Here is a 56,597-nt window from a genome sequence, read left to right as displayed (position 1 = left end):
GTCGCCGTCGAGGAAGAAGTCCAGGGCGCCGTCGAGGACGTGGAACAGTTCGGTGGACCGGGCGTGGTGGTGCGGGCGGGCGCCGTCCGCGCCCTCGCCGAGGGTCAGCCTGTTGGCGCCGAGCGCCCCGCCGGTGTGCGCCGCGTCGGCCAGCAGGTCGAAGCCGCCGCCGTGCGGCAGCGGCACGTGCTCCGCCGCGCCGGGCGGCACGACCAGCGCGCCCCCTGCCCCCTGTGTGTTCTCGGCCATCCGCCCGGCTCCTCTCCCTCGGCCGACCGCCCTTCGGTCCGCACGCGGTCCATTCGACCCGGGGAAGAAGCCGCGTACCAGAAGCAGTTGTCACCTCCAGTGATCACCGATCGCGATGAATCCAGGCGGGTGCGGAACGGAATCCAGGCCGGTGCGGAACGGAATCCAGGCGGGTGCGGAACAGGAGGACCGGTGGAACTGCGGCAGCTCCAGTACTTCGTGGCCGTCGCCGAGGAGGGCGGCTTCAGCCGGGCCGCCGAGCGGCTCGGCATCGTGCAGTCGGCGGTCAGCCAGCAGGTGCGCCGCCTGGAGCGCGAACTGGGCGTGCCCCTGTTCCACCGCTCGACCCGCAGCGTCGGACTGTCCGCCGCGGGCGAGCGGCTGCTGCCCGAGGCGCACGCCGTGCTCGCGGCGGCGCGGCGCACCCGCCGGGTGGCGGCCGACCTCGCGTCCGGGGAGGGCGGTCTGCTGCGCCTCGGCACCGTCCAGGGGCCCGGAGACCGGGTCGAGCGCCTGCTCGCGGACCTCGCGGCGGTGGCGCCGAGCCTCCAGGTGCGGCTGCGGCGCCTCGGCCTCGCGGACCGGCTCGCCGCGGTGCGCTCGGGCGAACTGGACGCGGCGCTGGTCCGGGCGGCCGTACGGGCGCCGGGGCTCGAACTGCTGCCCGTGTGGAGCGATCCGCTGTACGTGGCCTTCCCCGCCGACCACCCGCTCGCGACGGCCGCCTTGGCGCCGCGCCTGGAACACCTCGCCGACCTGCCGCTGCGGCTCGCCCCGCGCGCGGCCAATCCGCCCTTCCACGACCTGGTGACCGAAACGCTGCGGGCCGCGGGCGCGGAGCCGCTGCTCGGCCCGCCGTTCACCACGCTCCAGGAGACCCTTGCCGAGATCGGCGGCGGCGCCGCCTCCTGGACCGTCTTCTACGAAGTGACGGGGGTGCCGTCGTTCCCGCGCGTCGCCGTGCGCCCGCTGGCCGCACCGGCCCTGACGACGTCGCTCGTGGTGCCGCCGGGCCCGCCGGGGCCCGCGCTGCGGCGGCTGCTCAGCGTCCTGCCCTGACCTTCGGCGGCGCCTCGTGGCGCTCTTCGTAGTGCCCGCGCCACTGGGGGGTCGCCGCGCCGCCCATCACCGTCATCACGACGTCGTGCGCCAGTGAGTCCGTGACGGGCAGGTGGCCGAAGAGCACGCGGTGGTACGTGGTGGCACCCAACATGTCCAGGAGCAGGTCGATGTCGGCGTCGGGCCGGATGTCGCCGCGCTCGATGCCCCGGCGCAGCGCGGCCTCCGTGGTGGCCCTGCGGGGCCGGAAGATCGTCTCGGTGAAGACCCGGTCCAGCTCGGGGTCGTCGGCCAGCTCGGCGACCAGGGCGGGCAGCGTACGGCGGCCCAGGGTGTTGCCGAAGGCCTGCGTGAGGGTCTCGATGCCGAGGATCAGGTCGCAGTGCGTACAGCCGGTGTCCGGGGTGGGCGCGGTGCCCATGCTCTCGGCGAGCACGGAGATCACCAGGTGCTGCCGGGACGGCCAGCGGCGGCGGATGGCGGGCTTGGTGGTGCCCGCGCGCCGGGCCACGCCCTCCAGCGTGAGCTGCGGGTAGCCGGACTCCTCCAGGAGTTCGAACGTCGCCCTGAGGATGGCCGCGTCGAGCCGGGTGTCGCGCGGGCGCCCCGTCGAACGGGCGGACGGGGCTGCGGAGTCCGGGGTTGCCATGCGGATCAGTATAGGTAGCATGTGCTTTCATTCCGTTCCGGTCCGGAACGTAAAGCTGCGAAGGCGAGAACCAGCCTCGAAGCCTCGAAGCCTCGAAGCCTCGAAGCCTCGAAGCCTCGAAAACGAGAACAAGGAGGGGATCGGCCTTGCCCGCACAGCAGGAGTCGACCGTCGGCGACGGTGACGCCGCACCCACAACCACCCCCGTCGGCGGTGGCACCACGCCCGCACCCGCGCAGGGCGCGCCGGACGAACCCGGCGGCGCGGCCCGCGTCGACGCGCCCGCCGACAGCGTCTTCCGCGCCCCCTACGCGGCCCTGACCTGGGGCATCGTCCTGTCGGTCGGGCTCGTCGCGTTCGAGTCCATGGGCGTCGCCACGGTCCTGCCGGAGATCGCCGGGCACCTCGGCGGCCTCAACGCCTACGGCTGGGGCCTGTCCGCGCTGATGCTCGCCAACCTCATCGGCACCGTCGCCGCGAGCAGGGACGCCGACCGCCACGGCCCCGCCCGCCCCTTCGCGGTCGGCCTCGCGGTCTTCGCGGTCGGCTGCGCGGTCGCCGGTGCCGCGCCCAGCTGGCCGACCTTCCTCGTCGGCCGCTTCCTCCAGGGCCTCGGCGTCGGCGCGGTCATGGCGCTGGCGTACACCGCCATCTCGCTCGCCTACCCGCAGGCCCTGCGGGCCAGGATGTTCGCCCTGGTGTCGGGCGGCTGGACCGTGCCGTCCCTGATCGGCCCGACCATCGCCGCCCTGATCGCCGACCACGTCTCCTGGCGCGGCGTCTTCGTGCTGCTGCTGCCCCTGATCGCCCTGGCGGCCGCGCTCACCCTGCCCCAACTGCGCCGCCTCGGCGGCCCCGAGCGCGCCCCGGCCGCCACGGCGGGCCGCTGGTGGTCCTCGCCGGTCGCGCTCAGCGTGCTGCTCGCCGCGGGCACCGGCGTGCTGCTCGCCGGGCTGCAACTCCACCGGCTCGCCCTGCTGGTCCCGCTCGCCGTCGTCGGCGCGGTCACCGCCGCCCTCGCGCTGCGCGCGGTCACCCCCTCCGGGACGCTGGCCATGCGGCCCGGCGTGCCCGCCGGTGTGGTGCTGCGCTTCCTGCTGTGCGGCGCGTACTTCGGCAGTGAGGCCTTCCTGCCGCTCGGCCTGGTCGAACTGCGCGGCCTGAGCGCGTCCGAGGCCGGGCTCGGCCTGTCGGCGGGCGCCATCACCTGGGTGCTCGGCGCGGCCTGGCAGGGCCGGGCCGACGGCCGCTGGAGCGGCCGCTCGCGCGCCGTGCCGATCGCCCTCGGCTGCGTGACGCTGCTCGCGGGCGTCGTGGTGATGGCGCTCGGCGTGCTCGTCGACGGCGTGCCCGCGCTGATCGCCGTGGCGGGCTGGGCCATCGGCGGCGCGGGCATGGGCGTGGCCTTCAACGCGGCCACCACGGACGCCATGGAGCAGGCCCCGGCCGACCGGCAAGGCGAGGCCAGCGGCTCCATGCAGCTCGCCCAGACCCTGGCGGTCGCGGTCCTCAGCGGCCTCGGCGGCGCTGCGGTGTCGCTCGCCGACGCGTACGGATCGACGGTGACCGTCGCCCTGACGGCCACGTTCGCGCTCACCGGGTCCCTGGCCGCCGTCGGCGCCCTGACCGCCCGCCGCATCCGGCCGCGTACGGCGTGATTCCGTACCGCACCTCCCACCTGCGCGGACGCGGCGGTGTCCTGCGACCATGGGGCACCCGTCCGCCGACCAGGGCGGGCGACGCCACTGGTGAAGGGAGCGGGCATGACCGCGGGTGCAGAGGACCGTCCGGAACAGGGCGGCGGCAGAGGGGGCGCGCTGGGCACGCCCGCGCTCGCCGCCGCGGCGCTCACGGGCGTCGTGGCGCTCTACATCGCGCTCGTCGCGTTCGGCAACATCACGGACTTCGACACCAACCGGCAGTTCGTGCGGCACGTCCTCGCCATGGACACCACCTTCCAGGACGACGACCTGATGTGGCGCGCCGTCACCTCGCGCGCCCTCCAGGACACGGCGTACATCTGCATCATCGCCTGGGAGACCGTCGCCGCGGCCGTGCTGGTCACCGGGACCGTGTGGTGGTGCGCGGCGCTGCGCCGCGGCCACGGGTTCGGCCGGGCGCGGCGGGCCAGCACGGTCGGCCTGGTGATGTTGCTGCTGCTGTTCGGCGGCGGGTTCATCGGCGTCGGCGGCGAGTGGTTCGCCATGTGGCAGTCCAAGAACTGGAACGGCCTCGACGCCGCGACCCGCGTGGTCACGCTGTGCGGCATCTCACTTCTCGTGGTCCATCTGCCGTTCTCCGCACGGCGGTCGAGCCGCACGAACGCGCCGTCGTGAGCCGCGCACACCGGCGTGAACTGCGCGGACGCGCCAGTTCCGGGACTTCGTACGGGGTTTGACCACCCGGGCGGCGATCACGTCCCGCACGTGTGCGGTAGCCGACAGTTCCGAACGTGGTTGCTATCGCCTAGGCTTGACCCATGCCCTTAACCCCTCACCCCCATGGTTCCGTGCGGTCGTCCGCCGAGTTGAACGAGCGGATACGTGGCCTGTGGCTGCGCGCGGGCGGTCGGCTGTCCGCCGAGCAGCGCCGGGAGTACGAGCGGCTGGTGACGGAGTGGGCCGAGGCAGTGCGCACGGAGGTCGTGCAGGCCGCCTAGGACCGCGGTCACCCTCACCCCCCGAGGAGTTCCTCAGGATCCCCCTCCCGAGGAACTCCTCGTTCCATGCTCGTTCCATGCGGGGGCTCCGCGGCCGGGTCCCCCAGCGGGGTTCCTCGGCCGGGCTGCCGGGCGGGTTCCCCACGGGCAGGGCTTCGATGCGTGCGGGCACACGCGAAGGGCGTACGGGCACACGCGAAGGGCGGCCCGACGACTCCCGTCCTCCCTCTTGGCTGCGCGGTCCCGGTGTTCAAGACTGAGTCGATGACGCAGCGTGTGGAACTCGCGGCCGTGGTCGACCGGTTGGCCATCGACACCCTCATCACCGACTACGCCGTCACCGTCGACGACGGCGACTGGGACGCCTACCGCCGTCTCTTCTCCCCCGACGGGCGGGCCGACTACCGCTCGGCGGGCGGCATCGAAGGCACCGCCGCCGACGTGGCCGACTGGCTGGCGGAGGCGATGCGGCTGTTCCCGACACGCCAACACCTGATCGTCAACCGCAGGATCCGCTTCGAGGTACGCGAGCACGACGTCGGCGACACCGCCCGAGTGCAGGCCGACTACGCCAACCCGATGCGCTCGGCCGAGCCGGGAGCGGGCCCCGGCGGGGACACGGCGCCGGACTTCGCGTGCGGCGGGCGCTACGCCTTCACCGCGCTGCGCACCCACAGCGGCTGGCGGCTGCGCCAGGTCGTCGTCCACGAGAAGTGGCGCCGGGTGGAGGCGGTGGACAGGGCACTGGACCGGACGCGAGTCCTCCCCCAAGCCGCCCACACACCCCACACCGTCCACGGCACCCAGGGCACCCAGGGCACCCAGGGCACCCAGGCGACCCACGACACCCCCGTCCCGCCCCCGGCCGAGCCCCAGGCGACCCCCGCGCCCACCGAACCGGCCTGACCCGCTCACCCAGCACGACGGCCCGCGCACCACCAGCCCCACCGCCACCAGCCCCACCCCGCGCCCCACCTGATCGCCCCTTGCCCCGTCCCTGGTCCCCCCTGGTCACCCCCAGTCGCTTCGGGCCACACCCGCACCGGCGTGAACCCCGCTGCTCCGACCCGGTTACCCACCCCTCCCGCCCCCTGTCCTAGATCGTCCCCGGCGCGCACACTGGGAGGACGACCGGGCGTCGAAGCCCAGCCGGGGCCAAGGAGGCGCGCTGCATGGACGTACTCGGCGGCAAGCGGCAGCGGGCGGGAGCGCCGTCGCGGCCCCTCCCCCGGTCCTGGCGGTCGTGGCGGGCCGCCGCGCTCGCCACACGCTGGCGGCGCGGCGCGGTCGCCGCCCTGTGCGGCGCGCTGCCCGCGCTCGCCTTCCCCGAGCCGTCGTGGTGGTGGTTCGCGTACGTCGCGCTCGTGCCGTGGCTGCTGCTGATCCGCTCGGCGGGGTCGGCGCGGCAGGCCGCGTGCGACGGGTGGCTCGGCGGGCTCGGCTTCATGGTGGCCGTGCACCACTGGCTGCTGCCGAGCCTGCATGTGTTCACGCTGGTGATCGCCGCGCTCCTCGGCCTGCTGTGGGCGCCGTGGGGGCTGCTCGTGCACCGCTTCCTCGGGGGCACGCCGTCCGGGGGGCGCGTCGGGGCGGCCCTCGCCGTGCTGCCGTCGGGCTGGCTGCTCGTGGAGCTGGTGCGGTCCTGGGAGGGCCTCGGCGGCCCGTGGGGGCTGCTCGGGTCCAGCCAGTGGCAGGTGGAGCCCGCGCTGCGGCTCGCGTCGGTGGGCGGTGTCTGGCTGGTCAGCGCGCTCGTCGTCGCCGTGAACACGGGCGTCACCGTGCTCGCCACGACGGACGCGAGCCGCACCCCGGCCGTCGCGGGCCTCGTCACGGTGGCCGCCGTCACGGGCGCCGCCTGGACCTGGTCCCCCCGGCCCGAACCGGCGGGCCGCATCCGGGTCGCCGTCGTCCAGCCGGGCGTCGAGGACGCGAACGGCCGCGTCAAGAACCGCTTCGCCCGCGAGGAGCAGCTGACCCGGGCGCTCGCGGGCCGCGACCTGGACCTCGTCGTGTGGGGCGAGAGCAGCGTCGGGCACGACCTCGCCGACCGGCCCGACCTCGCGGCGCGCATCGCCGACCTGTCGCGCGAGGTGGGCGCGGACCTCCTGGTGAACGTGGACGCGCGCCGCTCGGACCGGCCCGGCATCTTCAAGAGCTCGGTTCTGGTGGGCCCGCAGGGCCCCACGGGCGACCGCTACGACAAGATGCGGCTCGTGCCCTTCGGGGAGTACGTTCCGGCGCGCTCACTGCTCGGCTGGGCGACCTCGGTGGGCAAGGCCGCGGGTGAGGACCGCAGGCGCGGCGAGCGGCCGGTGGTGATGGACCTCAAGACCGTCGGGGGCCGTGCGGGCGGAGCGGGCGGCCTGCGTGTGGGGCCGCTGGTGTGCTTCGAGTCGGCGTTCCCCGACATGAGCCGTCACCTCACACGCGAGGGCGCGCAGCTGCTGCTCGCCCAGTCGGCGACGTCGACGTTCCAGAGCAGTTGGGCGCCCGAGCAGCACGCGTCGCTGGCGGCGGTGCGGGCCGCCGAGACGGGCCGCCCCATGGTGCACGCGACGCTCACCGGCGTCTCGGCGGTCTACGGCCCAAGCGGCGAGCGCGTCGGCCGCCCGCTCGGCACGTCGGCGTCCGCCACGGCGGAGTACGACGTGCCGCTGGCCACCGGCACCACCCCGTACGTGCGGTACGGCGACTGGCCCGTCCACCTGGCGCTCGGCGTCCTCGCCGCGCTGTGCGCCGCCGAGGGCGCCCGGGCGCTCAGGCGTCCTGTTCGAGCACCGCGCGTACCACCCGCTCGCACAGCTCATGGGTCGCCAGCGCGTCCTGGGCGCTGAGCACCTTGCCCGCGCGCACGGAGTCGAGGAAGGCGAGCGTGACCTGCTCGATGCCGCGCTGGCGCGCCACCGGCACCCAGTCGCCGCGCCGCCGCACGCTCGGCTGGCCCTTGTGGTCGACGACCTCGGCGAGGTTGACCACCTGCCGCTTGGTGTCCTGCCCGGACACTTCGAGGATCTCCTCGGTGGAGCCGCTGAGCCGGTTCATCACGCCGATCGCGGTGAACCCGTCGCCCGCGAGCTGGAGCACGACATGTTCGAGCAGCCCGTTCGCGACCCGGCCGCGCACCCCGACGTGGTCGACCGGTCCCGGCACCAGGAACCGCAGCGTGTCCACGACGTGGATGAAGTCGTCGAGCACCATCGTGCGCGGGTCCTCCGGGAGCCCGACGCGGTTCTTCTGCATCAGGATCAGCTCGCGCGGGTGCTCGGCGCACTGCGCGTAGCCGGGGGCGTGGCGGCGGTTGAAGCCGACGGCCAGGCTGACCCCGCGCTCCTCCGCGAGCCGCACGAGCCGCTCGGAGTCGGCGAGTTCGTACGCGATCGGCTTGTCCACGTACGTCGCCACGCCCGCCTCCAGGAGCCGCGTGACGATCTCGGGGTGCACGGCGGTCGGCGCGTGCACGAAGGCCGCGTCGAGGCCCTGGGCCAGCAGCACGTCGAGGTCGGCGTGGCGGCGCTCGGCGGGCACGTGGTGGGCGGCGCCGACACGCTCCAGGGTGGCGGGCGTGCGCGTCTGGAGGTGCAGCTCGACGTCCGGCTGCGTGGTGAGCACGGGCAGATAGGCCTTCTGCGCGATGTCGCCGAGTCCGATGCAGCCGACCTTCACCACGTGCTCCTTGTCGCCGTTCGTCGCCCTGCGCCGTCGTCTAGCGCCGGGTCGCCGGGCGGTCCTGTGTCCCCGCGCCGGTGCCCGTGCCGGTGGGCGTGTTCGTTCCCGCAGCATACGGGGCCTGCGGCGGCCGCCAGTCGGCGATCGACGCGAAGCCCTTCATGATCAGGTTCGGCCCGAGGCGGGAGGCGGCCCGGATCAGGGTGTCGCGTACGGCGATGAGGGCGGGGTGGCGCAGGTGGTTGAGGCGGGCGGTGCGGGCGGCGCGCCGCACGATCGCCGTGGTCCGCGGGACGCGGTCCGCGCTGTAGGCGGCGAGGGCCGCGGGCAGGTGGCCGCGGGGCGCGGCGTGGTGGGCGAGGACCACGGCGTCCTCGATGGCCTGGTTACCGCCCTGGCCGAGGGTCGGCGCCATGGCGTGCGCGGCGTCGCCGAGGAGCGCGACCCGACCGCGGTGGTAGACGGGCAGCGGCGTGATCAGGTGCCGCACGTCGTTGCGCAGGACGTCCTCGGGGCGGGCGGCGGCGAGGATCTCGGGGATGGGGTGGTGCCAGTGGGCGAAGCGGCGCATCAGTTCGGCCTTCTCGTCGTCGGGGGCGCGGCCGCCCTCGGGGACCCGCGCGGTGCCGTACGCGTAGACCCGGCCGTCCTTGAGCGGCTGGGTGCCCCACAGGCCGCCGCGCCCCCACGTCTCGTGCGGCTCGAAGGGGCGCTCGGGCGCGGGCACGATGACGCGCCAGGCGGTGAATCCGGTGTACCGCGCTCCGGGGTGGGCCGGGAACAGGGCGGTCCGCACGGCGGAGTCGATGCCGTCGGCGCCGACGACGAGGTCGGCCTCGATGTCGCCGTCGGCCGTGGACACGACGGCCGTGCGGCCCGCGCCGCCGGGGTCGGTGAGGCGGGCGGCGGCGCCGGTGCGCAGGCAGTCGGCGGGCAGCGCGCCGACGAGCAGGTCGACGAGGGTCGAGCGGTGCAGCAGCACGAGGGAGCCGCCGAAGGCCCGCGCCGCCGCGGTGGAGCTGGTCCGGGCGAGCCAGCGCCCGTCCTGCGCGCGCAGGCCGCCGGTGCCGCTCCAGGCGGCGAGGGCGCGGACGTCGTCGCCCAGGCCCAGGACGTCGAGGGCCCGCTGGGCGTTGGGGGCGAGGGAGATGCCGGAGCCGACGGGTTCGAGGCTCGCCGCGCGCTCCAGGACGGTGACCCGCCAGCCGGACCGGTGCAGGGCGACGGCGGCGGTGAGACCGCCGATGCCGCCGCCGACGACGACCGCGTGCGGGGTGGGGGACTTCGCCGTGGGGGCCATGGCCTCTCCTCATCTCGGCTTGTGCTGCGATTACTTGGCTGCGATTACTTGGCTGCGGTTACCTGGCTACGGTTACCTGACTGCGATCACTTGGCTGCGATTACGTGTCCTGCGCGGACGTGGACCGCGCATACTTGTCCTGCGCGGACGTGGCCCGCGCGCCCTTGTCCTGTCGCCGCGCGTGCTCGTCCCGGTCCCGCGCGTGGACGGTCCGCATGTAGGCGGCGCGTGGGTGGACCGTCCGCGGGTGGCGCCGGGCGGCCCGCTCGGGCACCGGCCCCGGTCACCGCCGCACGCCCGGCCACCGAGCCGCGACACTACATCTGTAGTGCGCGATGACATGACCGTACTACACCTGTAGTCACGAGGGTAGGGTGGGGATCATGTCTGCACGCGCCAAGGGGACTTCCCGCACCGAACTGATCGCCGACACCGCGCTCGCCCTGCTCGCCGAACGCGGCATGCGCGGCCTCACGCACCGCGCCGTCGACGAGGCGGCGGGACTGCCCCCGGGATCGACCTCGAACCACGCCAGGACCCGGCTCGCCCTTCTGGAGGCGGCGGTGCGACGGCAGGCCGAGCGCGAGATGAACGTGCTCACCCCGAGCGAGCTGCCGGACCCGTCGGCCGACCGCGACGCGCTGACGGCGGGGCTCGCCCTCGCCCTGCACCGCTTCCTCTCCGGCGACGAGCACCGCGATCTGCTGCTGTCCCGCTACGAGTTGGCCCTGGAGGCGACGCGCCGCCCGGAGCTGCGCGCCTACTACGACGCGTCGAGCACCCAGTTCCGCACCCCGCTGGCGGAGCTGATCCGCGCGGCGGGCTCGAAGGACCCGCAGCGGCACACGCTGTCCCTGGTGGCGTGGTGCGACGGCATGATGTTCTCCTGCGTGGCGGGCTCCTACCACGCGACGGCGCCGACCGTGGAGGAACTGCGGGCGGGCTTCGCGGAGTTGCTGCGGGGGATGCTGGACGGCGACGGCTGACCCCGTCCGCCGTCGGGCGGGCCGGTAGCCGGTGGTGCGACAGTCACCCTTGCGAGGCATTCCCGCGCGTTCGTGCTCCGGCGCCACGGTGGGCGCAGCAGAGTGGCGCGGATGCAGCGAACGACGACCACGGCCGTGCTCCTGGCGTCCATGGCGGTCGCGACCGCCGCGGCGGTGTCCGGGTGCGTCAGCGTGGAGCGGGCCGAAGGGGCGGATGCCGGTCGGGGCGCGGGGGCGGCGGAGGCGACGGCACCCGCGCCGCCCTCGCCACATGACATCGAGCGGAGCGCGCCGCGGGCCACGCAGGCGCCGGGGCGTGAGCGGCTGCAGCCGGGAGGACCGGGGGGCGGGCGGGGCCGGGGGGCGGCTTCGGCGGGGGGCACGGGAGGCGCAGGGGGCCCGCTGCGGCTCGGCGGCTCCGAGGGCTCTGGCGGCGCCAGCGGCTCTGGTGGCGCCAGCGGCCCTGACGGCTCCACCGGCTCTGGCAGTTCCGAAGGCACCGGCGGCTTCGGCGGCCCTGACGGACCTGGCGGCGCCCCCGATCCCGTACGCCCCGGGCATCCCGTACACCCGGAGCACCCCGGGCACCCCGGCCATCCCGCGCACCCGGAGCGCCCGCGCCCCGCGCCTCAGCGTGACCGCCCGAAGGCGGGGCCCCCGCGTCCGCAGGGTGAGCCGCCCCCGGCGCGGCCACCGCGTGGGCGCGGCAGCGTCGACGTGTGCGCTCTCGGCAGGGAGCACGGACGCTGGGCGCGGGACAGCCCTGAGGCGGGCATCTGCCGGGAGGTGTACGGGTAGGGGCGTGCGGGCGCCTGGGCCCGGAGGCGCGCGAGCCGGAGGGCCATGCCCGGTGGTGCTGGGGGCGTGCGCCCGCAAGGAACCCCGGGGTTACTCCTCCGTGGCGCCCTCCCCCACCTGGGCCTCCAGGCGGTCGAGGGCCGCGCGGATGCCGTCGCCGTAGCTGTCGTCGCCGAGGGCGCCGATGGCTCCGCGGGCGCGGCGCAGATGGCTGCGGGCCGCTTCGGGGCGGGCCAGCTTCACATAGTCCGCCGCGAGGTTGAGGTGCAGCGAGGGGTAGAAGCCGCGCACCGCGAGCGACGCGTGGTGGCGGCCGACCCGCTCGTCGGTCAGCTCGTCGGCGGCCGACAACGCCCTGAGGTCCCAGGCCAGTTCGTCGGCCGGGTCGTCCTGGGTGTCCGCCATGTAGTGCGCGAGGGTGCAGCGGTGGAGGGGGTCGCCGTCCTCGCCGATCTCGGACCAGAGGGCGAGGAAGCGGGACCTGGCCTCCTCGCGGTCCCCGGCGTGCTGGAGCATGACCGCCTGCCCGATCCGGGTCATCACGACGTCCTCGCCGTCCGCCGTCCGTTCCTGCCGCTGGGTCACCGCGCCGCCCTCCGCGTTCGCCCGAGCCGGGGCGGGCGGTCCCGCCTCGGCTCGCTGGTCAGTCCTTCGTCGGTCACTTCGTCGTCACCGGTCCGGCCCCGGCCGCGGGGGCCGGTGCTCGGGACCGGTGACGACGCTAGCGGCCACCACTGACAATCGCGGTCAGGCGCGGTGCGGCGCCCGGGGCCCGGTGCCGCCGCTGGGCCAGGCCGGTGACGCCGCGGCGGGCGGCGGGCGTCAGCCCAGGTCCGGGATGCGCCAGTCGATCGGGGTGTGGCCCTGCGCCGCCACCGCCTCGTTGATCTGCGTGAAGGGGCGCGAGCCGAAGAACTTCTTGGCGGACAGCGGCGACGGGTGCGCGCCCTTGACCACGGCGTGCCGCTCCGGGTCGATGAGGGGGAGCTTCTTCTGCGCGTAGTTGCCCCACAGGACGAAGACCGCCGGGTCGGGCCGGTCGGCCACCGCGCGGATCACGGCGTCCGTGAACTTCTCCCAGCCCTTGCCCTTGTGCGAGTTCGCCTCACCGGCGCGGACGGTCAGGACCGCGTTGAGCAGCAGGACGCCCTGGCGGGCCCACGGCATCAGATAGCCGTTGTCCGGCACCGGGTGGCCCAGCTCCGCGTGCATCTCCTTGTAGATGTTCCGCAGGGAGGGCGGGGTCTTCACACCGGGGCGGACCGAGAAGCACAGGCCGTGGCCCTGGCCCTCGCCGTGGTACGGGTCCTGGCCGAGGATGAGGACCTTCACGTCGTCGTACGGCGTGGCGTCGAGGGCGGCGAAGACCTCCTCGCGCGGCGGGTACACCGGCCCCTTCGCCCGCTCCTCCTCGACGAACTCGGTGAGCTCCTTGAAGTAGGGCTTCTGGAGCTCCTCGCCGAGGACTCCGCGCCAGGACGCGGGCAGCATGGCGATGTCGGTCACGTCAACAACCTCCGGTGTGCGGTCACTTCCGCACCGGAGCGCAGGTGCCCCGATGCACTGAAGAACCTACCGGCGCCCACTGACAATCGACCCGGCCCGCCGCGGACGCCCGCCGCCCGCCACGGGCACGCGCGCCGCCGCCCGCCCGCACCCCGGCCCGCCGCCGGGGCCGCTACCAGCTCGTCTTGCGCTCCAGCTCCCACATCATCATGATCGCCGACGGGTCCAGGGCCCGCTCCGCGCCGGAGACCTCCTCGCTCGCCATGACGTACTGCTTGCCCTGCCACAGCGGCAGCAGGCGCACGTCGTCGACGAGGATGCGCTGCGCCCGCTCGAACCGGTCGACGACCTCGTCGCGGTCCGCCTCGCGGCGCGAGCGCGGCAGCAGCTCGCCGGTGATCTCGGGGGCCGGGTAGGGCGTGTTCAGGACGTTGCGCTCGCCCACGAAGGGCGCGATGAAGTTGTCGGCGTCCGGGAAGTCCGGGAACCAGCCGCGTCCGAAGACCGGGTACGCGCCCCGCTTGTAGCCCGCCTCGAACTCCTTCCAGGGGCGGCCCTCGACGCTCACGTCGAACAGGCCCGACGCGTCGAGCTGCCGCTCGATCTCGGCGAACTCCGGCTTGGTCGCCGAGCCGTAGCGGTCGGTGGCGTACCAGAGCGTGAGCGGCACGCGCTCGGTGATGCCCGCGGCCGTGAGGATCCGCCGCGCCTTGGCGGCGCTCGGCTCTCCGTAGTCGTCGAAGAAGTCCGTGGTGTGCCCGGGGACGCCGCGCGGCACCATCGAGTACAGGGGCTCGACGGTGTCCTGGTAGACCTTGTGGGCGATGGCGCCGCGGTCGACGACCTGGGCGACCGCCTTGCGCACGGCGGGCTTGCGCGCCCAGCGGTCCTTGGGGTTGAACACCAGGTAGCGGATCTCGGTGCCCGCGCCCTCGACGAGCTGGATGTCGCCGCCCTTGTGTGCCGCCTGCTGCGCCACGATGTCCTTGGCCGCGAGGCCGCGGAAGGTGACGTCGATCTCCTTGTCGCGCAGCGCGTCGACCATGGCGGCCGAGCCCCGGAAGTAGCGGATGGTCACGGCGTCGTTCTTGCGGTCGGCCGCGCCCTTGTAGCGGCCGTTCCTGGCGAGTTCGGCCCGCTCCCCGGCCTCGTACGACGTGAGTTCGTACGGCCCGGAGCCGCTGATGTCGGTGCCTTCGCGGACCTTGTCGGCCGGGTAGTGGCCGGGGTCGACGATCGACAGGGCGGGGGTCGCGAGCACGAAGGGGAAGGTCGCGTCCGGCCTCTTGAGGCGGAAGACCACGGTCCGGTCGCCCCGGGTGGTGACCGAGTCCAGCGATCCGAGGAGTCCGGCGGGGCCGCCCTTGACGTCGATGCGCCGGACGCGGTCGACGGAGAACTTCACGGCCCGGGCGTCCAGCGCGGTGCCGTCGGAGAACGTCAGTCCGTCGCGCAGTGTGCAGGAGTACACGGTGCTGGAGCGGTCCGTGAAGCGGCAGGAGCGCGCCGCGTCCGGGGTGGGCCCGGTGGCGCCGTCCGGATAGCTGAGCAGGGTCTGGAAGACGTTGCGGAACAGTTCCCACGAGCCGTCCCAGGACGCCGCCGGGTCGAGCGTGGTCGGCGCGCTCGTCGTCCCGACGGTGAGGGACTCCTCGTCGTCCGAGCCCTCGGACGACAGCAGCCCGCACCCCGCGAGCAGGGTGATCGTGAGGAACGCCGCCAAGGGCGCCGACAGGGGTATCGACCAGGGTGTGCGGGCCGACGCCGCGACCGGACGCGGACATCGGCGACCTCTTCTGAACACGCGCGCGCTCCTCGATCCGCCGTGGATGGAGCCGCAGACCATACCGCAGCACCCCGCCGGTCAAACCCGGCTCGCCGACGGGGTGTTGAAGTCAGAATCATTTGCGCACGCGCGCTTGTTGAGCGTTCTACGGCCGTGTACGGTGGTCCGCCCCATGGCCGTTGACCGGGCTCAACCAGCCGTCGGACAGCGCCAGTTCGGGCCTCGGTGACCCCAACTCCCGGACTGGAACGGTCCGTTCATGCCTCTCTGGCTCAGCCGACGCCCGCGTTCAGGAACGGTCCGATCACGGCTCCACGGCTCAGCCGACGCCCGCGTTCAGGAACAGGCCGCCGTCGACCACCAGCGTCTGGCCCGTGATCCAGTCGGACTGGGCCGAGGTGAGGAACGCCGCCGCGCCGCCGATGTCGGACGGCACGCCGAGCCGCCCCAGCGGGTACGCCGACGTCACCTCCTCCTCCCGGCCCTCGTACAGGGCCCGGGCGAACTTGGTCTTCACGACCGCGGGGGCGATCGCGTTGACCCGTACCTTCGGGGCGAACTCGTGGGCGAGCTGGAGCGTGAGGTTGACCATGGCGGCCTTGCTCATGCCGTACGCGCCGACGAACGGCGAGGCGCCCACGCCCGCGATCGAGGCGATGTTCACGATCGCCCCGCCGTGCTCGCCCTGCCAGGCCTTCCACGTCAGCTGCGCGAAGCCGAGCGCCGAGATCACGTTCGTCTCGAAGACCTTGCGCGCCACGTTGAGGTCGAGGTCGGCCATCGGCCCGAACACCGGGTTCGTACCGGCGTTGTTGACCAGGAAGTCGACCCGGCCGAAGGCCTCCATGGTCCGCTCGACGGCCACCGACTGGTGCGCCTCGTCGTGGGCCTTGCCCGCCACGCCGATGGCGCGGTCGGCGCCGAGCCGCTCCACGGCCTCCTTGAGGGCGTCCTCGTTGCGCCCGGTGACGCACACGCGGTCGCCGCGGGCCACGAGGGCCTCCGCGATGCCGTAGCCGATGCCGCGGCTCGCCCCGGTGACGAGCGCCACCTTGCCGCTGTCCTGCACTGCCATCCGTACTGTCCTTCGCTCTAGCTGGGCCGGGGGCGTCTGGAGGGGACGGGCGCCTAGTTGAGGGGGCCGCCCGCCACGTACAGGACCTGGCCGGAGACGAACCCGGCCGCGTCGCCGGTGAAGAACGCGATGGCGTTGGCGATGTCGTCCGGGTGGCCGACGCGCTGGACCGGGATCTGCGTGGCCGCCGCGGCCTGGAAGTCCTCGAAGCCCATGCCCACGCGTTCGGCGGTGGCCTTGGTCATCTCGGTGGCGATGAAGCCGGGCGCGACCGCGTTGGCGGTGACGCCGAACTTGCCGAGCTCCTTGGCGAGCGTCTTGGTGAAGCCCTGCATCCCGGCCTTGGCCGCCGCGTAGTTGACCTGGCCGCGGTTGCCGAGGGCGGAGGAGCTGGAGAGGTTGACGACGCGCCCGAAGCCCGCGTCCACCATGTGCTTCTGGCAGGCACGGGTCATCAGGAAGGCGCCGCGCAGGTGCACGTTCATGACCGTGTCCCAGTCGTCGGCGCTCATCTTGAACAGCAGGTTGTCCCGGAGCACGCCCGCGTTGTTCACCAGGATCGTCGGCGCGCCCAGCTCCTGGACGACCCGGGCGACGGCCGCCTCGACCTGGGCCTCGTCGGACACGTCGCAGCCGACCGCGAGGGCCCTGCCACCGGCCGCCGTGATCTTCTCGACGGTGTCCTTGCACGCGGCCTCGTCCAGGTCGATCACCGCGACGGCACGGCCCTCGGCGGCGAGGCGCACGGCGGTGGCCGCGCCGATGCCTCGCGCTGCTCCGGTCACGACCGCGACGCGCTGCTCAGTGGTGGACATGCTGGCTCTCCTCGCCCTCGGAATGCGGCTCCGCGGCCCGCCCCCGGGTGAGCGACCGCTTAGTACCTTCAGCAGACGAGACGCTAGAAGCCCTGGCACCCGGTGTCAACGGCCCCCTCCGGTTCAGCGCGCGAGGAGGTCAGCGGGGCGGCCACCCGAGCGGGTCCGGCGGGTTCAGCGCACCAGGAGGTCCAGGAGCCGCTCGACCTCGGCCTCGGGGTCGGCGGTGAGCCCGGTGTGCACGGGCCCCGGCTGCACGACGGTCGAGCGGGGCGCGATCAGCCAGCGGAAGCGCCGCCCGGCGTCGTCCGGCGCGGCCTGGCCCGCCGCGTCGCCGCCCGCGCAGATCCCCTCGACGGCGCTCAGGGCCGCCCGCACCCCGGCCGCGTCGGCGAGCGGGTCCAGGGCGCGGAGCTTGGCCTCGTCGAGGTGGGTGCGCGCGGCCACGTAGGACTTGGCGCGGCAGTAGAGCACCACGCCCGCGTTGAACTGCTCGCCGCGCTCCACGCGGGGCACGATCCGCAGCAGGGCGTACTCGAAGACGTCGCGTACGGGGGGCTGGTCGCCGCCCGGCGCGGGGGCCGCGGTCGCGGCGGGGGCCGCGGTCGCGGCGGGCGCGTCCGGCACGTCGGCCGTGCCGGTTGCGGCGGTCACATCGGTCACGGCGGTCACATCAGTCGCGGCGGCGGTCGCGTCGGTCACTTGTCGGTGCCTTCCAGGGTGATCCGTTCGTGGATGGTCTCCGCGCGCGGCAGCAGCGCGTCGGCGTAGGCCCGGCGCACCGCGTCGGGGTCGTCGAAGCCCGCCTCGCCGTCCAGCCAGGCGTCAGGCACATCGGCCGTCACCTCGTCCAGCAGTTCCTTGGTGACGAGCGGGGCGAGCTGGGCCGCCGCGGCGGCGACGTCGGGGCGGAACGGCGCGAGGGCGTGGTCCGACGCGTCGTACGGCCGGGCGGCGGCGGTGTGCGCCGAGGGCCAGTTGTGGTGCCAGATCATCGTGGCGCCGTGGTCGATGAGCCAGAGGTCACCGCCCCACACCAGGAGGTTGGGGTTGCGCCAGGAGCGGTCCACGTTGCCCACGAGCGCGTCGAACCAGACGACGCGCCCGGCCTCCAGCGGGTCCACCACGAAGGCCAGCGGGTCGAAGCCGAGGGCGCCCGACAGGTACTCCATGCCCAGGTTGAGCCCGCCGCTGGACTTCAGGAGCTGCTGCACCTCCTGGTCCGGCTCGCCGAGGCCGAGCACGGGATCGAGGTGGACGCCCGCGAGCCCCGGCACCCGCAGGCCGAGGCGGGCCGCGAGCCGCCCGCAGACCACTTCGGCGACGAGCGTCTTGCGGCCCTGGCCCGCGCCCGCGAACTTCATGACGTACGTCCCGTACGCCCCGTGGCCGTCGTCGGTCTCGACGAGTCCGGGCAGCGAACCGCCCTCACGCAGCGGCGTGATGTAGCGGACGGCGGTGACTTCGGTGAGCATGTCCCCAGGTTACGTCCGGGTCGGCCCCGTGGATCACGCCGACGGCCGGGGCTAGGGTCCGGCCATGGACTCCTCTGATCTCCCTGCCCAGTTCGCCCGGACGCGGCGCTTCTCGCTCGGGGTGCCGGGCTCCTTCACGGTGGCGCGGGACGGCTCGCGCGTGCTGTTCGTCCGTTCCACGGCGGGCGACGACGCCGTCAGCAGGCTCTGGTCCTACGAAGTGACGGCCGTGTCTCCAGGGGAGGGTCCCGTGTCTCCAAGGGAGGGTGCCGTGTCTCCAAGGCTGGGTGCCGTGTCTCCAGGAGAGGGTGCCGCGTCTCCAGGAGAGGGCGCCGGGCGTGAGCGGATGCTGGTGGATCCGCTGGCGCTCGGCGCGTCGGGGCCGGTGCCGGAGGCGGAGCGGGTGCGCAGGGAACGGGCCCGGGAGGCGTCCCAGGGGGTGGTGGCCTACGCCGCCGACGACCTGGCGCGCGTGGTGGCCTTCGCGCTCGGCGGCGCCCTGTGGACGGTCCGGACGGACGGCGGCGGCCCGGCGCGCCGGATCGCCACGGCGGGGCCCGGGGTCGACCCGCGCCCGTCACCCGACGGCTCCCTGATCGCGTACGTCACCGGGGGTACCTTGCGGGTGGTCGGCGCCGACGGCACGGGCGACCGGGCGCTGGCCGAGCCCGAGGGCGACACGGTGACCTATGGCCTCGCGGACCATGTGGCCGCCGAGTCGATGCACCGGCACCGGGGCTACTGGTGGTCTCCGGACGGCGACGCTCTCCTGGTGGCCCGGGTCGACACAGCGCGCGTAGGGCGCTGGTGGCTGTCGGACCCGGCGCACCCGGAGCGACCGCCCAGGTCGGTGCCCTACCCCGCGGCGGGCACCGCCAACACGGAGACCACGCTGCACATCGTGCGCACGGACGGGACCCCTCCGGTGACGGTGCGGACTCCGCGGGAGGCGGGCGCGGGCCACCCGGAGGGAGCCTGGACGGACGCCCGCTTCGACTACGTACCGACGGCCGCCTGGGACCGGCACGGCCCGCTGGTCACCCTCCAGACCCGCGACCAGCGTTCGCTGTACGTCTTGGCCGTCGCTCCGGAGAGCGGCGAGTGCCGTGTCATCCAGCGCCAGAGCGACACCCCCTGGTTCCCCCTGATACCGGGTGCGCCGACCCGCCTGGCGTCCGGCCGACCGGTGCTGCACCGGCTCGTGGACGGCGACACCCGGGGCCTGTGCGCGGGCGACGCCGAGACTCCCCCGGGCCTCCAGGTCCGCGAGGTCCTCGGCACCGTGGGCGAGCGCGTGTGGTTCACGGCGTCCTACGAGCCCACACAGACGCACGTGTGGTCGCTGGCACCGCACGCCGCGGAGGAGGGCTCCGGGCGGCCCGAGGGCCGGGACGCCGAGCCCGGCAGCGGCCTGTGCCGCCTGAGCGAGGGGCCCGGCGTGCACACGGCGGCGGTCGGCGGCGCCACCGTGGTCCTCGACAGCCGGACCCCGCGAGGGCAGACGGTGACCGTGCTGCACGCGGGCAGGCCCGTCGGCACCATCGCCGTACTCTCCGAAGAGCCGGTCGTGACGCCCCGGCCGCGGCACCTCACCCTGGGGCGACGGAAGCTGCGCAGCGCCCTGTACCTGCCGTCGTGGCACGAGAAGGGCGCCGGGGGCACGACAGGCGGAGTGAAGCTGCCGGTGTTGCTGTGCCCCTACTCGGGTCCGGGAATCCAACTCGTCACCCACGCGCGCGGCTGGTGGACGGCGGTGGCCCAGTGGTTCGCGGAACAGGGCTTCGCGGTGCTCGTCACGGACGGCCGGGGCACACCGGGGCGCGGGCGGGAGTGGGAGCGGGCCGTGTACGGCGACCAGTTGACGCCCGTGCTCGACGACCAGGTGGACGCGCTGCACGCCGCCGCCGACGCGCACCCGGAACTCGACCTGGAGCGCGTGGGCATCCGCGGCTGGTCGTTCGGCGGCTATCTCGCGGCGGGTGCCGTGCTGCACCGCCCGGAGGTGTTCCACGCCGCCGTGGCGGGGGCGGCGCCGACGGATCTGCGGCTGTACGACACGCACTGGAAGGAGCGCTTCCTGGGGCACCCGGACGTCACGCGCGAGCACTACGAACGCTGCTCCCTGATCGCCCGGGCACACCGGCTGTCCCGGCCGCTGATGCTGGTGCACGGCCTGGCCGACGACAACGTCCTGCCGGTGCACATGCTGCGCTTCTCCGCCGCGCTGCTGGCCGCCGGGCGGCCGCACACCGTGCTGCCGCTGACCGGGGCGAGTCATCTGGTCGCCCAGGGCGACACGGCGGCGCGGCTGCTCCACCAGGAACTCGGCTTTCTGAAGACTTCCTTGAAGGTCTGAACAGTTCGCTCGCGCCACCCGTACGTCCTGGCATGACTGTTTCCGGGGAAGAGGTTTCCAAGGACGAACGGCGCCGCCCGGCCCGCCGCGCCGTCGTCACCGCCGTCGGGGCCGCCGGGCTGGCCGTCGCGCTCGCCGCGTGCGGCTCGGACGACGACAAGGGCTCGTCCGAGCCCGCGGGCGACGCGTCGGGCAAGGAGAAGGACGGCGGCGGCGCGGGCGGCGCCGTGCTCGCGAAGACCGCGGACATCCCCGTGGGCGGCGGCAAGGTCTTCAAGGACGAGGGCGTGGTGGTCACCCAGCCGACGAAGGGCACGTTCAAGGCGTTCTCGAACCGCTGCACGCACAAGCAGTGCCCCGTGGCGAGCGTCGAGGGCGGCACCATCAACTGCCCGTGCCACGGCAGCAAGTTCGACATCAACGACGGCAGCGTGAAACAGGACCCGGCACCGAAGCCGCTGCCCACGGCGGAGATCACCGTGGAAGGAGACTCCATCAAACTGGCGTGACGCGCCCGCTCACCCGGCGTCGCGCTGCCACTGCCACGCGGCGAGGACGTCCGCCGTCGTGGTGACGGTGGCGACCAGGGCGAGCGTGTGGCGGACCATCGCGGGCGTGTAGTCGGCGGGGATCCCCGCGATGGCGTCCGCGGGCACCACGGCCGTGTAGCCGAGGTTCACGGCGTCGAAGACGGCGTTCGGGATGGCCACGTTGGCCGAGACGCCGATCACCACGAGGGTGCGGCAGCCGACGTTGCGCAGCAGCGCGTCGACGCCGGTGCCCGCGAGCGGCGAGAGCCCGTGCAGGCGGCGTACGACGAGGTCCTCGTCGGCGACCTCGATCGGCGGCGCCACGCGCACGGCCGCCGAGCCGACGAGCTGTCGTACGGGGAGCCGCTCGGCGGCGCGGAACAGGCGCGCGTTGCGGTTGGCGCCGCGCCCGTCGGGCCGCCGCTCGGCGACGGCGTGCAGCACCTGGACGCCGTCGAGATGGGCGGCGTCGACCAGCCGGGCGACGTTGGCGAGGGCGCCCGACGAGCGGGCCTGCGCGGCGAGTTCGGGCAGCGCGCTGTCCTCACCGACGACGCCCCGCTGGCACTCGACGGTGAGGAGGGCGGTGGTGGCGGGGTGGAGCAGTTCCCTGAGCTGTTCGTACGGCGGCATGGCTCCCCCAGTGGACGCGACTTCCGAGGCGGGGTGCGGCTGTGCGGTCGGGGCGCCTCTCCCCGGACGGGGCGGCTCCCCCGGGACGGGGCGCTTCCCCCGGGACGGGGCACCTCTCCCGGACCGGGCGCCTCCCCCTCGCTCGGTGTGGGCTTCCGGGTCGGCGCGGCTCCCCAATTGGTGGGTGCGACTCCCCAATTGGGGAGTCCTCTCCGTAGACACGGGTATCGATGGACACGGGTATCGATCAGCGTGGGCCCGTGGCCGTCGCGGTCCGGGCCAGGGCCACACCCAGGTCACGGTCCGCGGGAGAGTAGCGGGCATTGCGTCACACCGGAAGACACCGCATGCTTTCCTGACGGGCAGTCAGCTATGGTCGCTCCGCCGCCCGGCCGCCCGCCGTCGGGTCCGGCCGGGCCCGGTCAGCGGCCCCGGGCGAGGAGTCACCGCATGACCAGCATCCAGCGCCGCGGCCGCAGGATCATGATGACGGCGGCGGAGCGCGACGCCTTCCTGACGGAGCAGCGCACCTGCCGGGTCGCCACCGTGTCCGCGGGCGGCGCGCCGCACGTGAGCCCGCTGTGGTTCGTCTGGGACGGCACGTCGCTGTGGCTGTACTCGATCGTCCGCAGCAGGCGCTGGGCCGCGTTGCGCCGCGACCCGCGGATCGCCGTCGTCGTGGACGCGGGCGAGCGGTACGACGAGCTGCGCGGGGTGGAGCTGACGGGCACCGCCGAGTTCGTCGGCGAGGCGCCGCGCATCGGGGAGCCGCATCCTGAACTCGCCGCCCCCGAGCGGCTTTTCGCCCGTAAGAACTTCGATCTGCCCGAGATGGTGCACGACGGCCGCCACGCGTGGGTCCGTCTGACACCGGAGGCCATCGCGTCCTGGGACTTCCGCAAGCTGTCGGGCACCCGGGGCGGCAACGCGTCGCTCCGGGCGGCGACGGGTTCGGCCCGTACGGCGACGGGATCGGCCCGTACGGCAACGGGATCGACCCGCGCAGCGACGGGATCGGCCCCTGCGGCGCGCGAGGGCGAGCGCGAAGCCGGATAGGCGGCCAGGCGTCCCACCGGCGCCTGGGCGGTGGCGTCAGCCCAGCCCGGCCCCCGCCACCCGCAGCGCCTCCACGGCCGCGCGGATCGACGGGCGGCGATCGGCGTCCGCGCGCCACACCACGTACACGTGCCGCCGCACCCGCTGCCGCACCGGCACCGTCCGCACGCCCGTCGGCATCGGGTCGCGGCCGAGCCGTGGCGCGACGCACACGCCGAGCCCGGCCGCGACGAGCGCGAGCTGCGTGTGGTGCTCCTCGGCGCGGTGCGCGATGCGCGGCTCGAAGCCCTTCGCGCGCAGCGTGAACATCAGCCACTCGTGGCAGAACTCGCCCTCCGCCCACGTGATCCACTCGTCCTCGGCGAAGTCCTCCAGGTCGACTTCGGGGCGGTCGGCCATCGGGTGGGCGGCGGGCATCGCGACGTCGGCGGGATCGTCCAGGACCGGTGCCTTCAGGAGGCCGTCGGGCAGGGGCAGCGGCTTGTTGTACCAGTCGAGGACCACCGCGAGGTCCAGGTCGCCGCGCACCACCCCGCGCACGGCCTGCTCGGGCTCCCGCTCGTGCGCGGCCACGCTCAGCCCCGGGTGCCGGGCCCGCAGGGACGACAGGGCCGCGGGCAGCAGGCCCCGCATGGCCGTCGGGAAGGCGGCGACGCGCAGCTCTCCCACCGCCTTGCCGCGCTGCTGCTCCAGGTCGGACTGCGCCAGCTCGACCTGTGACAGGATGCGCGCCGCGTGGTCGGCGAGCAGCCGTCCGGCGTCGGTGAGGCGCACGCCCCGGCCGTTCTTCGCCAGGAGCTGCTGGCCCACCTCCCGTTCCAGCTTGGTCATCTGCTGTGAGACCGCGGACGTCGTGACGTGCAGGCCCGCCGCCGCGCCGCTCACCGATCCGTGCCGGGCGAGGGCGTCGAGCGTGCGGAGGCGCTCCAGGTTCAACATGTGCGCTCCAGGTTCGACATGTAAGCGATGCTACGCGATGACCCCAAATAAAACTTGCTTGTGCTAAGAGATCGGCTGCCCCATCGTGGCGTGCATGACCAGCTCCGCCACCTCCGTGTCCCCCACGGACACTCCCGCCTCCCCCACACCGGCCCGCGCGTCCGCCCCCGGGGTCACCCCCGCCCGCTCTTCCGCCCGTGAGGACGCCCCCGCCCGCCCGTCCGGTCGCCGGAGGCTCGACTGGCGGCTCCGCTTCGCCTTCCTCTCGCTGGTCTGGGGCTTCAGCTTCCTGTTCATCAAGGTGGGTACGGACGGGTACGCGCCGTTCCAGGTCACCTTCGGGCGGCTGCTGTTCGGCACGGCGGTGGTCGCGGTCGTGGTGGTGGTCCGGCGGGAGCGGCTGCCGCGGTCCTGGCGCACCTGGGCGCATCTGTCGGTGGCGGCCCTGCTCCTGAACGCGGCACCCTTCTCGCTGTTCGCCTACTCCGAGCTGACGATCCCGTCGACGCTCGCGGGGATCTGCAACGCGACGTCGCCGCTGTGGGGCATGGCCCTGTCGCTCGTCGCGCTCTCCGAGGACCGCCCCACCCGCCGCCGGGTCGCGGGGCTCGGCCTCGGCTTCCTGGGCGTCCTCACCGTGCTGGGCGCCTGGCAGGGTTTCAGCGGCCTGGACGCCCGCGGCACGGCCATGGCCCTGCTCGCCTCGCTGTGCTACCCGATCGGCTGGATCTACGTGCGCCGCACGCTGGCGGGCTCCGGCCACTCGAACGTCGCCCTGACGGGGGCCCAGCTCCTCGCCGCCACCCTGGAGCTGGCGCTGGTGACCCCGCTGTTCACGTCGGTGCCCGACCACTTCCCGGTGGTGCCGCTGCTCGCCGTCGTCGCCCTCGGCGCGCTCGGCACCGGCCTGGCGTTCCTCGTGCAGTACGGCATCGTCGACGAGGTCGGTCCGACGACGGCCCAGATGGTCACGTACTTCACTCCGGTGATCGCCACCGCGGCGGGCGTCGCCGTGCTCGGCGAGTCGCTGACGTGGACGACGCCCGTGGGTGCCGTGATCATCCTGGCGGGGGCCGCGCTCACCCAGTCCAAGCCGCGGCCCCGGCGCCGTTAGCCCGCGCCCCCTGGCGCCCTCTCCGGCCCGCAGCGCACCTCAGAGCGCCTTCTCCGGAGAGGCGCCTCGGCTCCTCATCCGTAGCGCCGTGCGGGCGCGGGCCCCGTGGCCATCGCCACGGCGTCGGCCACCACTGTGATGTCGCCCTCGGTGAGCGTCGAGACCGTGATCCGTATGCCAGGTGGCGCGCCCAGTCGATAGCGCGCCCCTGGAGAGACCGCCCAGCCCGCGTGCAGCAGTCGCGCGACCGCCGCGGTCTCGTCCGGCACCGGCACCCACACGTTCATGCCGCTGCGGCCGCACGCCGAGACGCCGCGCTCGGCGAGGGCGGCGATCAGCGCGTCCCGCCTGCGGCCGTACGCCCCGGCCACCTCCCGGGGGTCGACAGCACCGCCCTGCCACAGATGCACCACGGCGCGCTGGAGGACCTTGCTCACCCAGCCGGGCCCGAGCCGGATCCGGCCCTGCACCCGGTCGACGGTCTCCGCGTCCCCCGAGAGCACGGCGAGGCGCAGGTCGGGCCCGTACGCCTTGGCCGTGGAGCGGACGAACGCCCAGGTGCGGGTGGCGCCGCACAGTGTGTGCAGCGGCAGGTCGACGATGCCGTGGCCGTGGTCGTCCTCGATGACCAGCGTCTCCTGGTGCGCGGCCAGCACCCTTCGCAGGGCACGCGCGCGTGCCGCGCCGACGGCGGCGCCGGTCGGGTTCTGGGCGCGGGCGGTGACGAGCAGCGCACGGGCGCCGGACCGCAGGGCCCGCTCCACGTCGTCGGGCAGCGGGCCGTCGTCGTCGACGCCGACGGGCACGGGCCGCAGCCCGAGCGCGGAGACCAGGTCGAGCACGCTGCCCCAGCCGGGGTCCTCCACGGCCACGGCGTCGCCGACCTTGAGGCGGGCCGCCAGCACCCGCTCGATCGCGTCGAGCGCCCCGGAGGTGACGGCGAGCGGGCCGTCCGGCACGCCGTCCGCGTCCAGGGAGCGGCGGGCGTGGCGGCTCAGGTCCGGGTCCACGGCCGCCTCTCCGTAGAGGACGGGCTCCCGGTCCGCGCGCTCCGCCGCCGCGGCGAAGGCCTCGGCGAGCGAGGGCAGCAGGGCCGTGTCCGGATTGCCGCTCGCCACGTCCCGCACGCCGGGCGGCACGTCCATGCGGCTGTACTCCCGGGCCGTCGTGGCCGGTTTGCTCCGCACCCGGCTGCCGCGCCGCCCCGCGGTCTCGATGACGCCGCGCTCGCGCAGCGTGCGGTACGCGGCCGCGACCGTATTGGGATTGACGCCCAGATGGACCGCCAACTCCCGCATCGGGGGCAGCGGTTGCCCCGGCTCCAGCTCTCCGTGTCCCACCGCGCGCTCGACGCTGGTCGCAATCTCTGCTGCGCGCCGCCCCGCGATCGGATAGTCTCCTAGCACAAAACCCATTATGCACTAGTGCAATGAGAACCGCAGCCGACCCGGCGGTCGGCCCGACACAGCCCGCACAACAGCCGACCAGAACAGCCGACCAGAACAGCCAACCCGAACAGCCGACCAGAGCGGCGGACCCGATCGCGACCACCCGGCGCCACCAGGGACCACCCCGGCACCACCCGCGATCACCCGCCCGCGACGCACGACGAACCGCTCCGTACCACCGGCCACCCGCACGACCGGCCGCGCACGGCAGCACACAGGAGAGGGAGCAAGGCCATGGCGACCACCCAGCCCGCGGCGACGGACAGCGAGCCCCAAGAGCCGTCCTACGCGCCGACCGACCGCACCGTCCCCACCCGCGCCCGCGAACGCGCCGCGTACGACCACGCCTTGGTGCACGCGATACTCGACGAGTCGTACGTGTGCCACCTCGGCTTCGTGCGCGACGGCGCGCCCGTGGTGCTCCCGACGCTGTACGGCCGCGTGGACGACCGGCTGTACGTGCACGGCTCCACGGGGTCGCGCCCGGCGCGGATGGCGGGCGCGGCGGACGACGGCCGGGCGGAGCCGGGCCTGCCGGTGTGCTTGACGGTCACGCACGTCGACGGCCTGGTCCTGGCCAGGTCGGCCTTCCACCACTCGATCAACTACCGCTCCGTAGTGGTGCACGGGACCGCCCACCAGGTCACGGACCCCAAGGAGAAGAGCACGGCACTGGACGCGATCATGGACCACATCGTGCCGGGCCGCGCCGCCGACTCCCGGCGCGCGAACGCCAAGGAGCTGGCCGCCACGGCGGTGCTGCGCCTCGACCTGCGCGAGGTGTCGGCGAAGACGCGCACCGGCGGTCCGAACGACGAGCCGGAGGACATGGACCTGCCCTACTGGTCGGGCGTCGTCCCGCTGCGCAAGGGCTACGACACGCTGATCCCCTCCGCCGACCTCGCGCCGGGCATCGAGGTCCCCGGCTACCTGAGCGGGCTGTGAGATGACGATGCTGGTCCACCCCTGGGACGCGCCGGAATCCGAGGCCGAGTGGCAGGACTGGCTGGCCGCGCACGACTTCGGCCAACTCGCCGTGAACGGCCTGCCGGGCGAGCCGCCCCACATCCAGCCGACGCACTTCACGTACGACGCGGACGCGGGCCCCCGTGGCAGCGTCCTGCTCCACCTGGCGCGCCCCAACCCCCTGTGGGCGGCGCTGGAGGCGAACCCGGACGTCGTCCTGAGCGTGGTCGACGACTACGTCTTCGTGCCCGGCCCCTGGGCGGCCGCCCCGGACGCGCCAGCCGAGCACGGTGTGCCGACGAGCTTCTACGCCGCCGTCCAACTCCGCTGCACGGCCCGCGTGGTGGACGACCCCGCCGAGAAGGCGGCGCTCCTGAACCGTCAGGTCGCCCACTTCCAGCCCGACGGCGGCTCCGCGGACGCGGCGGTCGGCGAGGCTCCGTACGGTCGGCTGCTCTCCGGCATCCGAGGGGTGTCCCTGGACGTCGTCGACGTACAGGCGAAGTTCAAGTACGCGCACCACAAGCCCCTTGAGGTGCAGGACCGCATAGCCGCGGGGCTCAAGGAGCGCGGCGGCCCACGGGACGCGGCGGCGCTCGCCCACCAGTTGCGCCGCCGCCCTGTGGGGTGAGACCCCGCGCCCCCGGAGAGGCGCGGTGCCTCCGGAGGCGCGGGGCACCGCACGCCCCGCCCCTCCGGGGATGTCAGGCCGCCGGGCCCTCCCTGCGGGCCCGTGCCGCGCCCCGCGCCTCCGCCCCGGCCAGGCCCGTGACCGCCGCCAGCATCAGCAGGGTGCCCACGACCGTGCCCGCGTTGAGCTGCTCACCGAGCAGGGTGACGGCGATGACGGCCGCGCTCACCGGCTCCAGAAGCATGATCACGGAGACGGTGGCGGAGCGGATGACCGCCGCCCCCGCGAAGTACAGCGCGTACGCCAGCGCAGTCGGCACGGCCGCGATGTAGAGCAGGCAACCGACGACGTACGCGGGTTCGTCCGTGTGCGGCACCAGACCCTCACCCACGGCGAACGGCAGCAGGCACAGGGACACGACCGCGAACGACCACACGGTCGTCGACGACGCGTCCGTACCGCCGTCGCGCCCCCACCAGCGGGTCAGCAGCGTCATCACGGCGTACCCGGCCGCTGACAGCAGCGCGAAGGCGACGCCCCAGGGCCGCACGGCCGTGTCGCCGCCGCCTACGAAGAGCACACCGAGCCCGGCGAGCGCGCCGCCCACCGCGCACAGCCCGCCGAGCCCCAGCCGCTCCCCCATGGTGAGCCGGGCTCCGAGGGCGATCAGGACGGGTCCGGCACCCAGCGTGACGACGGTGCCGACGGCGAGGCCGGTCGCCTCGACGGCCGCGAAGTACGCCGTCTGGAAGACGGCGAGGGCCACACCGATCGCGCCGATCCGCAGCGCACGGCGGCGCAACGGCAGGCGCGCCGAGGCACGCGCGGTGCGCCTGGTGCCGCGCGCCCGCAGCAGGTGCGCGGCGAGCAACAGCACGAAACCTCCGGCGCAGCGCCAGAAGGAGAGGGCGACGGGGCCCATGTCGCTGGCTGTGAAGACCAGTGAGGCAGCCGCGCCCGCGGTGCCCCAGGCGGCACCGGCGACGGCGAGGTAGACGAGGCCACGCCCGACGGGCAGAGCCGCCGCGGCCAGGGTGGTGGTAGGGGCAACGCTGGATGCACTGGATGCACTGGATGCACTGGACGCACTGGACGCACTGGACGCACTGGTTGCGTTGGACACGCTCGACACGTGGAATCTCCGCAGAAGTTCAGAAACGAGACCGCGTCACAGCGGGGCACCCCGTGGCATAGGCACTACGAAGCCGTGGTCTACGAAGCCGTGGTCTACGAAGACGTGGTCCACGAAGACGTGGACACCAAGAAGCAACGAGAAGTGCCGAAAGCTCCGGAAGGTGAGGAGTGGAAGAGAAGGCCCCGGAAGACGCAGATCCTGGACTGTCGTCTGCGGGCAGCACCGTTCAGCCCGGCCACCTGGCAGGGCGTGATCCGTGAGAGGCCCGCGCTAGGCGGCCGGCGGCGGAAGGACGAGTGCTCGTGCGTGCATGATCCGCACCCTATGCGGCGGTCCCGTCCGGGGACAACTCCTGTTCGGATTCCGGGACGGAGCGCGCGACCGGGCTCCCCGCGGGCTCCCCGGAGCGCGTCGGCCGGGATGACCGAGGCGACTGGCTCGACCCAGCCAACTGGCTCGACCCAGCCGACTGGGACGGCCGAGGCGACCGGGACGGCCGGGTCGGTGACGTAGGCGGGGCCTTCCGCCCCGTCCTCGCCGACTGCGCGATGAACGCTCCCATGAGGACCAGGGCTCCCCCGGCGTACTGGGGCGCGGAGAGCCGCTCCCCGAGCACGACCCAGGCGAGCACGGTCGCGATCACCGCTTCCAGGCAGGACACGACGCCCGCCACCTGCGGCGAGAGCTTGCGCACCGCCGGGACGCCGGTGACGTACGCGAGGACGGTCGCGATCAGCACGATCCAGCCGAGCAGCGTCCAGGCGGGCACGGCCGGTCCTTCGAGGTCCGCGCTGCCGCCGAGCACCCGCCAGTCCATGGTCCAGGGGCGCGCGATCAGCGTGAACACGACGGTGCCGACGAGCAGGCCGTACGCGATGACGCCGAGCGGGTCCGGAGCGTCCTCGGCGTCGCCGCCCTGGTCCGCGAGGACGAAGTACCCGGCCTGGCAGCAGGCGGCGCCGAGCCCGAGCAGCAGCCCCACGGCGTCGAAGCTGAGGCCCGACCACACCTCGACGACGCAGGCGAGCCCGCCGACGGCGAGGACCACGCCGACCGCGGCCGACCGCGTCACCGTGCGCCGCTGCACGAACCGCACCCAGCCGAGGACGAGCGCGGGCCCGAGGTACTCCACGAGCAGGGCGACCCCGACCGGGATGCGGGAGATGGCGGCGAAGTAGAAGCCCTGTACCCCGGAGACGGCGAGCAGCCCGAAGCCGAGCAGCAGCGCGGGCCTGCGCCGCACCAGGTTCCGGTGGCGCCAGGCGACGGGCAGCAGGACGAGCGCGGCGCCGGTGATGCGCAGCCAGACCACGTGCAGCGGGTCGAGGCCCGCCTCGATCAGCGGCTTGGCCGCGACGCCGGAGCCGCCGAAGGCGAACGCCGAGACCAGCGCGAGACCGAGGCCGCCCCCTCCGCCACGCCCGCCCCGGCGCGCACCGCCGTCCTGAAACTTCCCCTGAGTCCCACTCATCGCCACATGATGGCCAGTCGGCGTCAGGAGCGACAGAGGTGATGACCACTGTCTCAGCCACCGGACGCGCACCCGGCCGCGGCCCCGGCGCGCACCACGGCTACCGATCCGGCGCACGCCCCGGGTTCACACCCCCTGCCCACACCCCGAGGAAAACCCCGAGGAAAACCCCGAGGAAAGCCCCGATGACAGTCCCGACGAAGGGCCCGGCGCGAGCCCCGACGAGAGCTCCGGCGAGTGGCCCGGCGCGAGCCCGGACGAGAGGTCCGGCGAGCCATGGCCGAATCCATCCCCCGCAGCGCACCCGCTCTCGATCCGCAGCAGCAGCCCGTCGGTGTCGACGCCCGCGCGCCGCAGCACCTCGACGGCCCGGCACTCCGGATCGGCGACGAGGGCGGCCAGCAGGTCGACGCCCCGCGCCTGGGCCTCGCCCCGCAGCAGCGCGCGGTCGAGCGCCGCCTCCATGGCCCCCGCGGCGGCGGGCGAGAGAACCGTTTCCTTGGCCGTGGCCACCACGGGTACGGCGCCGGAGTCCTCAACGGTGCCCTGCCAGCGCAGGCCGTAGCCGATGCTGCGCTGCACGAGGTAGCCGAGCAGCCGGGCCACCTGCTCGCCGCTGTCGAAAGCCGCGCGCACCTGGGGCTCGTACTCCAGCAGGGAGTGCAGCAGATGGGCGGTGTCGACCTGCCGGTCCCCATCCCGTACCGCCCGCCTGCGCGCGCCGGACATCACCGAGGCCAGCGCGGCGCTCAGGCTGGATTCGAGGTCCGGTCGGGGCGGGCGGGGTCCTGGGCCCTGGGAGGTACGGCTTTGCACACCTCCCACCCCATCAGTCGCCAGAGGCAACGGCATCGGCGGCGGGAAGCATTTCGCCGTCCCACGCAGGGTGGGCACAGTCGGGCGGGTTGTCCTCCTTAGGGATGACTTCCAGCCGTTTTCCCTGATGGGGCGCACGCCTCCGCACTTCACGCCGGGTGCGCAACCGCTGCGCATCGGTGGTCGTCTGCTGTGGCATGGAGAACAGATGCTGGTTGGTCACCCTGCCGGGCATCGACGGCAGACAGTATGTGTACCGGGTGTACGCCCCTGACGACGCGCTGCCCGCCGATCTGTTCTGGGAGGCCTGGCACTGCCACGACGAGAGCCCCTTCCCCCGGGCGCCCGACTTGTTCGACGCCGCGGTGATACGACGCGTCGGCTGACCGCGCGGACACCGCGCACGCCCGACGGGAGCCTCCCCAGGGCCACAGGGCCCGCCAAGGCCCCCGGCCCCGCCCCGGCACCGCGCAAACATCAACCCCTACGGGGCGCGACCTCCTGCGACGCGCCTCTGACGCACCTCTGACGCACCTCTGACGCGCCCCTCTACCGCGCGCCCACCCAAGTGGCCACCACCACGGTCGCGTACAGCTCCTCATCGGTGACGACCCGCGGCACCAGCCCCGCCCCCGTCACCGCCTCGACCGCCGACGGCACCTGCCGCTCGCTGGTCTCGAACAGCAGCCGCCCGCCCGGCGCCAGCCACTCCGGCGCCCGGGCCGTCACCCTGCGCAGGACGTCGAGCCCGTCGGCGCCGCCGTCGAGCGCGAGCCGCGCCTCGTGCTCCCTGGCCTCGGTCGGCAGCAGGGCGACCTCGTCGGAGGGCACGTACGGCACGTTCGCGAGCAGCACGTCGACGCGGCCGCGCAGGGCGTCGGGCAGCGCTTCGTAGAGGTCGCCTTCGTAGACGCGGCCCTCGGCGGCGCGTACGTTGCGGCGGGCGCAGGCCACCGCCGCCGGGTCGATGTCGGCCGCGTGCAGTTCGGCGCGGCCGAGGGAGGCGGCCAGCGCGGCTCCGAGGGCGCCGGTGCCGCAGCACAGGTCGACGACCACCGCCCCGGGTGCGGCGAGCGCGGCGGCCTCGCGCACCAGGGCCTCGGTGCGGCGGCGCGGCACGAACACGCGGGGGTCGACGGCGACGCGCAGGCCCGCGAACTCGGCCCAGCCGACGACGTGTTCCAGCGGCAGCCCGCTCACCCGGCGCGCCACCATGGCAGCCAGTTCCTCCGGATCCGCGGCGGCCTCGACCAGCAGGTCCGCTTCGTCCTCGGCGAACACGCACCCCGATGCGCGCAGCCGGTCGACGACGGCGGTGCGGGTGAGGGGAACCATGGCGGCCTTTCCGTGGTGCGGCTGGGCGATCTACCCTATCCGGACGGCGAACAACAGATCTGACGCTCCATCAGTATTGAATGTTGCAGCTCCCGCGGTTACGTTCCGCGGCACCTTGGCTGCGCGCGCTCCGCCGCAGCGTCCGACGACGAGGGGTGGTCGCCTTGGCCGAAGTCAGCGCGGAAGCACGGATCGCGGCACCGGCGCGGAAGGTGTGGGAGCGGCTCACCGACCTCACCTCGTACGGGGAGTGGAGCACGACGCACACCGGCTTCCCCAGGGCGCCCCCTCCTCGCTCGAACAGGGCGGCACCTTCGTGGAGAACATGAAGCTGATGGGCTTCCCGGCCGAGGTGGCCTGGACGGTCGTGGAGTTGGACGGCCCGCGCGTGTTCGCGATCAAGGGCAAGGGCCCGATGGGCGTCGACGTCAGCACCCGCTACACGCTCGAACCGGACGGGGATGCGACGCTCATCCGCGCCAACGGCGAGTTCACCGGCGCGGCGGTGTCCCTGATGGCGGGCAAGCTCAAGGACTCGGCAACGGCGGCCATGAACGAGTCGCTGCGCAAGCTGGGCACCCTCGTCACCTGAGCACGCCCCACGACCACCGCACCCCGGCGCACCCGCCCCTGAGCGCGCCCCCGAGCACACCTCCGGGTACGGCCGAGCCCATCACGGCGTACGACACGCACGACACATACGACCCGGCGTACGTCGACGAAGGCGCCCCGCGCGTCACACGCGGGGCGCCCTGCGGCGGCGCGGGCACCGTGCCCGCGCCCGCTCAGTCCTCATCGGCCAGGATCAGATACAGCTTCTTGCGGGCGTCGTTGATCACGGCGAGCGCCTTGTCGCGCTGCTCCTTGGAGCCGGTCTTCCAGACCTGCCCGAACGCCTCCATCAGGCCGAATCCGGCCTGCCGGATCTCCGTCAGGGCTTCCCAGTCGACCCCGCGCCCGGCCTCTTCCCACGGCGCGTCGGGCCCCTCGTCCGCGGCCTCGCGGCCGGACTCGGTGAGCGAGAAGAGCTTCTTGCCGCCCTCGCTGGCGCTGGTGATGAGACCCTCGTCCTCCAGGAGCTGGAGCGTCGGGTAGACGGACCCGGGGCTGGGCTTCCACGCCCCGCCGCTGCGCTCGGCGATCTCCTGAATCATCTCGTAGCCGTGCATCGGCCGGTCCTTCAGCAGGGCCAGGATCGACGCCCGCACATCACCGCGGCGCGCCCGGCCGCGCGGACCACCCCGGCCACCGCGCCCGCCGCCCCAGGGGCCGGGCCCGCCGAAGCCGGGCCCGAAGGGCCCGAACGCGGCGCGCCGCCCCTCGAATCCACCCCGCCCCTCACGCCCGGCCCCCCAGGGGCCGCGCCCGCGACCCTGCCGGTGCTCATGCTCGAAACCGTGCTCGAAACCATGCGTACGCATCTCGATCAGTCCTTCCTCAGGTGAACTCCTTCAGCGATCTACCGCGACGTCGTTGATCTGTCGCGATGCTTCAACGATATATCGGAAGCGTTCGTCTGGCAAGGCACTGGCACGCACGCGGCGACCTGTGCAGGTGAACGCTGATCGATGGCCGGGGAAGGGGGACGGACGGCTGTGCGCGGGCCGCCCCCTCAGACCCCCCAGAGCCGAGTTACCGCTAGCGTGAGCCTCATGACGGCTGAGGACGAGGCGCTCGTCGGCGGGATGGTGAACGTGGGAGCGGTCTTCCGCCGGGGGGAGTTGGTCGAGCGACCGGCACCGCGCAACGCGCGCACCCTGCACGCCCACCTCCTCGCGCTGAGGGAGCACGGCTTCGACGCGGCGCCAGCCCCCGTCGGTCTCACCGCGGACGGCCGTGAGCAGCTGACCTTCATCCCTGGTGACGTGGCTCTGCCGCCCTTCCCGGACTGGGCGATGACGAGTTCCGCCCTCGCGTCGGTGGGGAGCCTGCTGCGGCGTCTGCACGAGACCAGCGCGACCGTCGCGGTCGACCCCCGCGCCGAGTGGCCCCAGGACCTGGCCGACCCCGAGGGCGGAACGATGCTCTGCCACAACGATGTGTGCCCGGAGAACGTCGTCTTCCGCGACGGTCGTGCCGCGGCGCTGATCGACTTCGACCTGGCGGCCCCGGGCCGCGCCCTGTGGGACATCGCCATGACCGCCCGCTACTGGGTGCCCATGCTCGATCCCGGGTCCGCGACCACGCTCCATCCCCCCGGGCTGGACACGGCCGCACGGCTGCGGATCCTTGCCGACGCCTACGGCCTCTCGGCGGAGGACCGCGCCGAGTTGCCCGGCGTCATCGAACAGGCCACGGACGTCTGCCGGGCCTTCGTCACCCGCCGCGTGGCCAGCGGAGACCCCGCCTATCGCCAGGCGTTGGCCGAGCGTGGTGGATGGGAGCGCTGGGACCGCCTGCAGACCTGGCTGTCGGACCACCGCAGGACGTTCACGGCTGCCCTGCTCAGCTGACCGGCGCGGACATCCGACGCCACCACACGGGCGATGTCGATCGACGCCACAGAGGCGAGGGCGATCGACACAAGACAAAGGTGATGGCGACGCGAGCCGCTACCCGGCGCGGTACGAAGTCGCCACGGCCCTCCCTGCCCGATACGGCGACGTCATGCCGACCGCCGCCATCCGCGCCCTTCTCGACAACGGCGCCGTCCGCCCGCGTCGCCCTCGCCCACTCGACCCGCGAGGCGCTGGGCGACCCACCCCACGCCTCACCCCACGCCGCATCCCACGCCGACATCGCGGACGCCAACGCGCTCGGGCTCCACCACGCCACCAGAGCGCAGCGCAGGCCACCCCGCACCCGAAGTCCGACACCACCCCACGGCCAATCCCACGGTGGAACCAACCGCCACCCCCACCCCCAACACCCCCAACACCCCCAACAAGGGCCACCAAACCACAATTGGCCTTACTCACGCCCACCCGTGGCCCCCTACCGTCGCCCCATGACCACTGCCCCACGGACCCGCATCCGCATCGTCGACGCCTTCGCCGACCGCCCCTTCACCGGCAACCCGGCGGGGGTCGTCCTCCTCGACGCCTACCCCGACGACCAGTGGCTCCAGGACGTGGCCCTGGAGGTCAACCACGCCGAGACCGCCTTCGCCCACCCCCTGCCCCCTGGCGGCGAGGCCGACTGGGCGCTGCGCTGGTTCACGCCCGCCACCGAGGTCGACCTGTGCGGCCACGCCACGCTGGCCACCGCGCACGTCCTGCACACCACGGGCACCGCGACCGGCCCGGTGCGCTTCGCCACCCGGTCCGGCGTGCTGGTCGCCACCGCCCACGGCGACGGCTCCCTCACGCTGGACTTCCCGACCGCCCCGCTCACGCCCACCGCCGTCCCCGACGGCGTCGCCGAAGCCCTGGGCGCCACGCCGCTGTCGGCCCACGACACGGGCCCGCACATCGGCGACCTGCTGGTGGAGCTGCCCGACGAGAAGACGGTCAGGGCGCTCGCGCCGGACCACAAGGCGCTGGTAGCGCACTCCGAGCGCGGCATCATCGCGACCGCGCCCGCCGAGGACCCCGCGCGCGGCTACGACTTCGTGTCGCGCTGCTTCTTCCCGCGCGTCGGCATCGACGAGGACCCGGTGACGGGCAGCGCCCACACCGCGCTCGCCCCGTTCTGGACGGCGCGCCTCGGCCGTACGGACCTGACGGGCCTCCAGGCGTCACCGCGCTCCGGCCGGGTCCGCACCGACACGCGCGGCGACCGCACCCTGCTCACCGGTCGCGCGGTCACGGTCATCGAGGGCGACCTGCTGGCCTGAGCCGCCCCGAGGCCCCGGCCCACCGCGGCGCGTCACGCGGTAGGCAGCCAGCCCACCTTCCCCGCGAGCAGCGCGTAGCCGACGAACGCGCCGATGTCGAGCAGCGAGTGGGCGACCACGAGCGGCCCGACCCGCCCCCACCGCCGGTACAGCAGCACGAACAGCACGCCCATCACCATGTTCCCGACGAACCCGCCGATGCCCTGGTAGAGGTGGTACGACCCGCGCAGCACCGAGCTGGCCGCGAGCGCCGCCATCGGCGTCCACCCCAACTGCCCGAGCCTGCGCAGCAGGTAGCCGACGACGATCACCTCCTCCAGGATCGCGTTCTGGAGCGCCGACAGGACGAGCACGGGGTACTTCCACCACACGTCGGGCAGGTTCTCCGGCACCACGGTGAGGTTGAAGCCGAGGCCGCGCGCGGCCAGGTAGAAGGCGATGCCGGTGGAGCCGACGACCGCGGCGATCACCGTCCCGCGCCCCAGGTCGGGCCAGGGCCTGGCGCGGTCGAAGCCGATGTCCCGCAGCCCGGAGCCCTCCCGCAGCAGCAGGTGCGCGACCAGGGCCACCGGCACGAGCGCGGTGGAGATGCCGAACAGCTGCCACGCGAGGTCCAGCCAGGGCCGCCCGGGGGCCGCCGACGTGTTCATCTTCGCGGCCTGGTCGCTGAGCCCGCCGGGCCTGGTGACCGACCCGATGAAGCTGATCAGCGCGGACACGCCGCTGGCGCCCAGCGACAGGGCGAGGACGAGCAGCGTCTCGTCCCGGAAGGTCCGCCGCGAGAGCCGCTCCTCGGGCAGGACACCGGCCGTCGGCCCCACTCGCACTTCTGCCTCCACTGCGTGATCCCGCCTCGTCGCTCACCGTGCCGCTCCCATCCGCCGCGCAGGGCGAGGCGGCACCTGGGGCGTCAAGCTTGCCTGATGACCGCGGGGGCCGGTCGGCCGACCCGCGCTCACCCGCGGGCACGCGGCGGTACGGGAGCGATCCTGAGGGGCACGGACGGACCGGCGGCTCAGGCTCCGCGCTGCGTCACGTCAGCGGCAGCGCCGGTTCCGGCAGCCCCACCGGCCAGGTGTGCACGGGCTCCCCCGCGTGCATCAGCTCGCAGTAGCGCCGGGTGGTCGCCGCGAGCGCCGCCTCGCGCTCCAGACCGCGCTCCAGGGCACAGTGGTAGGTCGCCGCCTGCCACGACGCCCCGTTGACCCGCCGCTTGCAGCGCTCGTCGATCACGCCGAGGTACAGGTCGCGGTCCGCGGGCTCCACACCCCACGCGTCGAGCCCGGCCGCGGCCAGCGGCAGCAGCTCCTCGCGTACGAGGTCGACGGCCGCCACCCGTGCGGTCCCCCGTAGCGCCCGCGCCGCGGCCACTCCAGGTCGGCCTCGATGCCGTACCGGCACGCGGCGTCGAAGTTCCGGGAAGCCGCCTCGAAGGGCAGCCGTGCCCACACGGGCCGCGCCTCCTCGGCGAGGGCGCGCACCACCCCGTAGTAGAAGGCGGCGTTGGCGATGACATCGGTGACGGTGGGGCCCGCGGGCAGCACGCGGTTCTCCACGCGCAGGTGCGGCACACCGTCGGCGATGCCGTACACCGGGCGGTTCCAGCGGTACACCGTGCCGTTGTGCAGCGTCAGTTCGGCGAGCTGCGGCACGCCCCCGGCGTCGAGGACGCGCTGCGGGTCCTCGTCCTCGCACAGCGGGATCAGCGCGGGGAAGTACCGCACGTTCTCCTCGAAGAGGTCGTACGCGCTGGTGATCCACCGCTCGCCGAACCAGCTCCGCGGCCGTACGCCCTGCGCCTGGAGCTCGGGCGGCCGCGTGTCCGTGGACTGCAGGAACAGCGGCGGCCGCGACTCCCGCCACAGCTCGCGCCCGAACAGGAACGGCGCGTTGGCACCCACCGCGACCTGCGCGGCGGCCACGGCCTGGGCCGCGTTCCACACGTCGGCGAACTTGCCCGGCGTCACCTGGAGGTGCAGCTGCACGGACGTGCAGGCGGCCTCCGGCGCGATGGACGCCGACATGCAGGTCAGCCGCTCCACGCCCTCGATGTCCAGCGTGAAGCTCTCGCCGCGGGCCGCGACGATCGAGGAGTTGAGCAGCTCGTAGCGGTCGTCGTCCGACAGGTTCGCGGACACCAGGTGATGGCGCGACAGGGTCGGCAGAATGCCGATCATCACGATGCCCGCGTCGACCTCGTTGGCCTTCCGGTGGGCATAGGCGAGACCGGTGCGCAGCTCCTCGGCGAGCCGGTCGAGAACGCGCCCGCCCAACCGGTGCGGGGCAATGTTCACTTCCAGATTGAACATTCCGAGTTCGGTCTGGAAATCGCGGCTCGCGATCCGTTCGAGAACTTCGGCATTCATCATTCTCGGGGTGCCGTCGGGCCCCGCGAGATTCAGCTCTATCTCCAGGCCCATCAGGTTCTTGGGCCGGTCGAACCGACGCTCCTCGTGCAGCCGCGCGAACGCCGCGAGGCACTGCCGGAGCTTGCCGCGGTACCGGTGGCGATCGGACAGGTCAAACGTTCCTGCCTCGACCTTCTCCCCCATCGAAGCGTCCCTCCTCGAATGGGCAGCCCACAACCCGGCCGCTGTGTACGGAGGATGATGCCCCGTCGATATGATCGATAACGCCTCGCGCGGGCCGCGCGATCAGTACGCTCGGAGCGGGTGCCCCGCAGGCACTTTCACGGGGCATGGTGTGGCGCTCGGTATCCCTTCCTCCGATTGTGGTGAAAAAAACCGACTAGAATCGGCCGACCGCGCCCGCCGAGATTGCCGAGGCAGCGGGTATGAACTCACTCAGAAACCGGGAGAAAACCCCTCTGGAAGCCGTCCGGTTAACGCCTTGCCCGCGATATGGGAAGCGGCTACCCGAAACCCGTTCTGAACATATGTCGTATAAACTCACCTGTTGAGGCAGAGAGTTGGCGCTCGCGGTCCCCCGCCCCCCGGGGCCTTGCCCCCGCCCCCTCTGACCCAGCAGACAGCGCCGTTTGCACCGCCCCCGCTCGCTTCACTGTGCCTGTCGAATGAGAGAGGCGACCCACCATGCCCCTGCATGTCCCCCCGGCTCCCGCGCCCGCCCTGCGCAGCGTCCTCGCGGCCCTCGGCTCCCCCACCGCCGTACGGGCGGCCCGCACCCCGTCCCTGCGCACCGCGCAGGGCCCCGCGAGGCCGGACCTCCCGCTCCCCGTCCACGAGTTGGACCACACGGGGGCACAGGCCGCACCGGCGGACGGCTCGCCGACCACGCTCACCGGCTGGCGCTTCCTGATCCGCTGCGGAGAGCGCGCGGTGGCCGCGGCGGAGACGATGCTGACGCCCGACGGCTGGGCGTTCTCCCACTTCTGCGAGGGCCCCTACATCCCGTCCGCCGAACTGGCCCTGCGCCAGGCCGAGGCCCTGCCGACGCCCTACCAGCCGCGCCTGCTGTCCGTGCCCGAGCTCTACATGCTCACGCTGTGGCTGCACGGCGACTGCACGGCGGACGCCGAGGGCGGAGCGGTCGCCCCCGCCGACGTCCTGGTACCGCTCTCGCCCGCACCCCCCGGCATCGCGGCCCACCGCCCGCACCGCGCCGCCGACCTCCTCGCGGCGCTCAGCCACCGCCTGACCCCGGCCCCACTGCTCGGCTCCCCCGCCTGACACCGGCCAGCCCCGGGCGTCTCCAGCCGCCCCTGGCCAGCCCCAGCCGACCTGGGCTCCGCCCAGCCACAGTGCCCCGCGTCCCACCCGGGCCGCGGGGCACCGCGCTGCCCCGGCCCGACCCCGACCGGGCCCGCCCGGCCCAACCGGACTAGCCCACTTCGGCCACGTCGAACCACCCGAAGGGACAGGGGAGTTGGACTGAACCGTCCGGGCGGGTGATACGTCCTTAAGCAGTAGGAAGCGCTGCCGCTAAATCCCTGCGGAATCTCGTCCGTGGGGGAACACTGGACTGGACCGACAACCAACGGGGGGCGGCATGACCACCGCATCGAGCCGCGGGAACAACGCCACATCCATCACATCGCAGCGAAAGAACCCTTCCATGTGCCAGCACCAGCCACCGTGCCCGACAGCAGAATCCGCCGACCGGGAGGCCGCGTCCCTCGTGGCGCACCACCCGGAGCAGGGCTGGAGCCTGCTGTGCAACGGCGTCGTCCTCTTCGAGGACACCGGTGAGCTGCTGCCGAACGGCGAGATCATCGCGCCGCACCGGCCGCTCGGCATCGACCAGGTGATGACGGCCGCCTGAGCCGTCCGCCGCGCGCACACGCACCACGACGCTCCACACACGCACTACAGGCACCACACGCACCACGACGCACCAAAGGGCCGGGCCGGAAGACCTCGTGACGGACGACGTCTCCCGAACCGGCCCTCATTCGTGCCTGGCGCCAGGATCAGTCCTCGTACGCGTCCAGCGGCGGGCAGGAGCAGACCAGGTTCCGGTCGCCGTACGCCTGGTCGATGCGGCGTACCGGCGGCCAGTACTTGTCGGCGGCCGACACACCGGCCGGGAAGACGGCCTCCTCGCGGCTGTAGCCGTGCTCCCAGTCGCCGCCCAGCGCGGCGGCCGTGTGCGGGGCGTTGCGCAGCGGGTTGTCGTCCGCGGCCCACGCGCCGCTCGCGACCTTCTCGATCTCCCCGCGGATGGCGATCATCGCGTCGCAGAAACGGTCCAGCTCATCCAGGTCCTCGCTCTCCGTCGGCTCGATCATCAGCGTCCCGGCGACGGGGAAGGACATGGTCGGCGCGTGGAAGCCGTAGTCGATGAGCCGCTTGGCGATGTCGTCGACGGTGACGCCCGTGGCCTTGCTGAGCGGCCGCAGGTCGATGATGCACTCGTGCGCGACGAGGCCGCCGGGGCCGGTGTAGAGCACCGGGAAGTGCGGCTCGAGGCGCTTGGCGATGTAGTTCGCGGAGAGCACCGCGATCTGCGTGGCGCGCTTGAGTCCCTCGCCGCCCATGAGACGCACGTACGACCACGAGATCGGCAGGATCCCGGCGGAGCCCCACGGAGCGGCCGAGACCGGGCCGACGCCCGTCTCCGGCCCGGCGGCGGGCTGGAGCGGGTGGTTCGGCAGGTACGGCGCGAGGTGCTCGCGCACCGCGACCGGGCCGACGCCGGGGCCGCCACCGCCGTGCGGGATGCAGAAGGTCTTGTGCAGGTTCAGGTGCGACACGTCGCCGCCGAAGTGGCCCGGCTTGGCCAGCCCCACCAGCGCGTTGAGGTTGGCGCCGTCCACGTACACCTGGCCGCCCGCCTCGTGGACGGCCGCGCAGATGTCGGCGACGTGCTCCTCGAACACGCCGTGCGTGGACGGGTACGTGATCATCAGCACCGCGAGCTGGTCGCGGTACTGCTCGATCTTCGCGCGCAGGTCGTCCACGTCGATCTCGCCGTCATCGGCGGTCTTCACCACGACGACCCTCATCCCGGCCATGACGGCGCTGGCGGCGTTGGTGCCGTGCGCGGAGGACGGGATGAGACAGACGGTGCGCTGCTCGTCGCCGTTGGCCCGGTGGTAGCCGCGCACCGCGAGCAGACCGGCCAGCTCGCCCTGCGAACCGGCGTTCGGCTGGAGCGACACCTTGTCGTAGCCGGTGACCTCGGCGAGACGTTCCTCCAGCTCTCGGATGAGCGTCAGATAGCCCTGCGCCTGCTGGGCGGGCGCGAAGGGGTGCAGCTGCCCGAACTCGGGCCAGGTGACCGGCTCCATCTCCGTGGTCGCGTTGAGCTTCATCGTGCAGGAGCCCAGCGGGATCATGCCGCGGTCGAGCGCGTAGTCGCGGTCGGCCAGCTTGCGCAGGTAGCGCAGCATCGCGGTCTCGGAGCGGTACTGGTGGAAGACCGGGTGCGTCAGGTACTCGTCGGAGCGGAGCAGGGCGGCGGGCAGCGCGTCCTCGGTGGTCGCGTCGAGGGCCTCGATGTCGGCCTCGACGCCGAACGCCGTCCACACCGCGGTGAGCTGCGCCCGCGTGGTGGTCTCGTCGCAGGCGAACGACACGTGGTCGGCGTCGACGAGGCGCAGGTTGACCCCGCCCTCGCGCGCGGCCGCGACCACGTCGGCGGCCTTGCCCGGCACCCGCGCGGTCAGCGTGTCGAAGTACGCGCCGTGCAGGATCTCCACGCCGCCCGCGGTGAGGCCCGCGGCGAGCAGCGCCGCGTACCGGTGGGTGCGGCGGGCGATGGTGCGGAGCCCCTCGGGGCCGTGGTACACCGCGTACATCCCGGCCATGACGGCGAGCAGCACCTGCGCGGTGCAGATGTTGCTGGTGGCCTTCTCGCGGCGGATGTGCTGCTCGCGGGTCTGGAGGGCCAGGCGGTAGGCCTTGTTGCCGTCCGCGTCCACGGACACGCCGACGAGGCGGCCGGGCAGGCTGCGGGCGAACTTCTCGCGCACCGCCATGTATCCGGCGTGCGGGCCGCCGAAGCCCATGGGCACGCCGAAGCGCTGGGTGGTGCCGACGGCGATGTCGGCGCCCAGCTCGCCGGGCGAGGTGAGCAGCGTGAGGGCCAGCAGGTCGGCGGCGACGGTGACGACCGCGCCCAGCTCGTGGGCCTGGTCGATGACGGGCTTGATGTCGCGGACGGCTCCGGAGGCGCCCGGGTACTGCACGAGGACGCCGCTGATCTCGCGCTCGGCTAGGTCGGCGGGGATGCCGTCGCTCAGGTCGGCGACGACGACCTCGACGCCGGTCGGCTCGGCACGGGTCTGGATGACCGCGATGGTCTGCGGCAGGGCGTCCGCGTCGACCACGAAGACGCCGTTCTTGACCTTGCCGACGCGCCGGGACAGCGCCATCGCCTCGGCCGCGGCTGTGCCCTCGTCGAGCAGTGAGGCGCCGGAGGTGGGCAGCCCCGTCAGCTCGGCGACGACGGTCTGGAAGTTGAGCAGCGCCTCAAGGCGGCCCTGGGAGATCTCCGGCTGGTACGGCGTGTACGCCGTGTACCACGCGGGGTTCTCCATGACGTTCCGCAGGATCACCGGCGGCGTGAACGTGCCGTAGTACCCGAGTCCGATCATGGAGTCGAGGACCTGGTTGCGGTCGGCGAGGGAGCGCAGCTCGGCCAGGACCTCGGCCTCCGTGCGCGCGCCGGGCAGATCGAGGGCCTCGGCGTTCTTGATCACATCGGGGACTGCGGTGGCCGTGAGCTCGTCGAGCGAGCCGTACCCGACCTGGGCGAGCATCTTGGCGCGCGCTTCCGCGTCGGGGCCGATGTGCCGCTGCTCGAAGGGGATTCCCTGTTCGAGCCGCGCGAGCGGAATGCGAGGAGTGGCGGTCATTGCGGAGGCCTCCTGGTCTTACGCGACCTGCGAGGGGCACCACGGCGCGGGTACCCGGACGGCCTCCCCCTCTGTCATCTCAACCTGAGAGCTTCACAGGCCCGCCCGGGAGCGGTCCTGCTTGCACCGTCGGTGAGGAAGGGTTCCGAACGTGCCCGCCCGACGCCCGCCCTGCTTTCCAGAGTGGCCTCGTCCGTGCGGTACAGGGGCCTGAGAGATTCCGGGGAGGAGTTGCTCCTTCGGCGCCTCCGGTGCTGCCACCGAAGAGCTCTCCCGCACGGGGTCAACAGCCGCTTGCCAGCCTACCAGCGAGGTCAGCGGCCGAACCCTCAAGTGGCCGCCCGCCTCAATGTGCTCTTTCGTAGTGATGACGAGCCAAACCAGGACGAGAACGAACCCGAAGCGAGCCCAGAACACACCCGGAACGAACCGGAAACGACCCCGGAACGCCCCAGGAACGACCTCGGAACGAACACAGGACGACCTCACTACGACCTCACTACGACGTCAATACGACCCCAGAGCGACCCCAGAGCGACCCCAGGACAAGCCGAGAACGAGCCGAGAACGAGCCAAGAGCGAACGGCGGCGAAGGACTCGCGACCAGTTGGAGGGCCCGTGCAGACCGACATCGATCCGCGCAACCTGATCGGCCGCAAGGCGTTCGACCGCAACGGCACCAAGATCGGCACGGTGGACGAGGTGTACCTCGACGACGCCACCGGCACCCCGGAGTGGGCGGCCATACGCACGGGGCTGTTCAGCAGGGACGCCTTCGTGCCCCTGGAGCCGAGCGAGCTGGTCCACGACGGCACGCTCCGCGTCCCCTTCGAGCGCGCCCTGATCAAGGACGCCCCCGACTTCGGCGTGGGCCGCCACCTCTCCCCCGAGCAGGAGCTGCAGCTCTACCGCCACTACGGCCTCGACCTGGCGGCGCCGCCTCCGCTGCCGGACCACGAGTTCGGCCAGCGCCCGGACCAGCCGGACGCGTAGCACGGCCTGGCGGGCCGATACGCTCGGTACGGGGTCCTGGGGGCCGTGGCCCGTACGCACCGCCGCCCCTCATCCCGCCCGGGGGCCGTGGCCCGTACGCGCGCCGCCGCTCATCCCGCCCGGGGACCGTGACCCGTACGCGCGCCGCCGCTCATCCCGCCCGGGGGCCGTGTTCCGTACGCGCGCCGTCTCCCACCCCGCTCCGGCGCCGCCCGCACCCCACCCGGCCCCGCGCCGGGCATCGCCCGCCCTGCCCTGGAGGACCGCGCCCGGCGCCCGCCGACGCTTGAGCCCCCCGCCCCAGGGCGATCACGCCCCGGTCACCCCAGAGCTGCCCCAGCACGTCCTCCGCGCCCCGCGGCCCTGCGCCCCCACCAAAGGCCACCACCACCCCCAGGACCGCTCCCCAGCCCCACCCCCTCGCCCACCTACTCCTCCCCCGCGCCAGCCCCCACACCACCCGCTGAGGCCCCGGCAACCGCCTCCTCACCGCCCACCTCAGCTACCGCACCCACCTCCACCTCAACCACGCCAGGCACACCAGCCGCTTCCATCACCCCAGCAACGCCAGCCGACTGAATCACCCCAGCCGCTCCAGCCTCCCCACCCGCTTCAACCGCTTCAACCGCTCCCGCCACCACCAACGGCAACGGATCCGACGCCTCAAGCTCCGGATCCTCGACCCGGAACGTCCGCACCCGCCCTGGAACCGACCCCGGCGTCTCGAACCGCACGGTCACCCGCCCCAGGCCACTGCCCTGCACCCACCCGGGCCCGTGCACGGCGTGCCGGACGTCCTGTCCGGCCAGCCACCGCCGCTCGGCGAGCGGCACGGCCTCCTCACCCGCGTCCGGCACCCCGCTCTCCCCCTCGGGCACCGGCACCCCCTCGCTCTCCGCCGACTCCACGCCCTCGTCCAGCGAAGGCACCGTCTCCGCCCGCACGGCCGCCTGCGCCTGCGCGAACAGGTCCTCCTGCGTGAAGTCCGCGAGGCCGCTGACGCCGACGCCGAGCAGCCGCACGCCTCCCGTGGTGTCCACGGACTCCAGAAGCCGCGCGGCGGCCTCCCGCACGACCGCGGGGTCGTCCGTGGGCCCGCGCAGCGTCTCGGACCGCGTCAGCGTCGAGAAGTCGTACCTCCGCACCTTCAGCACGATGGTGCGTCCGGAGTGCCCGGCGGCCCGCAGCCGCTGCACGCACCGGTCGGCGAGCCGCGCGACCTCCGTCCTGACCCGGACCCGGTCGTGGATGTCCACGTCGTACGTGTCCTCGACGCTGACCGACTTGGTGTCCCGCTCGGCGACCACGGCCCGCTCGTCCCGCGCGAGCGCCATCGCGTACAGGGACCCGCCGTGGGCCTTGCCGAGCAGCCGCACCAGCTCGTCCTCCCCGGCCTCGGCGAGTTCTTCGACCGTGGTGATCCCGGCACGCCTCAGATGGTCCCCGGTCGCGGGGCCGACCCCGGGCAGCACCCGCACCGACAGCGGCCCGAGCAGCTCCCGCTCGGTGCCGGGCACTATCAGCACCAGGCCGTCCGGCTTGGCCCGCTCCGAAGCGATCTTCGCCAGCATCTTGGACGCGGCGAGCCCCACCGACCCGGTCAGACCCGTGACCCGCCGGATGTCCGCGCGCAGGCGCTCCCCCACGGCCCGCGCCGACGCCTCGTCCGCCGCGACACCCCCCGCTTCCAGGTCCACGAAGGCCTCGTCGAGGCTGAGCGGCTCCACGAGCGGCGACAGCTCCCGCAGCAGCCCCATGACCTGCTCGCTGATCTCCCGGTACAGACCGAACCGGGGCACCAGGTACGCGGCGTTCGGCGCGAGCCGCCGCGCCTGCCCCATCGGCATCGCCGAGTGCACCCCGAACTGCCGCGCCTCGTACGACGCCGTGGCCACCACGCCGCGCGGCCCGAGGCCGCCGACCACGACGGCCTTGCCGCGCAGGCTGGGCTTGGCGGCCTGCTCGGCGGACGCGTAGAACGCGTCCATGTCGAGATGCAGAATCGTCGGCGCGGTTCTCACACCACCGATGCTGCCTTACGCCACTGACAATCCGGCCCGCCACCAGCCGGACCGGGCCGGGACGGGCCCGCACCAGACCGGCTCCTCGGGAGTTCGGAGCGGTCCGGACGAGGCCGTCAGCCCGCGCGGTTGCGCCGCCGCGCCAGCTCGTCCCCGGGGTGGTGCCCCACCAGGGTCTCCCCGGTGTCGATGCGCTCACCGTGCAGCTGCGACAGCGCCGCCTCGACGTCGCGCCACACGACGCCCACGGCGATGCCGAAGACGCCCTGGCCGCCCTGGAGGAGATCGTGGACCTCGCTGGGCGACGTGCACTCGTACACCGTCGCGCCGTCGCTCATCAGCGTCGTCCGCTCCAGGTCCCGGAAGCCGCTCTCGCGCAGGTGCTGGACCGTGGTGCGGATGTTCTGGAGCGAGACGCCCGTGTCGAGGAAACGCTTCACGACCTTCAAGACGACCACGTCACGGAAGCTGTAGAGCCGCTGGGTCCCTGAGCCGCCCGCCGCGCGCACGCTGGGCTCGACCAGACCGGTGCGCGCCCAGTAGTCGAGCTGGCGGTAGGTGATGCCCGCGGCGGCGCAGGCCGTGGGGCCGCGGTAGCCGATGGCGTCGCGCGCGGAGTCCGCGGGATCACCCGGCTGCTGCGCCGGACCTTCCGGGCCGGACGGGCTCCCGCCTCCGTGGACCGCCACCGGGCGCTTCGTAGAGGGATCGGCCGAGCCACCGTGCAGCGGATACGGACCGCCGACCGCTGTACCGTCGCCGCTGCTTCTCACGCCGACCTCCGTCCTTGACCTGCCTTCTCGACGGTAGGCAGTCACCAGGGGCTCGTCAACGATCGCCACACTCGGCACGCCGAGTGATAATCACCCTGCGAGTGGTTTCCCGTCCTATGCCGCGGGGAAAGGCTAGCCGAATGTCCCAGCGTCGGCCTCTCGGCGGGGGCCGTTCCGGCGACAGCTCGCTGACCGCCGCCGGTTCACCGCCCCGCTGGCAGCTCGGCAGCTCACTGGCTGCTGGTGCCGAAGTCCTCGGGCGAGATCTGGTCGAGGAACTCACGGAACTTCTCCACCTCGTCCTCCTGCTCGTCCGGGATGGCGATGCCCGCGTCGTCGAGCACGCCGTCACTGCCGAAGATCGGCGTCCCGGTGCGCAAGGCCAGCGCTATGGCATCGGAGGGACGGGCGCTCACCTCGACCCCGCTGGCGAAGACCAGCTCGGCGTAGAACACGCCTTCCCGCAGGTCGGTGATGCGCACTTCGGTGAGCTCCTGGCCGACGGCCTCCAGCACGTCCTTGAACAGGTCGTGCGTCAGCGGCCGCGCGGGCGCCATGCCCTGCTGTGCGAAGGCGATGGCGGTCGCCTCCCCTGGACCGATCCAGATGGGGAGGTACCGGTCGCCTCCCACTTCACGCAGGAGCACGATCGGCTGGTTGGAGGGCATTTCGACCCGGACACCTACGACGTCGAGCTCGTTCACACAGCAACCCTAGGCCGTGCCCGGCAGGTTTGGGTAGTCGGGCACCCGTCGAGTCAGCGCGGCCGGACACCCAGCGCACCGTGCACCAGTGCCGCGTGCAGCTTCCCCGTGAGCCCCGCGAGCTCCTGGGCGCGGGCCTCCGCATGGGCCCGGGTCTGCGGATTGCGGTGCCTGCGCAGCGGCGCGACGACCTGGTCGACGAGGGCCGCCTCCCGGTCCGCTGCGGCCTTCATGGCCCGCAGATGGCGCGGCTCGATGCCGAATCGTCCCAGCTCGACGACCAGCGCGGCGACCGTGATGGCCTCCGCGTCATAGCTGCCGTCGTCGAACGGCGAGATCAAGCCGTACGACTCCCACTCCTCGAGCTGCGCCTCGTCGGCCTCGACGGCGGCCAGCAGGGCCGCACGCCCCACTCGGGCGACGGTGCGCTCCTCGGTGCCGTCCGGCTGCTCGCCGTCGCCGGACTCCCGTTGCGGCCCCACCGAAGGCGGCGGGACCGGCTCCCCGCGCTCAGCCGCGTCCAACTGCTCGCGGATGACCTTCAGCGGCAGATAGTGGTCGCGCTGCATGCGCAGGACGTACCCGAGGCGCTCCACGTCCTCCGGGGTGAACTTCCGGTACCCCGACGGCGTGCGCTGTGGCTCGACGAGCCCTTCGGACTCCAAGAACCTGATCTTGGAGATCGTGACCTCGGGAAACTCCTCGCGGAGCACGTTCAGCACGCTGCCGATGCTCATCAGGCGACGGCCCGCGGCGGCGGTGCCGTTTCCGGCACCGCCCCTCGGTGTGTGCAGCATGGCCCTTCCCTCGGGTCTCCCCGGACCGGGTCCGGGGGAAGGTCAGATGCCCCGCTGGCTCGTGTAGAAGACCAGGCGGTACTTGCCGATCTGGACCTCGTCGCCGTTGGACAGGGCGACGGAGTCGATCCGCTCCCGGTTCACGTACGTGCCGTTGAGGCTGCCCACGTCGGCGACCGTGAAGGAGCCGTCCGGAGAGCGGCGGAACTCCACGTGGCGACGCGAGACCGTCACGTCGTCCAGGAAGATGTCGCTCTGCGGGTGGCGGCCCGCCGTGGTCAGCTCGCCGTCCAGCAGGAAGCGGCTGCCCGAGTTCGGACCCCGCCGGACCACGAGGAGGGCCGAGCCGAGCGGCAGCGCGTCGACGGCGGCCTGGGCCTCGGGCGACAGCGCCGGGGACGGCGTCTGCCCCGTGGTCTCGGCGTCGTACGCCTCAAGGCCCGAGATCGAGATCGTCGACGTGGTCTCGGACGGACGCTCGGCTACCGCTCCGGCCCGCAGCGGCGCACCGCAGTTGGAGCAGAAACGGCTGGCCTGCGCGTTGCGGTTCCCGCACCTCTGACACACCAGGGCCGACATGGACGGATCCTCCTGCCGCGGCTGCCCCGCTGGGGCATGGGACGCGTACGGGTCCTGGGCGAACCCTCCACCCGCACCTGGGGCTGACGGTTCCCCGAAACCTATGCGGCCGGAACTCGCAGGGTCAACAGATGACGCGCCCTGTCCGCCCGAAATGTCACCACCCGGACCAGCCACCTGGTCCCGGAACATCGGGCGCTCGCCCACCTGTGTCTCCGGCACGTCCGTCTGACGCGGCGCGCGATGACGGGCGTCCTCACGTGCACTCTTGCCGAACAACTTCGCAAACAACTTCACGGGCGATTCCCCTTGACCGAAACAGACCCGCCCGTGGGGCAGGACGAACCCTGATTGCACACACCGGCGTACATGCGCGGTACGGACACCTTCACAACGTCCGTATCCGCCAAACAGTTTCCACCACGCACCCCGTCCCGGATGCGCCGACCCCCCGCAACCTCATGCCCTGGACCGACGGCCCCCATGCACCCCCGCCTCACTGGGAGGACGACCGAGCGTAGTCAGGGCGCTTCGCCGGTCGCAAGGCGTCAACAACGATCTTCTCCATACGTGCGACAGTGACCGTGGCCTGCTCCTTCTCCAGAGTCTGCACCACGCCTCCCGGGATGTTCAGCGCCGGTTCGAGGTCCTGCGGCTTGCCGATGACCTTGAAGCGGTACGGTTCGGTGACCTTGCGTCCGTCCACGCGCACGCCGCCACCGGCCGCGTCCGACAGATGGGTGCCCGCCACCACCCGCACGTTGTCGACCTGGATGGCCTCGGCGCCCGCGGCGCGCAGCTCCTGGATGGCGTCGAGCAGCATGTCGGCCTCCACCGTCCCCTTCTTGTCGTCGATCGTCAGCGTGATGCCCGGCCCCTGCGCGGCCACGGTGCCCGCCAGGATGCCGAGTTGCCGTTCCCTCTCAGCGGTCTGCTTGCGGGCCTCCTCGGCCTGGTCCGAACTGTTCTCCAGGCCGGTGCGCTGTTCCTCCAGACGTCGCTTCTCATCTTCCAGACGCTGAGTTCGGTCATCCAGTTCATCCAGGATGCGCACAAGATCTTCTTGGCGTGCGCCGCGCAGCGCGCTGCTGTCGTTGGTGGACCGTACCTGGATGGCCAGGCCGAGGCCCAGAACGAACAGCAGCAGGGCCACGATCAGTTGTGCCCTGGTCAGACGGGGCGGCCAGAGCCCCTGTACGAGCCGCTGACGGCCGGTCATCGCGGACGGGCCGGAGGAGGCGCCCGGCCGCGCGCCCGGGCCCCCTGGGGCCGTTCCGGGCGGTGCAGGGACCTCGGCGGGCAGTTCCGCGCGCCGCTCGTCGTCGGGACCGCCGTCCCTGTGCGTGGGATGCATCGGCGTCACGCCCGGAACACGTGCCGACGGATGGCCGCGGCGTTGGAGAAGATGCGGATGCCGAGCACCACCACGACGCCCGTGGAGAGCTGCGCGCCGACGCCCAACTTGTCACCCAGGAAGACGATCAGCGCGGCCACGACCACGTTCGACAGGAACGACACCACGAAGACCTTGTCGTCGAAGATCCCGTCGAGCATCGCGCGCAGACCGCCGAACACCGCGTCGAGCGCGGCCACCACGGCGATCGGAAGATACGGCTCGACCACCGCCGGTACCTCGGGCCGGACCAACAATCCGGCCACGACTCCCACGACGAGGCCCAGTACGGCGATCACGATGTGCCCTTTCCTGCCTTCGGCTCTGCTGTGCGTACGGTCACACTGGGCGCGGCCGGAAGCCGGAGGTCGTCCACCGCCGCGATGCTGGTCCGGATGCCGAAGTTCTCCTGCAGCGCGTGCAGGTACTGACCGTCATGGCTGTTCTGGAACCGCGTGCTCAGCTGTTGGCCGTCGCCCACCGCGAGCACCGTATACGGCGGCACCAGCGGCTTGTTGTCGACCAGTATCGCGTCACCCGCCGCCCTGATGGCCGACAGCGCGGTCAGCCGCTGGTCATTGATGGTGATGGCCTCGGCACCCGACTCCCACAGACCGTTGACGACGCGCTGCATGTCGCGGTCGCGCACGCGGCCGGTGTCGGAGAAGCCGGAGCTCTCCCGCGGCCCGCCGCCGCCCTGGTCGGCCTGCTTCTTGTCGTTGACCACCAGCTTCACGCCCGGCCCGCGCACCTCCGTGGCACCGGACAGCAGCGCGACCAACTCGGCCCCGTCCCCGCCGTGTTCCTTCAGCGCGGCACGCTGGCGGGCGCTCACGTCGCCCCGCAACTCGTCGACCTCGTGCTCCAGGTCGTCCGCGTCCCGGGTCGCGGTCTCGACCCGGTCGATGAGCTCGCGGCGCTCCTTGGCCAGCTCCGGCGCCGCTATCCGCGCCTGCGCGGCGCCCACGGTCACCACCATCGCCGCGAGCACCAGGCCGACCGCGAGGCCCAGCTTCGCCCGCAGCGGCTTGGGCACTCCGGTGGAGCCGGATTCCCTCTTGCGGGCGGCCGCCTCCGAGTACCCCTCGTCCAGGCTGTGGTCCATGACCGTGGTGAGCAGCGACATGGAAGCGTCCGGGCGCGAGGGGCGCGAGGCGGTGCTCCGAACGGGGGGCTGCTGCGGCATGCCGCACATCGTCGCACGTCGCGGGCGCTACCTCCGAATGGCCCCACCGGCGCGCCGGACAGCGCCACTTACGGGTGCTGCCCGGCGCGGTTGCGCTCAGCGTCCCGCGCTGTCCACGACGGCCGCCCACTCGTCAAGGAGAGCTTGAGCCGAGGCGTCGTCGGGCCCCTCGGCCCACAGGTGGGTGACGGCCTCCGCGGGGTCGGGCAGCACGAGCACCCAGCGCCCGTCCGCCTCCACGACGCGTACGCCGTCCGTCGTGTCCACCGACCGATCGCCCGCGGCCTCCACCACCCGCCGCATCACCAGTCCCTTCACGGCCCACGGAGTGGCGAGGTCCCGCCGCTGCACATGAGCCCGCGGGATGCGGGCGTCGATCTGGCTCAGCGTGAGCTGCGTGCGCGCCACGAGCCCGATGAGGCGCACGAACGCCGCCGTGCCGTCGAAGACGCTGCTGAACTCCGGCACGATGAAGCCGCCACGGCCGTCACCGCCGAAGATCGTCGAATCGCCGCGGCCGACCCGCGTGAGGTCGTCCGGGGACGTCGTCGTCCAGTCGACCTGTGTGCCGTGGTAGGCCGCCACCTGCTCGGCGATGCGCGTCGTCGTCACCGGCAGCGCGACCCGCCCGCTGCGCCGCTCCGCGGCGACCAGGTCCAGCATCACGAGCAGGGCCCGGTCGTCCTCGACGATCCGCCCCTTCTCGTCGACCAGCGAAAGGCGCTCGCCCACGGGGTCGAAGCGCACGCCGAAGGCCGCGCGCGCCGACGCCACGATCTCGCCGAGCCGCACCAGTCCGGCCCGGCGCGCGTCCGCCGACTCGGTCGGCCGCGACTCGTCGAGCCCCGGGTTGATGGTCAGCGCGTCGACCCCGAGCTTGCCGAGGAGGCTGGGCAGCACCAGCCCGGCGCTGCCGTTGGACGCGTCGACCACGACCTTCAGTTCGGACTCCGCGATTCCGGTCGTGTCCACGTTCCGCAGCAGCGATCCGGTGTACGAGTCGAACACGCTTGCCGGGAAGTGCAGGTCTCCGATCTCTCCGGGGAAGGCCCGCCGGTACTCCTGGCGCGCGTACACCCGGTCGAGTTTCCGCTGGCTCGCCTGCGAGAGGTCCGCTCCCCGCCCGTCGAAGAACATGATGTCGACGGAGTCCGGCACCCCGGGTGTGGTCCGGATCATGATGCCTCCGGCGCTTCCGCGCGCGGTCTGCTGCCGCGCCACCGGCAGCGGCACGTTCTCCAGGTCGCGTACGTCGATGGCGCTGGCCTGGAGCGCGGAGATCACCGCCCGCTTCAGGGCCCGCGCACCCCGGGAGTGGTCACGGGCCGTGGTGACCGTCGAGCCCTTCTTCAGCGTCGTCGCGTACGCCCCCGCCAGTCGCACCGCGAGTTCCGGTGTGATCTCCACGTTCAGGATCCCGGAGACACCGCGGGCGCCGAAGAGGTGCGCCTGGCCGCGGGACTCCCAGATGACGGAGGTGTTGACGAAGGCACCGGCCTCGATGGTCTTGAACGGGTAGACCCGTACGTTCCCCTGGACGATCGATTCCTCACCGACGAGGCACTCGTCGCCGATGACCGCGCCGTCCTCGATCCGGGCGGCCCGCATGATGTCGGTGTTCTTGCCGACGACACAGCCCCGCAGGTTGCTGTGCTGCCCGATGTACACGTTGTCGTGGACGACCGCCTTGTGCAGGAAGGCACCGCTCTTCACGACGACGTTGGAGCCCACCACGGTGTGCTCCCGGATCTCGGCGTCCGCCTCGATCTTCGCGTAGTCCCCCACGTACAGCGGTCCGCGCAGTACGGCGTCGGGGTGCACCTCGGCTCCCTCGGCGACCCATACTCCGGGTGAGATCTCGAACCCGTCGAGTTCGACGTCGACCTTGCCCTCAAGGACGTCGGCCTGCGCCTTGACGTAGCTCTCGTGGGTGCCGACGTCTTCCCAGTAGCCCTCGGCCACATAGCCGTAGACGGGCTTGCCTTCCTTCATGAGCTGCGGGAAGACGTCCCCGGACCAGTCGACGGGGACGTCGGCCTCGACGTAGTCGAAGACCTCGGGCTCCATGACGTAGATACCCGTGTTCACCGTGTCGGAGAAGACCTGCCCCAGGTCGGCTTCTCCAGGAAGCGCTCGACCTTGCCTTCTTCGTCGACGATGGTGATGCCGAATTCCAGCGGGTTGGGAACGCGCGTGAGACAGACGGTGACGAGCGCGCCCTTCTCCTTGTGGAACCTGATCAGTTCGGTGAGGTCGAAGTCGGTCAGAGCGTCACCGGAGATGACCAGAAAGGCGTCGTCCTTCAGCGCCTCTTCCGCGTTCTTCACGCTTCCGGCAGTGCCGAGAGGCTTCTCCTCGTTGGCATAGGTGAGTTCCATTCCGAGCTCCTCACCGTCGCCGAAGTAGTTCTTGACGAGCGACGCCAGGAACTGCACGGTCACTACGGTCTCGGTGAGCCCATGCCTTTTCAGCAGCCGCAGCACATGCTCCATGATCGGCCGGTTGGCCACCGGCAGGAGCGGCTTGGGCATGCTCGAAGTCATGGGGCGAAGGCGAGTGCCTTCGCCCCCGGCCATCACGACGGCCTTCATGTCGGTAACGTCCTCCTTGATAGACGACGATCTAGCCGACTTGGCTCACCAGGATTGGCCCGTTCGAGTCAGTTCGGGGCCTCGTAGCCTCTACAGCCGCCAATTCGGCAAGCTCAATCGGCCATGGCATCCGCCTTGACAAGTCGGCGGACCTGAACCACGTAGAGGATCCCTGCCCACCAGTACAGCGTTGTACCCCATCCGGCGAACGCCCATCCGAAAATAGCAGCGAGTGTGTGGATCCAGCCACTTCCGTCACTGAGCAGAAGCAGCGGAAAGGCGTACATCAGGTTGAAGGTGGCGGCCTTCCCGAGGAAGTTCACCTGCGGCGGCGGATAGCCGTGGCGCCTGAGGATCCCGACCATCACCAGGAGAACCAGCTCACGCAGCAGCAGCACGGCCGTCAGCCAGAGCGGCAGGATCTCCCGCCAGGTGAGGCCGACCAGCGTGGACAGGATGTAGAGCCGGTCGGCTGCGGGGTCGAGGATCCGGCCGAGGCTACTGATCTGGTTCCACCGGCGGGCGAGCTTCCCGTCCAGGTAGTCGCTGACGCCGCTGAGCGCGAGCACGATCAGCGCCCACACGTCGCTGCTCTTGGGCCCGCCGAACTCCGGCCAGAGGATCAGCCACAGGAAGAGGGGTACGCCGACGAGACGCGCCATGCTGAGGATGTTCGGGATGGTGAGGACCCGGTCCGTCTGGACACGGGTCTCCTGGACCTCCACCCGGGGGCCTCCTGTGGGGAACGAGCCAATGATGCCCCCTGACCCTACCGTCAGTTGTCAGGCGCCTGTACGGAGGGGTGGCCGTCGTGCGAACGCAAAAAGCCGTGGTTCTCGGACATGATGTCCGAGAACCACGGCTCTCACTCAATTTTAGTTCGGCGGCGTCCTACTCTCCCACAGGGTCCCCCCTGCAGTACCATCGGCGCTGTAAGGCTTAGCTTCCGGGTTCGGAATGTAACCGGGCGTTTCCCTCACGCTATGACCACCGAAACACTACGAAACACATCAACCGCACCACACGTGTGTGTGGGGTTGTTCGTGGTTTCAGAACCAACACAGTGAACGCGAGCAACTGAGGACAAGCCCTCGGCCTATTAGTACCAGTCAACTCCACCCCTCACGAGGCTTCCATATCTGGCCTATCAACCCAGTCGTCTACTGGGAGCCTTACCCCATCAAGTGGGTGGGAGCCCTCATCTCGAAGCAGGCTTCCCGCTTAGATGCTTTCAGCGGTTATCCCTCCCGAACGTAGCCAACCAGCCATGCCCTTGGCAGAACAACTGGCACACCAGAGGTTCGTCCGTCCCGGTCCTCTCGTACTAGGGACAGCCCTTCTCAAGACTCCTACGCGCACAGCGGATAGGGACCGAACTGTCTCACGACGTTCTAAACCCAGCTCGCGTACCGCTTTAATGGGCGAACAGCCCAACCCTTGGGACCGACTCCAGCCCCAGGATGCGACGAGCCGACATCGAGGTGCCAAACCATCCCGTCGATATGGACTCTTGGGGAAGATCAGCCTGTTATCCCCGGGGTACCTTTTATCCGTTGAGCGACGGCGCTTCCACAAGCCACCGCCGGATCACTAGTCCCGACTTTCGTCCCTGCTCGACCCGTCAGTCTCACAGTCAAGCTCCCTTGTGCACTTACACTCAACACCTGATTACCAACCAGGCTGAGGGAACCTTTGGGCGCCTCCGTTACCCTTTGGGAGGCAACCGCCCCAGTTAAACTACCCATCAGACACTGTCCCTGATCCGGATCACGGACCCAGGTTAGACATCCAGCACGACCAGAGTGGTATTTCAACGACGACTCCACACACACTGGCGTGCATGCTTCACAGTCTCCCACCTATCCTACACAAGCCGAACCGAACACCAATATCAAACTGTAGTAAAGGTCCCGGGGTCTTTCCGTCCTGCTGCGCGAAACGAGCATCTTTACTCGTAGTGCAATTTCACCGGGCCTATGGTTGAGACAGTCGAGAAGTCGTTACGCCATTCGTGCAGGTCGGAACTTACCCGACAAGGAATTTCGCTACCTTA

At 72.6% G+C, this 56,597-nt stretch carries 48 protein-coding genes, 2 rRNA genes, 5 pseudogenes and 1 riboswitch (2 of these 56 cut by a window edge); of the genes and pseudogenes, 20 read left to right on the top strand and 35 right to left on the bottom strand.

Translation table 11 applies throughout. From position 1 onward, the window contains the following. Positions 1-249, bottom strand: partial view of a cupin domain-containing protein gene (locus ACOBQU_RS33110; protein ID WP_423632272.1) — the 5' end (the start) only. 321 nt of this gene lie to the left of the window's left edge; the window shows 249 of its 570 coding nt (coding positions 1-249); the start codon lies at positions 247-249; its stop codon lies off the left edge, out of view. Positions 250-441: 192 nt separating this feature from the next. Between ACOBQU_RS33110 and ACOBQU_RS33105 the strand changes: the two genes are divergently transcribed. Then, positions 442-1,308, top strand: a complete 867-nt coding sequence (locus tag ACOBQU_RS33105; protein ID WP_423632270.1) for a LysR family transcriptional regulator — start codon at positions 442-444, stop codon at positions 1,306-1,308. On the opposite strand, the gene ACOBQU_RS33100 is transcribed toward ACOBQU_RS33105, so the two are convergent. Next, complete coding sequence (locus ACOBQU_RS33100) at positions 1,292-1,957, bottom strand: TetR/AcrR family transcriptional regulator (protein ID WP_423632268.1); 666 nt, start codon at positions 1,955-1,957, stop codon at positions 1,292-1,294. The genes ACOBQU_RS33105 and ACOBQU_RS33100 overlap by 17 nt on opposite strands. A 146-nt stretch (positions 1,958-2,103) precedes the next feature. Between ACOBQU_RS33100 and ACOBQU_RS33095 the strand changes: the two genes are divergently transcribed. From ACOBQU_RS33095 to lnt, 5 genes and pseudogenes are all read left to right on the top strand, one after another. Next, positions 2,104-3,615: an MFS transporter gene (locus ACOBQU_RS33095; protein ID WP_423632267.1), complete on the top strand. Its 1,512-nt coding sequence runs from the start codon at positions 2,104-2,106 to the stop codon at positions 3,613-3,615. A gap of 105 nt (positions 3,616-3,720) precedes the next feature. Then, positions 3,721-4,293, top strand: coding sequence for a DUF2165 domain-containing protein (locus ACOBQU_RS33090; RefSeq protein WP_423632265.1), 573 nt, complete (start codon positions 3,721-3,723; stop codon positions 4,291-4,293). 143 nt (positions 4,294-4,436) lie between these two features. Then, positions 4,437-4,616, top strand: a complete 180-nt coding sequence (locus tag ACOBQU_RS33085) for a hypothetical protein (protein WP_423632263.1) — start codon at positions 4,437-4,439, stop codon at positions 4,614-4,616. Positions 4,617-4,880: 264 nt separating this feature from the next. After that, positions 4,881-5,339: pseudogene (locus ACOBQU_RS33080) on the top strand (nuclear transport factor 2 family protein); the annotation flags it as partial. 449 nt (positions 5,340-5,788) lie between these two features. Further along, positions 5,789-7,450 carry an apolipoprotein N-acyltransferase gene (gene lnt / locus ACOBQU_RS33075; protein ID WP_423632261.1) on the top strand — a complete coding sequence of 554 codons (1,662 nt, stop codon included), beginning with the start codon at positions 5,789-5,791 and terminating at the stop codon, positions 7,448-7,450. Here the strand turns inward: lnt and ACOBQU_RS33070 are convergent. After that, complete coding sequence (locus tag ACOBQU_RS33070; protein WP_423632259.1) at positions 7,374-8,279, bottom strand: Gfo/Idh/MocA family protein; 906 nt, start codon at positions 8,277-8,279, stop codon at positions 7,374-7,376. The two genes, lnt and ACOBQU_RS33070, sit on opposite strands and share 77 nt — an antisense overlap. A 40-nt stretch (positions 8,280-8,319) precedes the next feature. Next, the gene (locus tag ACOBQU_RS33065; RefSeq protein WP_423632257.1) at positions 8,320-9,582 is read right to left on the bottom strand and encodes an FAD-dependent monooxygenase; all 1,263 of its coding nucleotides are present in this window, start codon (positions 9,580-9,582) and stop codon (positions 8,320-8,322) included. A 383-nt stretch (positions 9,583-9,965) separates the two neighbouring features. On the opposite strand from ACOBQU_RS33065, the gene ACOBQU_RS33060 reads away from it, so the two are divergent. Next, entirely contained in the window at positions 9,966-10,568 is a 603-nt protein-coding gene (locus tag ACOBQU_RS33060) for a TetR/AcrR family transcriptional regulator (protein WP_423632256.1), read from the top strand. A gap of 888 nt (positions 10,569-11,456) precedes the next feature. Here ACOBQU_RS33060 and ACOBQU_RS33055 read toward each other — a convergent pair. The 7 genes from ACOBQU_RS33055 to ACOBQU_RS33025 form a co-directional block, all read right to left on the bottom strand. Next, a complete protein-coding gene (locus ACOBQU_RS33055; protein ID WP_423632255.1) occupies positions 11,457-11,951 on the bottom strand; it encodes a hypothetical protein in 495 nt (164 codons plus the stop codon). 237 nt (positions 11,952-12,188) lie between these two features. Next, entirely contained in the window at positions 12,189-12,872 is a 684-nt protein-coding gene (ung, locus tag ACOBQU_RS33050) for a uracil-DNA glycosylase (RefSeq protein ID WP_423632254.1), read from the bottom strand. 172 nt (positions 12,873-13,044) lie between these two features. Further along, a complete protein-coding gene (locus ACOBQU_RS33045; RefSeq protein ID WP_423632253.1) occupies positions 13,045-14,718 on the bottom strand; it encodes an ABC transporter substrate-binding protein in 1,674 nt (557 codons plus the stop codon). Between the two features lie 259 nt (positions 14,719-14,977). Next, positions 14,978-15,733, bottom strand: a complete 756-nt coding sequence (locus ACOBQU_RS33040) for an SDR family oxidoreductase (protein ID WP_423632251.1) — start codon at positions 15,731-15,733, stop codon at positions 14,978-14,980. A 53-nt stretch (positions 15,734-15,786) separates the two neighbouring features. Further along, a complete protein-coding gene (gene fabG, locus ACOBQU_RS33035) occupies positions 15,787-16,548 on the bottom strand; it encodes a 3-oxoacyl-ACP reductase FabG (RefSeq protein WP_423632249.1) in 762 nt (253 codons plus the stop codon). A 174-nt stretch (positions 16,549-16,722) separates the two neighbouring features. Further along, the gene (locus ACOBQU_RS33030; protein WP_423634876.1) at positions 16,723-17,076 is read right to left on the bottom strand and encodes a DUF3037 domain-containing protein; all 354 of its coding nucleotides are present in this window, start codon (positions 17,074-17,076) and stop codon (positions 16,723-16,725) included. A gap of 170 nt (positions 17,077-17,246) precedes the next feature. Further along, entirely contained in the window at positions 17,247-18,023 is a 777-nt protein-coding gene (locus ACOBQU_RS33025) for a HipA family kinase (RefSeq protein WP_423632247.1), read from the bottom strand. A 64-nt stretch (positions 18,024-18,087) separates the two neighbouring features. Here ACOBQU_RS33025 and ACOBQU_RS33020 point away from each other — a divergent pair, with 64 nt between their 5' ends. Together ACOBQU_RS33020 and ACOBQU_RS33015 are read left to right on the top strand one after the other, a co-directional pair. Then, positions 18,088-20,379 carry a prolyl oligopeptidase family serine peptidase gene (locus ACOBQU_RS33020; protein WP_423632245.1) on the top strand — a complete coding sequence of 764 codons (2,292 nt, stop codon included), beginning with the start codon at positions 18,088-18,090 and terminating at the stop codon, positions 20,377-20,379. A gap of 32 nt (positions 20,380-20,411) precedes the next feature. Further along, positions 20,412-20,888 (top strand): Rieske (2Fe-2S) protein, encoded by a 477-nt coding sequence (locus ACOBQU_RS33015; RefSeq protein WP_423632243.1) that lies wholly within the window; start codon positions 20,412-20,414, stop codon positions 20,886-20,888. A gap of 9 nt (positions 20,889-20,897) precedes the next feature. Here ACOBQU_RS33015 and ACOBQU_RS33010 read toward each other — a convergent pair whose 3' ends face one another. Beyond that, complete coding sequence (locus ACOBQU_RS33010) at positions 20,898-21,542, bottom strand: cysteine hydrolase (RefSeq protein ID WP_423632241.1); 645 nt, start codon at positions 21,540-21,542, stop codon at positions 20,898-20,900. A gap of 450 nt (positions 21,543-21,992) precedes the next feature. Here ACOBQU_RS33010 and ACOBQU_RS33005 point away from each other — a divergent pair. Further along, positions 21,993-22,454, top strand: a pseudogene (locus ACOBQU_RS33005) (pyridoxamine 5'-phosphate oxidase family protein); the annotation flags it as partial. Positions 22,455-22,634: 180 nt separating this feature from the next. Here ACOBQU_RS33005 and ACOBQU_RS33000 read toward each other — a convergent pair. Beyond that, positions 22,635-23,537 carry a LysR family transcriptional regulator gene (locus ACOBQU_RS33000; protein ID WP_423632239.1) on the bottom strand — a complete coding sequence of 301 codons (903 nt, stop codon included), beginning with the start codon at positions 23,535-23,537 and terminating at the stop codon, positions 22,635-22,637. 94 nt (positions 23,538-23,631) lie between these two features. Here ACOBQU_RS33000 and ACOBQU_RS32995 point away from each other — a divergent pair, with 94 nt between their 5' ends. Next, positions 23,632-24,651: a DMT family transporter gene (locus ACOBQU_RS32995; protein ID WP_423632237.1), complete on the top strand. Its 1,020-nt coding sequence runs from the start codon at positions 23,632-23,634 to the stop codon at positions 24,649-24,651. A 74-nt stretch (positions 24,652-24,725) separates the two neighbouring features. Here the strand turns inward: ACOBQU_RS32995 and ACOBQU_RS32990 are convergent, their stop codons facing one another. After that, a complete protein-coding gene (locus tag ACOBQU_RS32990) occupies positions 24,726-26,057 on the bottom strand; it encodes an aminotransferase class I/II-fold pyridoxal phosphate-dependent enzyme (RefSeq protein ID WP_423632235.1) in 1,332 nt (443 codons plus the stop codon). A 276-nt stretch (positions 26,058-26,333) separates the two neighbouring features. Between ACOBQU_RS32990 and ACOBQU_RS32985 the strand changes: the two genes are divergently transcribed. After that, complete coding sequence (locus tag ACOBQU_RS32985) at positions 26,334-27,044, top strand: pyridoxamine 5'-phosphate oxidase family protein (RefSeq protein ID WP_423632233.1); 711 nt, start codon at positions 26,334-26,336, stop codon at positions 27,042-27,044. Positions 27,045-27,051: 7 nt separating this feature from the next. After that, positions 27,052-27,696 carry an FMN-binding negative transcriptional regulator gene (locus tag ACOBQU_RS32980; RefSeq protein WP_423634874.1) on the top strand — a complete coding sequence of 215 codons (645 nt, stop codon included), beginning with the start codon at positions 27,052-27,054 and terminating at the stop codon, positions 27,694-27,696. Positions 27,697-27,769: 73 nt separating this feature from the next. Here the strand turns inward: ACOBQU_RS32980 and ACOBQU_RS32975 are convergent, their stop codons facing one another. The 4 genes from ACOBQU_RS32975 to ACOBQU_RS32960 all read right to left on the bottom strand — a co-directional run bounded on the left by ACOBQU_RS32975 (position 27,770) and on the right by ACOBQU_RS32960 (position 31,341). Then, the gene (locus ACOBQU_RS32975) at positions 27,770-28,729 is read right to left on the bottom strand and encodes a DMT family transporter (protein ID WP_423634872.1); all 960 of its coding nucleotides are present in this window, start codon (positions 28,727-28,729) and stop codon (positions 27,770-27,772) included. A gap of 424 nt (positions 28,730-29,153) precedes the next feature. Then, entirely contained in the window at positions 29,154-30,302 is a 1,149-nt protein-coding gene (locus tag ACOBQU_RS32970; RefSeq protein WP_423632231.1) for an EamA family transporter, read from the bottom strand. Between the two features lie 126 nt (positions 30,303-30,428). Then, entirely contained in the window at positions 30,429-31,118 is a 690-nt protein-coding gene (locus ACOBQU_RS32965; RefSeq protein ID WP_423632229.1) for a Clp protease N-terminal domain-containing protein, read from the bottom strand. A gap of 13 nt (positions 31,119-31,131) precedes the next feature. Then, positions 31,132-31,341 carry a hypothetical protein gene (locus ACOBQU_RS32960; protein ID WP_423635045.1) on the bottom strand — a complete coding sequence of 70 codons (210 nt, stop codon included), beginning with the start codon at positions 31,339-31,341 and terminating at the stop codon, positions 31,132-31,134. On the opposite strand from ACOBQU_RS32960, the gene ACOBQU_RS32955 reads away from it, so the two are divergent. Beyond that, a complete protein-coding gene (locus tag ACOBQU_RS32955) occupies positions 31,316-31,504 on the top strand; it encodes a hypothetical protein (RefSeq protein ID WP_423632227.1) in 189 nt (62 codons plus the stop codon). The two genes, ACOBQU_RS32960 and ACOBQU_RS32955, sit on opposite strands and share 26 nt — an antisense overlap. 163 nt (positions 31,505-31,667) lie before the next feature. Here the strand turns inward: ACOBQU_RS32955 and ACOBQU_RS32950 are convergent, their stop codons facing one another. Continuing rightward, positions 31,668-32,453, bottom strand: a complete 786-nt coding sequence (locus ACOBQU_RS32950) for a putative protein N(5)-glutamine methyltransferase (RefSeq protein ID WP_423632225.1) — start codon at positions 32,451-32,453, stop codon at positions 31,668-31,670. Positions 32,454-32,617: 164 nt separating this feature from the next. Between ACOBQU_RS32950 and ACOBQU_RS32945 the strand changes: the two are divergent. Further along, a pseudogene (locus tag ACOBQU_RS32945) lies at positions 32,618-33,045 on the top strand (type II toxin-antitoxin system Rv0910 family toxin). Between the two features lie 193 nt (positions 33,046-33,238). Here ACOBQU_RS32945 and ACOBQU_RS32940 read toward each other — a convergent pair. Further along, positions 33,239-33,874, bottom strand: a complete 636-nt coding sequence (locus ACOBQU_RS32940) for a PadR family transcriptional regulator (protein ID WP_423632223.1) — start codon at positions 33,872-33,874, stop codon at positions 33,239-33,241. A gap of 231 nt (positions 33,875-34,105) precedes the next feature. Here ACOBQU_RS32940 and ACOBQU_RS32935 point away from each other — a divergent pair, with 231 nt between their 5' ends. After that, complete coding sequence (locus ACOBQU_RS32935) at positions 34,106-34,906, top strand: phosphotransferase (RefSeq protein ID WP_423632221.1); 801 nt, start codon at positions 34,106-34,108, stop codon at positions 34,904-34,906. 494 nt (positions 34,907-35,400) lie between these two features. Then, positions 35,401-36,228, top strand: coding sequence for a PhzF family phenazine biosynthesis protein (locus ACOBQU_RS32930; protein ID WP_423632219.1), 828 nt, complete (start codon positions 35,401-35,403; stop codon positions 36,226-36,228). Between the two features lie 32 nt (positions 36,229-36,260). Here ACOBQU_RS32930 and ACOBQU_RS32925 read toward each other — a convergent pair whose 3' ends face one another. Together ACOBQU_RS32925 and ACOBQU_RS32920 are read right to left on the bottom strand one after the other, a co-directional pair. Next, positions 36,261-37,055 (bottom strand): CPBP family intramembrane glutamic endopeptidase, encoded by a 795-nt coding sequence (locus ACOBQU_RS32925; protein WP_423632218.1) that lies wholly within the window; start codon positions 37,053-37,055, stop codon positions 36,261-36,263. Between the two features lie 205 nt (positions 37,056-37,260). Next, positions 37,261-38,780, bottom strand: a pseudogene (locus ACOBQU_RS32920) (glutamate--cysteine ligase). 501 nt (positions 38,781-39,281) lie between these two features. Here ACOBQU_RS32920 and ACOBQU_RS32915 point away from each other — a divergent pair. Both ACOBQU_RS32915 and ACOBQU_RS32910 read left to right on the top strand, forming a co-directional pair. Continuing rightward, positions 39,282-39,878, top strand: coding sequence for a hypothetical protein (locus ACOBQU_RS32915; protein WP_423632216.1), 597 nt, complete (start codon positions 39,282-39,284; stop codon positions 39,876-39,878). Between the two features lie 385 nt (positions 39,879-40,263). Next, positions 40,264-40,470 (top strand): DUF5999 family protein, encoded by a 207-nt coding sequence (locus ACOBQU_RS32910; protein ID WP_423632214.1) that lies wholly within the window; start codon positions 40,264-40,266, stop codon positions 40,468-40,470. Between the two features lie 148 nt (positions 40,471-40,618). Here ACOBQU_RS32910 and gcvP read toward each other — a convergent pair whose 3' ends face one another. Further along, positions 40,619-43,507 (bottom strand): aminomethyl-transferring glycine dehydrogenase, encoded by a 2,889-nt coding sequence (gcvP, locus tag ACOBQU_RS32905; protein ID WP_423632212.1) that lies wholly within the window; start codon positions 43,505-43,507, stop codon positions 40,619-40,621. Between the two features lie 188 nt (positions 43,508-43,695). After that, a riboswitch (glycine riboswitch) is annotated at positions 43,696-43,793 on the bottom strand. 332 nt (positions 43,794-44,125) lie between these two features. Here gcvP and ACOBQU_RS32900 point away from each other — a divergent pair. Next, positions 44,126-44,500: a PRC-barrel domain-containing protein gene (locus ACOBQU_RS32900; protein ID WP_423632210.1), complete on the top strand. Its 375-nt coding sequence runs from the start codon at positions 44,126-44,128 to the stop codon at positions 44,498-44,500. Positions 44,501-44,928: 428 nt separating this feature from the next. Here ACOBQU_RS32900 and ACOBQU_RS32895 read toward each other — a convergent pair whose 3' ends face one another. From ACOBQU_RS32895 to ACOBQU_RS32840, 12 genes and pseudogenes are all read right to left on the bottom strand, one after another. After that, positions 44,929-46,521: a DNA polymerase IV gene (locus ACOBQU_RS32895; RefSeq protein WP_423632208.1), complete on the bottom strand. Its 1,593-nt coding sequence runs from the start codon at positions 46,519-46,521 to the stop codon at positions 44,929-44,931. 116 nt (positions 46,522-46,637) lie between these two features. Next, on the bottom strand, positions 46,638-47,294 hold the full coding sequence (locus ACOBQU_RS32890; protein WP_423632207.1) for a MerR family transcriptional regulator: 657 nt from the start codon (positions 47,292-47,294) through the stop codon (positions 46,638-46,640). A 230-nt stretch (positions 47,295-47,524) separates the two neighbouring features. Beyond that, the gene (locus ACOBQU_RS32885; RefSeq protein ID WP_028797289.1) at positions 47,525-47,998 is read right to left on the bottom strand and encodes a bifunctional nuclease family protein; all 474 of its coding nucleotides are present in this window, start codon (positions 47,996-47,998) and stop codon (positions 47,525-47,527) included. Between the two features lie 53 nt (positions 47,999-48,051). Then, on the bottom strand, positions 48,052-48,795 hold the full coding sequence (locus ACOBQU_RS32880) for a MerR family transcriptional regulator (RefSeq protein WP_423632204.1): 744 nt from the start codon (positions 48,793-48,795) through the stop codon (positions 48,052-48,054). 42 nt (positions 48,796-48,837) lie between these two features. Next, entirely contained in the window at positions 48,838-49,788 is a 951-nt protein-coding gene (locus tag ACOBQU_RS32875) for an FHA domain-containing protein (RefSeq protein ID WP_423634870.1), read from the bottom strand. 82 nt (positions 49,789-49,870) lie between these two features. Beyond that, entirely contained in the window at positions 49,871-50,728 is an 858-nt protein-coding gene (locus ACOBQU_RS32870) for a DUF881 domain-containing protein (protein ID WP_423634868.1), read from the bottom strand. Positions 50,729-50,733: 5 nt separating this feature from the next. Then, on the bottom strand, positions 50,734-51,066 hold the full coding sequence (locus tag ACOBQU_RS32865; protein WP_003988855.1) for a small basic family protein: 333 nt from the start codon (positions 51,064-51,066) through the stop codon (positions 50,734-50,736). Then, positions 51,063-51,962, bottom strand: a complete 900-nt coding sequence (locus tag ACOBQU_RS32860; protein ID WP_423632203.1) for a DUF881 domain-containing protein — start codon at positions 51,960-51,962, stop codon at positions 51,063-51,065. The genes ACOBQU_RS32865 and ACOBQU_RS32860 overlap by 4 nt, the downstream gene beginning before the upstream one ends. 87 nt (positions 51,963-52,049) lie before the next feature. After that, positions 52,050-54,544, bottom strand: a pseudogene (locus tag ACOBQU_RS32855) (sugar phosphate nucleotidyltransferase). Positions 54,545-54,657: 113 nt separating this feature from the next. Next, positions 54,658-55,269: a CDP-alcohol phosphatidyltransferase family protein gene (locus tag ACOBQU_RS32850; RefSeq protein WP_423632201.1), complete on the bottom strand. Its 612-nt coding sequence runs from the start codon at positions 55,267-55,269 to the stop codon at positions 54,658-54,660. A gap of 153 nt (positions 55,270-55,422) precedes the next feature. Continuing rightward, positions 55,423-55,539 (bottom strand): 5S ribosomal RNA (gene rrf, locus ACOBQU_RS32845). Positions 55,540-55,623: 84 nt separating this feature from the next. Next, positions 55,624-56,597, bottom strand: a 23S ribosomal RNA gene (locus ACOBQU_RS32840) (it continues 2,150 nt past the right edge of the window).

Origin of the sequence: Streptomyces sp. G45 (assembly GCF_049542095.1) — a bacterium.
Classification (GTDB): Bacteria; Actinomycetota; Actinomycetes; order Streptomycetales; family Streptomycetaceae; genus Streptomyces.
The sequence above is the reverse complement of the archived record's forward strand: the minus strand, read 5'-3'. Positions and strand labels throughout refer to the sequence as shown.

Excerpts from the sequence above, each read along its gene's own strand:
- ACOBQU_RS33100 (WP_423632268.1), bottom strand. The coding sequence starts at position 1,957 with ATGGCAACCCCGGACTCCGCAGCCCCGTCCGCCCGTTCGACGGGGCGC.
- ACOBQU_RS33090 (WP_423632265.1), top strand. The coding sequence starts at position 3,721 with ATGACCGCGGGTGCAGAGGACCGTCCGGAACAGGGCGGCGGCAGAGGG.
- ACOBQU_RS33085 (WP_423632263.1), top strand. The coding sequence starts at position 4,437 with ATGCCCTTAACCCCTCACCCCCATGGTTCCGTGCGGTCGTCCGCCGAG.
- lnt (WP_423632261.1), top strand. The coding sequence starts at position 5,789 with ATGGACGTACTCGGCGGCAAGCGGCAGCGGGCGGGAGCGCCGTCGCGG.
- ACOBQU_RS33065 (WP_423632257.1), bottom strand. The coding sequence starts at position 9,582 with ATGGCCCCCACGGCGAAGTCCCCCACCCCGCACGCGGTCGTCGTCGGC.
- ACOBQU_RS33060 (WP_423632256.1), top strand. The coding sequence starts at position 9,966 with ATGTCTGCACGCGCCAAGGGGACTTCCCGCACCGAACTGATCGCCGAC.
- ACOBQU_RS33045 (WP_423632253.1), bottom strand. The coding sequence starts at position 14,718 with ATGGTCTGCGGCTCCATCCACGGCGGATCGAGGAGCGCGCGCGTGTTC.
- ACOBQU_RS33040 (WP_423632251.1), bottom strand. The coding sequence starts at position 15,733 with ATGGCAGTGCAGGACAGCGGCAAGGTGGCGCTCGTCACCGGGGCGAGC.
- fabG (WP_423632249.1), bottom strand. The coding sequence starts at position 16,548 with ATGTCCACCACTGAGCAGCGCGTCGCGGTCGTGACCGGAGCAGCGCGA.
- ACOBQU_RS33025 (WP_423632247.1), bottom strand. The coding sequence starts at position 18,023 with ATGCTCACCGAAGTCACCGCCGTCCGCTACATCACGCCGCTGCGTGAG.
- ACOBQU_RS33020 (WP_423632245.1), top strand. The coding sequence starts at position 18,088 with ATGGACTCCTCTGATCTCCCTGCCCAGTTCGCCCGGACGCGGCGCTTC.
- ACOBQU_RS33015 (WP_423632243.1), top strand. The coding sequence starts at position 20,412 with ATGACTGTTTCCGGGGAAGAGGTTTCCAAGGACGAACGGCGCCGCCCG.
- ACOBQU_RS33010 (WP_423632241.1), bottom strand. The coding sequence starts at position 21,542 with ATGCCGCCGTACGAACAGCTCAGGGAACTGCTCCACCCCGCCACCACC.
- ACOBQU_RS33000 (WP_423632239.1), bottom strand. The coding sequence starts at position 23,537 with ATGTTGAACCTGGAGCGCCTCCGCACGCTCGACGCCCTCGCCCGGCAC.
- ACOBQU_RS32995 (WP_423632237.1), top strand. The coding sequence starts at position 23,632 with ATGACCAGCTCCGCCACCTCCGTGTCCCCCACGGACACTCCCGCCTCC.
- ACOBQU_RS32985 (WP_423632233.1), top strand. The coding sequence starts at position 26,334 with ATGGCGACCACCCAGCCCGCGGCGACGGACAGCGAGCCCCAAGAGCCG.
- ACOBQU_RS32980 (WP_423634874.1), top strand. The coding sequence starts at position 27,052 with ATGCTGGTCCACCCCTGGGACGCGCCGGAATCCGAGGCCGAGTGGCAG.
- ACOBQU_RS32970 (WP_423632231.1), bottom strand. The coding sequence starts at position 30,302 with ATGAGTGGGACTCAGGGGAAGTTTCAGGACGGCGGTGCGCGCCGGGGC.
- ACOBQU_RS32955 (WP_423632227.1), top strand. The coding sequence starts at position 31,316 with ATGGAGAACAGATGCTGGTTGGTCACCCTGCCGGGCATCGACGGCAGA.
- ACOBQU_RS32950 (WP_423632225.1), bottom strand. The coding sequence starts at position 32,453 with ATGGTTCCCCTCACCCGCACCGCCGTCGTCGACCGGCTGCGCGCATCG.
- ACOBQU_RS32940 (WP_423632223.1), bottom strand. The coding sequence starts at position 33,874 with ATGCGTACGCATGGTTTCGAGCACGGTTTCGAGCATGAGCACCGGCAG.
- ACOBQU_RS32935 (WP_423632221.1), top strand. The coding sequence starts at position 34,106 with ATGACGGCTGAGGACGAGGCGCTCGTCGGCGGGATGGTGAACGTGGGA.
- ACOBQU_RS32930 (WP_423632219.1), top strand. The coding sequence starts at position 35,401 with ATGACCACTGCCCCACGGACCCGCATCCGCATCGTCGACGCCTTCGCC.
- ACOBQU_RS32915 (WP_423632216.1), top strand. The coding sequence starts at position 39,282 with ATGCCCCTGCATGTCCCCCCGGCTCCCGCGCCCGCCCTGCGCAGCGTC.
- ACOBQU_RS32910 (WP_423632214.1), top strand. The coding sequence starts at position 40,264 with ATGTGCCAGCACCAGCCACCGTGCCCGACAGCAGAATCCGCCGACCGG.
- gcvP (WP_423632212.1), bottom strand. The coding sequence starts at position 43,507 with ATGACCGCCACTCCTCGCATTCCGCTCGCGCGGCTCGAACAGGGAATC.
- ACOBQU_RS32880 (WP_423632204.1), bottom strand. The coding sequence starts at position 48,795 with ATGCTGCACACACCGAGGGGCGGTGCCGGAAACGGCACCGCCGCCGCG.
- ACOBQU_RS32870 (WP_423634868.1), bottom strand. The coding sequence starts at position 50,728 with ATGCATCCCACGCACAGGGACGGCGGTCCCGACGACGAGCGGCGCGCG.
- ACOBQU_RS32860 (WP_423632203.1), bottom strand. The coding sequence starts at position 51,962 with ATGTGCGGCATGCCGCAGCAGCCCCCCGTTCGGAGCACCGCCTCGCGC.